At 68.8% G+C, this 55,193-nt stretch carries 57 protein-coding genes (1 of these 57 running past the window's edge); 35 read left to right on the forward strand and 22 right to left on the reverse strand.

Annotated features, from left to right (window positions below; translation table 11 throughout):
* Window positions 1-127: 127 nt before the first annotated feature.
* Complete coding sequence (gene metG / locus ABZX37_RS23395; protein WP_354742752.1) at window positions 128-1,924, reverse strand: methionine--tRNA ligase; 1,797 nt, start codon at window positions 1,922-1,924, stop codon at window positions 128-130.
* Between the two features lie 61 nt (window positions 1,925-1,985).
* Between metG and ABZX37_RS23400 the strand changes: the two genes are divergently transcribed.
* The 5 genes from ABZX37_RS23400 to ABZX37_RS23420 all read left to right on the forward strand — a co-directional run bounded on the left by ABZX37_RS23400 (window position 1,986) and on the right by ABZX37_RS23420 (window position 6,417).
* Window positions 1,986-2,573 (forward strand): PadR family transcriptional regulator, encoded by a 588-nt coding sequence (locus ABZX37_RS23400; protein WP_354742754.1) that lies wholly within the window; start codon window positions 1,986-1,988, stop codon window positions 2,571-2,573.
* Window positions 2,574-2,668: 95 nt separating this feature from the next.
* Window positions 2,669-3,667 (forward strand): ATP-binding cassette domain-containing protein, encoded by a 999-nt coding sequence (locus tag ABZX37_RS23405; protein ID WP_354742756.1) that lies wholly within the window; start codon window positions 2,669-2,671, stop codon window positions 3,665-3,667.
* Window positions 3,657-4,421: an ABC transporter permease gene (locus tag ABZX37_RS23410; protein ID WP_354742758.1), complete on the forward strand. Its 765-nt coding sequence runs from the start codon at window positions 3,657-3,659 to the stop codon at window positions 4,419-4,421. The genes ABZX37_RS23405 and ABZX37_RS23410 overlap by 11 nt, the downstream gene beginning before the upstream one ends.
* A 97-nt stretch (window positions 4,422-4,518) precedes the next feature.
* Window positions 4,519-5,133, forward strand: coding sequence for a GH25 family lysozyme (locus ABZX37_RS23415; RefSeq protein WP_354742760.1), 615 nt, complete (start codon window positions 4,519-4,521; stop codon window positions 5,131-5,133).
* 45 nt (window positions 5,134-5,178) lie between these two features.
* Window positions 5,179-6,417, forward strand: a complete 1,239-nt coding sequence (locus ABZX37_RS23420; RefSeq protein WP_354742762.1) for an aminodeoxychorismate synthase component I — start codon at window positions 5,179-5,181, stop codon at window positions 6,415-6,417.
* Between the two features lie 34 nt (window positions 6,418-6,451).
* Here the strand turns inward: ABZX37_RS23420 and ABZX37_RS23425 are convergent, their stop codons facing one another.
* Window positions 6,452-7,411 (reverse strand): NADPH:quinone oxidoreductase family protein, encoded by a 960-nt coding sequence (locus ABZX37_RS23425; protein WP_354742764.1) that lies wholly within the window; start codon window positions 7,409-7,411, stop codon window positions 6,452-6,454.
* A gap of 172 nt (window positions 7,412-7,583) precedes the next feature.
* Here ABZX37_RS23425 and ABZX37_RS23430 point away from each other — a divergent pair, with 172 nt between their 5' ends.
* The 3 genes from ABZX37_RS23430 to ABZX37_RS23440 all read left to right on the forward strand — a co-directional run bounded on the left by ABZX37_RS23430 (window position 7,584) and on the right by ABZX37_RS23440 (window position 9,020).
* Complete coding sequence (locus tag ABZX37_RS23430; protein ID WP_354742766.1) at window positions 7,584-8,060, forward strand: QsdR family transcriptional regulator; 477 nt, start codon at window positions 7,584-7,586, stop codon at window positions 8,058-8,060.
* A gap of 224 nt (window positions 8,061-8,284) precedes the next feature.
* Window positions 8,285-8,545, forward strand: a complete 261-nt coding sequence (locus ABZX37_RS23435; RefSeq protein WP_354742768.1) for a hypothetical protein — start codon at window positions 8,285-8,287, stop codon at window positions 8,543-8,545.
* A 151-nt stretch (window positions 8,546-8,696) separates the two neighbouring features.
* Complete coding sequence (locus tag ABZX37_RS23440; RefSeq protein ID WP_354742770.1) at window positions 8,697-9,020, forward strand: hypothetical protein; 324 nt, start codon at window positions 8,697-8,699, stop codon at window positions 9,018-9,020.
* Window position 9,021: 1 nt separating this feature from the next.
* Here ABZX37_RS23440 and rsmI read toward each other — a convergent pair whose 3' ends face one another.
* The gene (rsmI, locus tag ABZX37_RS23445; RefSeq protein WP_354742772.1) at window positions 9,022-9,861 is read right to left on the reverse strand and encodes a 16S rRNA (cytidine(1402)-2'-O)-methyltransferase; all 840 of its coding nucleotides are present in this window, start codon (window positions 9,859-9,861) and stop codon (window positions 9,022-9,024) included.
* Window positions 9,862-9,915: 54 nt separating this feature from the next.
* Here rsmI and ABZX37_RS23450 point away from each other — a divergent pair, with 54 nt between their 5' ends.
* The gene (locus ABZX37_RS23450; RefSeq protein WP_354742774.1) at window positions 9,916-11,484 is read left to right on the forward strand and encodes a phospholipid carrier-dependent glycosyltransferase; all 1,569 of its coding nucleotides are present in this window, start codon (window positions 9,916-9,918) and stop codon (window positions 11,482-11,484) included.
* On the opposite strand, the gene ABZX37_RS23455 is transcribed toward ABZX37_RS23450, so the two are convergent.
* The gene (locus tag ABZX37_RS23455; RefSeq protein WP_354742776.1) at window positions 11,435-12,214 is read right to left on the reverse strand and encodes a helix-turn-helix transcriptional regulator; all 780 of its coding nucleotides are present in this window, start codon (window positions 12,212-12,214) and stop codon (window positions 11,435-11,437) included. The two genes, ABZX37_RS23450 and ABZX37_RS23455, sit on opposite strands and share 50 nt — an antisense overlap.
* Window positions 12,215-12,269: 55 nt before the next feature.
* Here ABZX37_RS23455 and ABZX37_RS23460 point away from each other — a divergent pair, with 55 nt between their 5' ends.
* A complete protein-coding gene (locus tag ABZX37_RS23460; protein ID WP_354742778.1) occupies window positions 12,270-12,839 on the forward strand; it encodes a class I SAM-dependent methyltransferase in 570 nt (189 codons plus the stop codon).
* 41 nt (window positions 12,840-12,880) lie between these two features.
* Here the strand turns inward: ABZX37_RS23460 and ABZX37_RS23465 are convergent, their stop codons facing one another.
* On the reverse strand, window positions 12,881-14,602 hold the full coding sequence (locus tag ABZX37_RS23465) for a serine/threonine-protein kinase (RefSeq protein ID WP_354742780.1): 1,722 nt from the start codon (window positions 14,600-14,602) through the stop codon (window positions 12,881-12,883).
* Window positions 14,603-14,819: 217 nt separating this feature from the next.
* Here ABZX37_RS23465 and ABZX37_RS23470 point away from each other — a divergent pair, with 217 nt between their 5' ends.
* Together ABZX37_RS23470 and ABZX37_RS23475 are read left to right on the forward strand one after the other, a co-directional pair.
* A complete protein-coding gene (locus ABZX37_RS23470; RefSeq protein ID WP_354742782.1) occupies window positions 14,820-16,694 on the forward strand; it encodes a propionyl-CoA synthetase in 1,875 nt (624 codons plus the stop codon).
* A 213-nt stretch (window positions 16,695-16,907) separates the two neighbouring features.
* Window positions 16,908-18,482, forward strand: coding sequence for a beta-N-acetylhexosaminidase (locus tag ABZX37_RS23475; protein WP_354742784.1), 1,575 nt, complete (start codon window positions 16,908-16,910; stop codon window positions 18,480-18,482).
* Here the strand turns inward: ABZX37_RS23475 and ABZX37_RS23480 are convergent.
* From ABZX37_RS23480 to adh, 4 genes are all read right to left on the reverse strand, one after another.
* Window positions 18,459-19,148 (reverse strand): MOSC domain-containing protein, encoded by a 690-nt coding sequence (locus ABZX37_RS23480; RefSeq protein ID WP_354742786.1) that lies wholly within the window; start codon window positions 19,146-19,148, stop codon window positions 18,459-18,461. The two genes, ABZX37_RS23475 and ABZX37_RS23480, sit on opposite strands and share 24 nt — an antisense overlap.
* A gap of 26 nt (window positions 19,149-19,174) precedes the next feature.
* Complete coding sequence (locus ABZX37_RS23485; RefSeq protein ID WP_354742790.1) at window positions 19,175-19,588, reverse strand: hypothetical protein; 414 nt, start codon at window positions 19,586-19,588, stop codon at window positions 19,175-19,177.
* A 73-nt stretch (window positions 19,589-19,661) separates the two neighbouring features.
* Window positions 19,662-20,033: a DUF779 domain-containing protein gene (locus ABZX37_RS23490; protein ID WP_354742792.1), complete on the reverse strand. Its 372-nt coding sequence runs from the start codon at window positions 20,031-20,033 to the stop codon at window positions 19,662-19,664.
* Entirely contained in the window at window positions 20,033-21,556 is a 1,524-nt protein-coding gene (gene adh, locus ABZX37_RS23495) for an aldehyde dehydrogenase (protein WP_354742794.1), read from the reverse strand. Before adh ends, ABZX37_RS23490 begins: the two co-directional genes overlap by 1 nt.
* Before the next feature lie 106 nt (window positions 21,557-21,662).
* Here adh and ABZX37_RS23500 point away from each other — a divergent pair, with 106 nt between their 5' ends.
* Complete coding sequence (locus ABZX37_RS23500; protein WP_354742796.1) at window positions 21,663-23,135, forward strand: GAF domain-containing protein; 1,473 nt, start codon at window positions 21,663-21,665, stop codon at window positions 23,133-23,135.
* Window positions 23,136-23,138: 3 nt separating this feature from the next.
* Here the strand turns inward: ABZX37_RS23500 and ABZX37_RS23505 are convergent, their stop codons facing one another.
* From ABZX37_RS23505 to ABZX37_RS23520, 4 genes are all read right to left on the reverse strand, one after another.
* Window positions 23,139-24,050 carry an NAD(P)H-binding protein gene (locus tag ABZX37_RS23505; RefSeq protein WP_354742798.1) on the reverse strand — a complete coding sequence of 304 codons (912 nt, stop codon included), beginning with the start codon at window positions 24,048-24,050 and terminating at the stop codon, window positions 23,139-23,141.
* Between the two features lie 25 nt (window positions 24,051-24,075).
* Window positions 24,076-24,945: a YwqG family protein gene (locus tag ABZX37_RS23510; protein ID WP_354742800.1), complete on the reverse strand. Its 870-nt coding sequence runs from the start codon at window positions 24,943-24,945 to the stop codon at window positions 24,076-24,078.
* 58 nt (window positions 24,946-25,003) lie between these two features.
* Window positions 25,004-26,152 carry an agmatine deiminase family protein gene (locus ABZX37_RS23515; RefSeq protein WP_354742801.1) on the reverse strand — a complete coding sequence of 383 codons (1,149 nt, stop codon included), beginning with the start codon at window positions 26,150-26,152 and terminating at the stop codon, window positions 25,004-25,006.
* 66 nt (window positions 26,153-26,218) lie between these two features.
* A complete protein-coding gene (locus tag ABZX37_RS23520; protein WP_354742803.1) occupies window positions 26,219-26,794 on the reverse strand; it encodes a TetR/AcrR family transcriptional regulator in 576 nt (191 codons plus the stop codon).
* Window positions 26,795-26,912: 118 nt separating this feature from the next.
* Between ABZX37_RS23520 and ABZX37_RS23525 the strand changes: the two genes are divergently transcribed.
* From ABZX37_RS23525 to ABZX37_RS23540, 4 genes are all read left to right on the forward strand, one after another.
* A complete protein-coding gene (locus ABZX37_RS23525) occupies window positions 26,913-27,698 on the forward strand; it encodes an SGNH/GDSL hydrolase family protein (protein ID WP_354742805.1) in 786 nt (261 codons plus the stop codon).
* Complete coding sequence (locus ABZX37_RS23530; protein ID WP_354742807.1) at window positions 27,695-28,264, forward strand: TetR/AcrR family transcriptional regulator; 570 nt, start codon at window positions 27,695-27,697, stop codon at window positions 28,262-28,264. The genes ABZX37_RS23525 and ABZX37_RS23530 overlap by 4 nt, the downstream gene beginning before the upstream one ends.
* A gap of 213 nt (window positions 28,265-28,477) precedes the next feature.
* A complete protein-coding gene (locus ABZX37_RS23535; protein ID WP_354742998.1) occupies window positions 28,478-29,620 on the forward strand; it encodes a sensor histidine kinase in 1,143 nt (380 codons plus the stop codon).
* Complete coding sequence (locus ABZX37_RS23540; RefSeq protein ID WP_354742809.1) at window positions 29,617-30,267, forward strand: response regulator transcription factor; 651 nt, start codon at window positions 29,617-29,619, stop codon at window positions 30,265-30,267. The genes ABZX37_RS23535 and ABZX37_RS23540 overlap by 4 nt, the downstream gene beginning before the upstream one ends.
* On the opposite strand, the gene ABZX37_RS23545 is transcribed toward ABZX37_RS23540, so the two are convergent.
* Entirely contained in the window at window positions 30,234-31,667 is a 1,434-nt protein-coding gene (locus tag ABZX37_RS23545; RefSeq protein ID WP_354742811.1) for an NAD(P)/FAD-dependent oxidoreductase, read from the reverse strand. The two genes, ABZX37_RS23540 and ABZX37_RS23545, sit on opposite strands and share 34 nt — an antisense overlap.
* Before the next feature lie 135 nt (window positions 31,668-31,802).
* Here ABZX37_RS23545 and ABZX37_RS23550 point away from each other — a divergent pair, with 135 nt between their 5' ends.
* Both ABZX37_RS23550 and ABZX37_RS23555 read left to right on the forward strand, forming a co-directional pair.
* Complete coding sequence (locus ABZX37_RS23550) at window positions 31,803-32,534, forward strand: DUF2786 domain-containing protein (RefSeq protein WP_354742813.1); 732 nt, start codon at window positions 31,803-31,805, stop codon at window positions 32,532-32,534.
* 76 nt (window positions 32,535-32,610) lie between these two features.
* On the forward strand, window positions 32,611-33,324 hold the full coding sequence (locus ABZX37_RS23555) for a GNAT family N-acetyltransferase (protein WP_354742815.1): 714 nt from the start codon (window positions 32,611-32,613) through the stop codon (window positions 33,322-33,324).
* Window position 33,325: 1 nt separating this feature from the next.
* Here ABZX37_RS23555 and ABZX37_RS23560 read toward each other — a convergent pair whose 3' ends face one another.
* On the reverse strand, window positions 33,326-34,252 hold the full coding sequence (locus ABZX37_RS23560) for a LysR family transcriptional regulator (protein ID WP_354742817.1): 927 nt from the start codon (window positions 34,250-34,252) through the stop codon (window positions 33,326-33,328).
* A 203-nt stretch (window positions 34,253-34,455) separates the two neighbouring features.
* Here ABZX37_RS23560 and ABZX37_RS23565 point away from each other — a divergent pair, with 203 nt between their 5' ends.
* Window positions 34,456-36,144, forward strand: coding sequence for a 2-isopropylmalate synthase (locus tag ABZX37_RS23565; RefSeq protein WP_354742819.1), 1,689 nt, complete (start codon window positions 34,456-34,458; stop codon window positions 36,142-36,144).
* 45 nt (window positions 36,145-36,189) lie between these two features.
* On the opposite strand, the gene ABZX37_RS23570 is transcribed toward ABZX37_RS23565, so the two are convergent.
* Both ABZX37_RS23570 and ABZX37_RS23575 read right to left on the reverse strand, forming a co-directional pair.
* Window positions 36,190-36,837, reverse strand: a complete 648-nt coding sequence (locus ABZX37_RS23570) for a response regulator transcription factor (protein ID WP_354742821.1) — start codon at window positions 36,835-36,837, stop codon at window positions 36,190-36,192.
* 11 nt (window positions 36,838-36,848) lie between these two features.
* Window positions 36,849-38,180: a sensor domain-containing protein gene (locus ABZX37_RS23575; RefSeq protein WP_354742823.1), complete on the reverse strand. Its 1,332-nt coding sequence runs from the start codon at window positions 38,178-38,180 to the stop codon at window positions 36,849-36,851.
* Between the two features lie 240 nt (window positions 38,181-38,420).
* Here ABZX37_RS23575 and ABZX37_RS23580 point away from each other — a divergent pair, with 240 nt between their 5' ends.
* Complete coding sequence (locus ABZX37_RS23580) at window positions 38,421-39,632, forward strand: MFS transporter (protein ID WP_354742825.1); 1,212 nt, start codon at window positions 38,421-38,423, stop codon at window positions 39,630-39,632.
* Here ABZX37_RS23580 and ABZX37_RS23585 read toward each other — a convergent pair.
* Complete coding sequence (locus ABZX37_RS23585) at window positions 39,580-40,470, reverse strand: polysaccharide deacetylase (protein WP_354742827.1); 891 nt, start codon at window positions 40,468-40,470, stop codon at window positions 39,580-39,582. The genes ABZX37_RS23580 and ABZX37_RS23585 overlap by 53 nt on opposite strands.
* A gap of 56 nt (window positions 40,471-40,526) precedes the next feature.
* Between ABZX37_RS23585 and ABZX37_RS23590 the strand changes: the two genes are divergently transcribed.
* Genes ABZX37_RS23590 through ABZX37_RS23600 form a run of 3 tightly spaced genes read left to right on the forward strand, consistent with a single transcriptional unit; the run spans window position 40,527 to window position 43,248 of the window.
* Window positions 40,527-41,315, forward strand: coding sequence for an IclR family transcriptional regulator (locus tag ABZX37_RS23590; protein WP_354742829.1), 789 nt, complete (start codon window positions 40,527-40,529; stop codon window positions 41,313-41,315).
* Between the two features lie 45 nt (window positions 41,316-41,360).
* On the forward strand, window positions 41,361-42,452 hold the full coding sequence (locus tag ABZX37_RS23595) for an NADH:flavin oxidoreductase/NADH oxidase (protein ID WP_354742831.1): 1,092 nt from the start codon (window positions 41,361-41,363) through the stop codon (window positions 42,450-42,452).
* Window positions 42,453-42,477: 25 nt separating this feature from the next.
* The gene (locus ABZX37_RS23600) at window positions 42,478-43,248 is read left to right on the forward strand and encodes an alpha/beta hydrolase (RefSeq protein ID WP_354742833.1); all 771 of its coding nucleotides are present in this window, start codon (window positions 42,478-42,480) and stop codon (window positions 43,246-43,248) included.
* A 3-nt stretch (window positions 43,249-43,251) separates the two neighbouring features.
* On the opposite strand, the gene ABZX37_RS23605 is transcribed toward ABZX37_RS23600, so the two are convergent.
* Together ABZX37_RS23605 and ABZX37_RS23610 are read right to left on the reverse strand one after the other, a co-directional pair.
* On the reverse strand, window positions 43,252-43,983 hold the full coding sequence (locus ABZX37_RS23605) for an SDR family oxidoreductase (protein WP_354742835.1): 732 nt from the start codon (window positions 43,981-43,983) through the stop codon (window positions 43,252-43,254).
* The gene (locus tag ABZX37_RS23610) at window positions 43,980-44,297 is read right to left on the reverse strand and encodes a hypothetical protein (RefSeq protein WP_354742837.1); all 318 of its coding nucleotides are present in this window, start codon (window positions 44,295-44,297) and stop codon (window positions 43,980-43,982) included. Before ABZX37_RS23610 ends, ABZX37_RS23605 begins: the two co-directional genes overlap by 4 nt.
* A 70-nt stretch (window positions 44,298-44,367) precedes the next feature.
* On the opposite strand from ABZX37_RS23610, the gene ABZX37_RS23615 reads away from it, so the two are divergent.
* A complete protein-coding gene (locus ABZX37_RS23615; protein ID WP_354742839.1) occupies window positions 44,368-45,201 on the forward strand; it encodes a LysR family transcriptional regulator in 834 nt (277 codons plus the stop codon).
* Here the strand turns inward: ABZX37_RS23615 and ABZX37_RS23620 are convergent.
* Complete coding sequence (locus ABZX37_RS23620) at window positions 45,184-46,143, reverse strand: hypothetical protein (RefSeq protein WP_354742841.1); 960 nt, start codon at window positions 46,141-46,143, stop codon at window positions 45,184-45,186. The genes ABZX37_RS23615 and ABZX37_RS23620 overlap by 18 nt on opposite strands.
* 101 nt (window positions 46,144-46,244) lie before the next feature.
* Here ABZX37_RS23620 and ABZX37_RS23625 point away from each other — a divergent pair, with 101 nt between their 5' ends.
* The 3 genes from ABZX37_RS23625 (at window position 46,245) to ABZX37_RS23635 (ending at window position 48,188) form a co-directional block, all read left to right on the forward strand.
* Complete coding sequence (locus tag ABZX37_RS23625; protein ID WP_354742843.1) at window positions 46,245-46,532, forward strand: hypothetical protein; 288 nt, start codon at window positions 46,245-46,247, stop codon at window positions 46,530-46,532.
* Window positions 46,533-46,571: 39 nt separating this feature from the next.
* The gene (locus ABZX37_RS23630) at window positions 46,572-47,111 is read left to right on the forward strand and encodes a helix-turn-helix transcriptional regulator (protein ID WP_354742844.1); all 540 of its coding nucleotides are present in this window, start codon (window positions 46,572-46,574) and stop codon (window positions 47,109-47,111) included.
* Window positions 47,112-47,300: 189 nt separating this feature from the next.
* Window positions 47,301-48,188, forward strand: a complete 888-nt coding sequence (locus ABZX37_RS23635) for a carbohydrate-binding protein (RefSeq protein ID WP_354742846.1) — start codon at window positions 47,301-47,303, stop codon at window positions 48,186-48,188.
* Here ABZX37_RS23635 and ABZX37_RS23640 read toward each other — a convergent pair.
* Window positions 48,185-49,141 (reverse strand): LysR family transcriptional regulator, encoded by a 957-nt coding sequence (locus ABZX37_RS23640; RefSeq protein WP_354742848.1) that lies wholly within the window; start codon window positions 49,139-49,141, stop codon window positions 48,185-48,187. The genes ABZX37_RS23635 and ABZX37_RS23640 overlap by 4 nt on opposite strands.
* A 177-nt stretch (window positions 49,142-49,318) precedes the next feature.
* Here ABZX37_RS23640 and ABZX37_RS23645 point away from each other — a divergent pair, with 177 nt between their 5' ends.
* The 7 genes from ABZX37_RS23645 to ABZX37_RS23675 form a co-directional block, all read left to right on the forward strand.
* Window positions 49,319-49,870, forward strand: coding sequence for a hypothetical protein (locus ABZX37_RS23645; RefSeq protein WP_354742850.1), 552 nt, complete (start codon window positions 49,319-49,321; stop codon window positions 49,868-49,870).
* 60 nt (window positions 49,871-49,930) lie between these two features.
* Window positions 49,931-50,467 carry a hypothetical protein gene (locus tag ABZX37_RS23650; RefSeq protein ID WP_354742852.1) on the forward strand — a complete coding sequence of 179 codons (537 nt, stop codon included), beginning with the start codon at window positions 49,931-49,933 and terminating at the stop codon, window positions 50,465-50,467.
* 106 nt (window positions 50,468-50,573) lie between these two features.
* On the forward strand, window positions 50,574-52,334 hold the full coding sequence (locus ABZX37_RS23655) for a glycoside hydrolase family 18 protein (RefSeq protein ID WP_354742854.1): 1,761 nt from the start codon (window positions 50,574-50,576) through the stop codon (window positions 52,332-52,334).
* 235 nt (window positions 52,335-52,569) lie between these two features.
* Window positions 52,570-53,016, forward strand: a complete 447-nt coding sequence (locus ABZX37_RS23660) for a hypothetical protein (protein WP_354742856.1) — start codon at window positions 52,570-52,572, stop codon at window positions 53,014-53,016.
* Complete coding sequence (locus ABZX37_RS23665; RefSeq protein ID WP_354742858.1) at window positions 53,016-53,633, forward strand: DUF3558 domain-containing protein; 618 nt, start codon at window positions 53,016-53,018, stop codon at window positions 53,631-53,633. The genes ABZX37_RS23660 and ABZX37_RS23665 overlap by 1 nt, the downstream gene beginning before the upstream one ends.
* Window positions 53,634-53,644: 11 nt before the next feature.
* Entirely contained in the window at window positions 53,645-54,916 is a 1,272-nt protein-coding gene (locus ABZX37_RS23670) for a hypothetical protein (protein WP_354742860.1), read from the forward strand.
* Window positions 54,917-54,949: 33 nt separating this feature from the next.
* Window positions 54,950-55,193, forward strand: partial view of an ESX secretion-associated protein EspG gene (locus ABZX37_RS23675; protein WP_354742862.1) — the 5' end (the start) only. The gene runs 527 nt beyond the window's last position; the window shows 244 of its 771 coding nt (coding positions 1-244); its start codon is at window positions 54,950-54,952; the stop codon falls past the right edge of the window.

The following is a 55,193-nucleotide window of genomic DNA, read 5'->3' on the forward strand; positions in this document are numbered from 1 at the left end:
GGTGCTTGTCAAGGCATCTTTCCCGCCTTGACAAGCACCCCCGAACCGTCAGCACAATGAACCTTCGGGGTGGTGGCCCCCGCTCAGGGCGCAATGTCGCCGCCAGGCGACGAGCCGCCCGAGAACCTCAGTCAGTCACGATCGGAGCCCACTCCGGCCCGGTCTCCCCCAACTTCGGGTCCAGCTTCGTAAACAACGGAGTCGGCTTCTCCAACGGCCGCCCAACCTCGATCGGCTGAGACTCCCACTTTGCCTTCTCACTGGCGTAATCCCCGGTGAGAATCGGATTGACCCGCCCGGGCAGGTCAAGATCCTCAACCTCATGCAGCTCAGGCTGAGCAGCCCAAACCCCAGTCCCGCCCAGCGCCTCGTGCACCTTCTGCGCCGAATGCGGCAGGAACGGAGTCAGCAACGTATTCGCGTCCGAAACCACCTGCAACGCCGTGTGCAACACCGCGTCCCGCCGATCCGGATCCTCCTTGAGCTTCCACGGCTCCTGATCCGACAGATACCGGTTCGCCGCCGTAACCACCCGCATCGCCTCAGCCGCGGCCAACTTGAACCGCGACCGCGCGAGATGCCCGCCAGCGGTCTCAAACGCCTGCCGGGACAGCGCCTTCAGTTCCTCGTCCGCGGGCGCAGGCGCGGTAGGAGCCGGAACCGCCCCATTGTTCTTGTGCGCCATAGAGATCGACCGGTTAACCAGGTTGCCCCACTCGTTAGCCAGCTCGAAATTCGTCCGCCGAACGAACTCGTCCCACGTGAAGTCCGTGTCCTGAGTCTCCGGACCGGCCACCGAGATGAAGTACCGCAACGCGTCCGGCCCGAACTCCCGCAGGAAGTCGTGCACGTAAATGACCGTGCCGCGCGAGGTGGAGAACTTCGACCCGCTCATGGTGAGGAACTCGCTGGACACGATCTCGTCCGGCAGGTGGAGCTTGCCGTACTTGCCCGCCTCGCCGCCGCGGTCGCCGTCGCCGTTCTGGCCGAGCAGCAGCGCGGGCCAGATCTGGGCGTGGAAGGTGATGTTGTCCTTGCCCATGAAGTAGTAGGCGCGCGCGTCGGCGTTGGCCCACCACTCCTGCCACGCGTCCGGGGTGCCGTTGCGGCGCGCCCATTCGACGCTCGCGGAGAAATAGCCGATGACCGCGTCGAACCAGACGTAGAACCGCTTGAGCGGCTGGTCGCGCCAGCCGTCCAGCGGGATCTTCACGCCCCAGTCGAGGTCGCGGGTGATCGGCCGCGGCCGCATGTCGTCGATCAGGTTGCGGGTGAAGTTGAGGACGTTCGGCCGCCAGTCGGTCTTGGTGCCCAGCCAGTCGCCGAGGGTCTTGGTGAACGCCGGCAGGTCGAGGAAGTAGTGCTCGGTCTCGACGAACTTCGGCGTCTCGCCGTTGATCCGCGACTTCGGGTTGATCAGCTCGGCCGCGTCGAGCTGGTTGCCGCAGTTGTCGCACTGGTCGCCGCGCGCGCCGTCGTAGCCGCAGATCGGGCAGGTGCCCTCGATGTAGCGGTCGGGCAGCGTGCGTCCGGTGGACGGGCTGATCGCGCCGCGGGTGGTCTTCGGGACCACGTAGCCGTTGCGGTTGAGCGCGAGGAAGATCTCCTGCGTCACCGCGGCGTGGTTGCCGGTGGTGGTGCGGGTGAACAGGTCGTAGGAAAGGCCGAGGCCGCGCAGGTCCTCGTCGATCTGGCGGGTGTACTTGTCCGCGGTCTGCTGCGGGGTCATCCCCTCTTTGTCCGCCTGGACGGTGATCGGCGTGCCGTGTTCGTCGGTCCCGGACACCATGAGCACCCGGTTGCCGGCCATTCGCTGGTAGCGGGAGAAGACGTCGGACGGGACGCCGAATCCGGACACGTGGCCGATGTGGCGGGGGCCGTTGGCGTAGGGCCAGGCCACCGCGGTCAACACAGAGGTGCTCATACCTGTTTAGCCTACGGATGCGCTCCAGGGCGTTTCGTGGTGGTCGGGGAAGGGAGAGCCGGTGTCGGCGACGCGTCTGCTGGTGCTCGGGGTCGTGCGGATGTTCGGCCGCGCGCACGGCTACCAGGTGCGCCGCGAACTGCTGTCGTGGTCGGCGGACAAGTGGGCGAACGTCCAGCCCGGCTCGATCTACCACGCGCTCAAGAAAATGGCCGCCGAGGACCTGCTGGAGAAGATCGACGTCGAACCGGGCGACGGCGGTCCGGACCGGGTCGCTTACCGGCTTTCGCCGGCGGGCGAGCACGAGTTCCAGGTCCTCATCTCGAAGGGATTGTCCGATCCGAGCGCGAGCAACGCGGAGTTGTGCGCGGCGGTGAGCCTGATGCCCGCGCTCCCGCGGAAGTACACGATCAGCCTGCTCCAGCAGAACCTGATCCACTTCGAGGCGGAAGAGCGCCGATCGCGGTTGAGCATCGAGGACGACACCTGGGGCAAACCGCCGCACGTGACCGAGCTGTTCCGCTTGTGGGGCGGGATCGCCAGCGCGAGCCGGGAGTGGCTCACCGGGCTGATCGGCAGGCTCGAGGCAGGCGAGTACGTGATGGCCGACGACCCCAGTTCGGCGTTCGTTCCGCCAGCCCCCGAGTAATCAAATTTGACTAACCCGTCCTTCCTCGGGCACAGTGTGCGCGTCAGCTAGTCAAGATTGACTAGCTGATCTTCTTGGGAGGAGAGGGGCAATCCATGATCACGGCACGCGGACTCGAGCGGCGCTTCCGCCGCAAGGGCCGAGCCGGTGGCGAGGTGCACGCGGTGCGGGGGGTCGATCTCGACGTCGAGGAGGGCGAGCTGGTCGGGTTCCTCGGTCCGAATGGGGCGGGCAAGACCACGACGCTGCGCATGCTCACCACCCTGCTGAAACCGACCGCGGGCACGGCGACCGTCGGCGGGCACGACCTGCTGACCGACGCGGCGGGAGTGCGCCGCAACATCGGGTACGTCGCACAGGGCGGCGGGACCGCGCCCGAATCACGCGTCGGGGAAGAGCTTGAGCTGCAGGGCAGGCTGTACCGGATGAGCAAGGCTGACGCGATCGCGCGCGGCAAAGTGCTCGCCGAGCAGCTTGACCTGACCGGGCTGGAGCAGCGGGCCACGAAGACGCTGTCCGGGGGTCAGCGGCGCAGGCTCGACATCGCGATGGGGCTGATCCATTCGCCGGGGCTGGTCTTTCTCGACGAGCCGTCCACCGGACTCGACCCGCAGAGCCGGGCGAACCTGTGGGAGCACATCCGGCGGTTGCGCGCCGAGCAGGGCGTCACGATCTTCCTGACCACGCATTACCTCGACGAGGCGGACGCGCTGGCCGACCGGCTGATCGTGATCGACGACGGCCGGATCGTCGCCGAGGGGCATCCGGACGCGCTGAAGGAGCGGGTCTCCGGCGACGGGGTGGCGATCGAGGTGGATCCGCGATCCGCCGCGGCCGCCGCCGACCTGGCCCGGCAGCTGCCGGGCGCGCACGAGTTCGCCGTGCGCGAGGGGTCGATCCGGTTCCGGGTGCCGCGCGGCGACACCGCGATGCCGGAGCTGCTGCGCGCGCTCGACGCCAAGGACATCGCGACGGCAGCCATGCAGGTCACGCGGCCGACCTTGGACGACGTATTCCTTACTCTCACCGGCCGCTCGCTACGCGAAGCGGAGCAGCCCCCGGCAACGGAACCGGAGGTGTCCGATGCTGCGTGACACCTGGTTGATCTTCCGCCGCGACATGGCTGGCGCGCTGCGGAACCCGACGTGGCTGATGATCGGGCTCGCACAGCCGTTGCTGTACCTGTTCTTCTTCGGCCCGCTGCTGGTGAAATCGCTCGGTGCGCAGGGGATGTCCGAGGTCGACGGCTGGATGGTGCTCACGCCCGCACTGGTCGCGCAGCTGGCGCTGTTCGGCAGTTCGTTCGTGGGCTTCGGGCTGATCGCCGAGTACCGGTCCGGCGTGGTCGAGCGGATGCGCGTCACGCCGGTGCACCGGGCCGCGCTGCTGCTCGGGAAGGTGCTGGCGAACGCGCTGCAGGCGGTGGTGCAGGCGGTGCTGATCATCCTGCTCGCCTACCTGGTGTTCGACCTGAACGCGCCGTTCGGCGGAGTGCTGCTGAGCCTGGCGATCGTGTTCCTGCTCGCGCTCACGCTGGCGTCGTGCTCCTACGCGCTGGCGCTCACGCTCAAGAGCGAGGAAGCACTCCCGGCGCTGCTCAACGCGGTGCTGATGCCGTTGCTGCTGCTGTCCGGGATCCTCATCCCGATCACGGCCGGGCTGGCTCCGAAGTGGCTGTACACGATCTCGCAGATCAACCCGTTCCGGCACGTGGTCGACGTGGAGCGCAACAGTTTCCGCGGCGACTTCTCGATGGACGCGCTGTTCACCGGCGGGGTGATCGTGCTGGTCATGGCCGTTGTGGCGGTGTGGTGGGGAACGCGCACCTTCCAGCGGGAAAACGCCTGATCAAAGCCTATCGACACGCCGGGAAAGGTCACCCCGCTCCGGATTTCCGGACGTAGGGTGGCCTTTCACCCGTCGTGGGGCTTGTCAGGGGTGCGTGGTGGCGGAACCGGAGAGTGGGCGCGGACTCACGCTCACTCATCGCGAGCAAGTGCTCGATTGGGCGGCGGTGCGCGGCGCCGACGTGCGATTCGCTTCGGTGACGATCAGCGAGAACGTCAACTGGAGCGACCCCGGCGCGGAACGGACGCTGGCCGAGGCTCAGCACGCGGGCATTCACACCGGTGCCCGGCACTACGCGCGACCTGGCGCGGTGCACGACCAGGCCGACCATTTCGTCCGGACGGCGAGCAGGCTCGGGGCGTTCGCGCCCGGTTCGCTCGCCCCGGCGCTCGAGGTGGACGCGCAAAGCGTCGACGACCGGTTCGTGAAGGCGTGGATCAAACACGTGCGGCACGCCGCGAAGATCCGCCGGGTTCTCGTGTACGCCGGGCACGACTGCTGGGCGCACCGCCTGCACCCGGATCGCTGGGCTGATTCCGAAGTAGTGCTGTGGCTCGTGCGGCACAACGGCATTCCCGGGCGGCCCGGCTGGTTCCATTCGCGGCTCGGGCTGCACCAGCACGCCTTCGCGCCGGACGTGCCCGGCGTCGACGGCCCGGTGGCGCAGGACGCGGTGGTGTATCCGTTCGCGCTGTCCGATGTGCTGCTCTGATCACCTTTTCCGCTGGTCACCGCCGGTTTCCGGCACAATGGCGCGATGCGTTTCCAGCGGCTGCGGACCGACCTGTCACCTTCGCGGGTGCTTGTCCTGCTGTCCGCGTACGCGCGGGCGCACGGCCTGCCCGAACCGGCCGCGGTCTGCGGGGACTGGTTCGGGTCGCGGGCGGTGGTGGCTCCGTTCCTGGCGGTGACTCCGCGGCCGTTCCCTTCGGTTTCTCCGGTTTCGGGTCCTTCGGGTCGGATCGGCGGCGGGTGGTTCGGGTTTCTGGCTTATGACCAGGCGGATCCGTCCGGCCGCTCGACCGGGGTTCCGGCGTCGGCCTGGGGCTGGGCGGATCACGTGCTGCGCTGGGACGCGGCGGGAGTGTGCTGGTTCGAGTCGCTTGAAGGCGACGCCGACACGCAACTCGCCGTGGTGGAGCGGGCTTTGTCCGGGTCCGAGGAGCTGTCGTGGTCGGCAAGTCCATTGCGGCGACCGTCCGGGCACGAGCAGGCGGTGAAGGCGTGCGTGCACGAGATCGAGGCAGGCGAACTGTTCCAGGCGAACGTCTGCTCGCGGTTCACCGGGACGTTCGAAGGTTCACCGGCCGCGCTGTTCGCCGAGGGAGTGCGACGGCTGGCTCCGCAGCGGGCGGCTTACGTCGCGGGTGCCTGGGGTTCGGTGGTTTCGCTGTCGCCGGAACTGTTTTTGGCCCGGCACGGCCGCCGCGTCCGGTCGTCGCCGATCAAGGGGACGCTGCCCCGGCGCGGTCCGGCGGACGACGGCAACGCGCTCCGGCTGCGGCAGTCGGCGAAGGATGTCGCGGAGAACGTGATGATCACCGACCTGGTGCGCAACGACCTCGGCCGGGTGTGCGACGTCGGCAGTGTCGTGGTCCCGGAGCTGCTCGCGGTGCGTCCCGCGCCGGGGGTGTGGCATCTGGCGTCCACTGTGGAGGGTGTGCTGGCGGACGGCGTGACCGACGCCGGGCTGCTGGCCGCGACGTTCCCGCCCGGTTCGGTCACCGGCGCGCCGAAGATCCGGGCGCTGGACCTGATCGCCGAACTGGAACCGGCCGCGCGCGGCGTGTACACCGGCGCGGTCGGACTGGTGTCGCCGCTGGCCGGGCTGGAGCTGAACGTGGCGATCCGGACCTTCGAAATCGCCGGGGACCGGATCGCGCTCGGCGTCGGCGGCGGGATCACGGCGGACTCGGACAGCGCCGCGGAGTGGCAGGAGTGCCTGCACAAAGCGGCGCCGCTGGAGTCCTTGCTGGCCAGCCCTCGCGAGTGCTGATCGCGGTGAGAACCGTGATCAGCACTCACGACGGTCAGCGACGCGGGTCGAGCAGCAACTTGCCCGTCGTGCCCCGGGACCGCAGCGCCTCGTGGGCTTTCCGGGCGTCCTCCAGCGCGTACTCGCCGCCCGCGACCGCGCGGAGTTTTCCGTCCAGCACCATCGTGAACAGGTCGCTGAGCGCGGTGCCGAAAACGTTGCCCGGCAAGCGGAACACGTGCGGCAGCCACATCCCGGCCACGGTCGTGCTGTGGCCGAGCAGGTTGCGCAACTCGATCGGCTTCGGCGAGCGGCGGCCGGCCATCCCGTAGAAGACCAGACGGCCGAACGGAGCCAGCGCGACGATGCTCTGGTCGGTGGTCGGGCCGCCGACCATGTCGAGGACGACGTCGACTCGCTTGCCGCCGTTGGCCTCCCGGAGGACTTCGGTCATGTTCTCCGCGCGGGAGTCGACCGCGACGTCCGCGCCGAGTTCGATCGCCAGCGCGCGCTTTTCCTCGCTGCTCGCCGTCGCGATGACGCGGCCCGCGCCCCACGCGTTGGCCAGCTGCACCGCGATCGACCCGACGCCGCCCGCCGCGGCGTGCACGACCACGGACTCGCCGGGCTCAAGGTGGGCGTTCTTGCGCAGCATGATCCACGCGGTCGCGCCCTGGACCAGCATGGACAGCGCGTTCAGATCGTCGACGCCGTCCGGAACCGGGAAGGTCATGGCCTCGTCGGCGACGACGCGCTCGGCGTAACCGCCGCCGTCGTTGAGCAGCGCGACCACGCGCTTGCCGTCCGCCGTGCGCCCGACGACCTCGCCGCCCGGCACGAGCGGCAGTTTGCTCGGGGCGAGATACGAGTTTTCCGCCTGGTGCGTGTCCGCGTAGTTCAGTCCGACGCGGTCGACCTCGATCAGCACCCGCCCCGGCCCGGCCACCGGATCGGGCAGCTCGACCGGCTTCAGCACCTCGGGACCGCCGAATTCGGTCACCTGCACAGCACGCATCTTCGCGGCTCCTCTCGTCGTGAGACATTCTGCCACATGTCTCATTCATGGGACACTCTCTGCTAACGTCTCACCCATCGACACGCCACTGTCCACCCGCACCTCGCGACCCGACGCCGTCGCGGCCTTCCGCCTCGCCCGCGCCCGGTTTCTCGCCGGAGACCGCGTCGACATGCGCGACCTGGCCGCCGACCTCGGCGTCAGCCGCGCGACCCTGCACCGCTGGGTCGGCAGCCGCGATCACCTGCTGAGCGAAATCCTGTGGGCGGAGACGTCCTCGGTGCTGGATAACGTGAGTTATGCAGGTCGCGGCGGGGACGGCGTCGCGGAGGCGATCGGGGCGTTCGTGCGGACGGTCAACGCGTCCTCGCCGTTCCGCGCGTTTTTGCGCCGGGAACCGGAGCGTGCGCTGAGGTTGTTGACGACCAAGGCGAGCCTCGTGCAGTCGCGGACCATCGAGAAGGTGCAGGCGCTGCTGTCGGACGAGGTGGCGGCGGGGCGGTTGGAGACTCCGTTGCCGGTGGCGGATCTGGCGTATCTGCTCGTGCGGGTCGGCGAGTCGTTCATCTACACCGACGCGATCACCGGCGAGGAGCCGGACGCGGAAAAGGCTTTGGTAGCGGCGAAAATGCTGTTGCGCAGCCGGTAAAATCTTGTAGTGACCGCTGTCCAGGCCATCGCCCGGATCCCCACCGCTTCGCTCGGCAAGCTGGTGTGCCATCCGAAACTGCCGCTCGTCGCCGGGATCGATCAGGACCGGCCCGCGGTGCACCTCTACTACGCCGAACGAGTGCTTCGCGAATTCGGCGCGGTGGGCAAAGATTCCCCGGCTTACGAGAAGTTCGACCGCTGGACATCGCCGTCTCTGACCATGTGGTCTTCAGTCCGGACGGCCAGTCGCTGTGGACGTCGCCGACCCCACCCGATCTCTACGACCGTTCGGATGCGATCGATCTCGACATCGGGGCCGTCACGCCTGCCCCGATGTGGGACGGCGGCATCGTCGCGCATCCAGCGGGAGGGCTGGTCGCCACGATGCAGAGCGATCAGGGCGCGAGCTTTGTGCTCTTCTCCCGTCCAGGTGACCGGCTGCAGTTCCTCGACCGGGCCCTGATTGTGGACTCCAACGGCTGAGGCTTCCGGTCTTCAGCTCCGACGGGCGGTACCTGGCGATTCGCGGCAACACCTACGAACACCAGGTCCTGGCGTTCGAGTTCCCTTCGCTGCGCCGGGTCAGGAAGGTCTCGCTCGGCGACCCGCAGCCCGCCGACCGCGATGACCCGAAATGGCTCAACCGGTTTGTCTCCTGGCCCTGGTCCAACGTCGCGTTCGGCGCGCGGCCTGGGGTGACCTCGTGGTCGCCGGGGATTGCGAACTCGCGCTGGTGCCCGTTCCTTCTCCCCGCACCGTCGCGGATCCGGCCACCGTCGCCGAGTTCCTTGCCGGCACCATGGAGATCCCCGACGAGGGCCTGCTGGACGATCACGTCGTGCACACCGACGGTGTCGGCACTTGGCGGCCGGAGGAACTGGCCACGATCACCAAAGCCGCGCCCGGAGACCCGCAGTGGCTGCGGTTCCTAGCCGAAGACAACGCGCGCGGGAACTAACTCACTTCCGAGCCGCGAGCACCGCCGCGTAAAGCTCCTTTGTAGACACCCCGGCCGCGCTGGCGACCTCGGCCGCGACGGTCTTCAGCCGTTCCCCCGAAGCGACCCGTTCCGCCACCTCCGGCACCAGATCCGCCACCGACGCCTGCCGAGGAGCCGCCCCCTCCAGCACCACCGAGATCTCGCCGCGAACCCCGTCCGCTGCCCACTCGGCAAGTTCCGCGAGAGTGCCGCGTTTGACCTCTTCGTACGTCTTCGTCAGTTCCCGGCACACCGCGGCCCGCCGCGTGCCGCCCAGCGCGGCGGCGGCGTCCGACAGCAGGGAAGCGATCCGGTGCGGCGATTCGAAGAACACGACGGTCCGGCGCTCGCTCGCCAACTCGGCGAACCACTTCGACCGCTCACCAGGCTTGCGCGGCGCGAAGCCCTCGAAGCAGAACCGGTCGCACGGCAGCCCGGACAACGCGAGCGCCGTCGTCACCGCTGAGGGGCCAGGGAGGCAGGTGATCGGCAGGTCCTCCTCGACACAAGCGGCCACGAGACGGAACCCGGGATCGGACACGCTCGGCATCCCGGCATCAGTCACCACCAGCACCGTCTCGCCGCTGTGCAGCGCCTCCAGCAGCTTCGGCAACCGGGCAGTCTCGACGTCTTCATAGAAGCTGACCACGCGGCCAGTGGGCGACACGCCGAGCGCGGAAGCGAGGCCGCGCAGGCGCCGAGTGTCCTCGGCGGCGATCACGTCTGCCGAGCCCAGCGCCTCGATCAGCCGGGCGGACGCGTCGCCGGGATCGCCCAGCGGGGTGGCGGCGAGCACGAGCCGTCCGGACACAGAAGTCATGGCAGTCAGCCTAACCAGACGCCACCGGTGGATCAGGCCGTACTATCGGGCCCCGTGACCGCGCTGCTGACCCGTGCCGACGACGAGAGCGTGCGGCCGGACCCGGTCGACGCGCGCCGCCCCCCGACCGACCGCGAAGCCACCCTGCTCGGCCGGGCCCTGCCCGCCGACCGGCTGCGCGGCTGGATCGTCACGTTCGTCCTGACCGTGATCGGCGGCGTCGTCCGGCTGCAGAATCTGGGCCTTCCCACTGACCACAACAGTCCCGTCTTCGACGAGAAGCACTACGTGCCCCAGGCCGCGCAGATGCTGCGCAACGGCGGGTACGAGGACAACGCCGGGTACGAGCTGATCGTGCACCCGCCGCTGGCCAAGGACTTCATCGCGTTCGGCGAGTGGCTCTTCGGCTACAACGGCTGGGGCTGGCGGTTCATGTCGGCCGTGGCCGGCACGCTGATCGTGCTGCTCACTGTGCGCATCGCGCGCCGGCTGACCCGCTCGACGCTGCTCGGCGGCATCGCGGGCGTCCTGGTGATCTGCGACGGCGTGCTGCACCTGCAGTCGCGGATGGGGATGCTCGACATCTTCATCGCGTTCTTCGTGCTCGCCGCGTTCGCCTGCGTGCTCTGCGACCGCGACCAGGTACGGCAACGGCTGGCCGTCGCGGTGCGCGAGGGCTGGATCGGCGAATCGCAGTGGGGCCCGAAGCTCGGCTTCCGCTGGTGGCGGTTCGCGGCCGGGCTGATGATCGGGCTGACCTTCGGCGTCAAATGGTCGGCGCTCTACTACATCGCGGCGTTCGGCCTGCTCACCGTGTTCTTCGACGTCGCCGCCCGGCGCGCGGCGGGTGTGCAGCGGCCGTGGGTCGGCACGATCCGGCGCGACGTCGCTCCCGCGCTGTGGGCCATCCTCGTCGTGCCGGTGCTGATGTACCTGGCGGCGTACTGGGCGTGGTTCGCCAGCGAAACCGCGACCGACCGGCACTACACCGAGATCAAGAACCTCGACCCGGGCATGTTCGGCTGGATCCCGCCCGCGCTGCGCTCGCTCGGCAGCTACACCGCCAACGTGCTGCATTTCCACGAGACCCTGCTGACGCCCAAGGACAATCCGCATCCGTGGGAGTCGAAGCCGTGGACGTGGCCGATGGGCCTGCGGCCGATGCTCTACTACTACGACGGCAACGTCACCGGCTGCGGCGAATCGCGCTGCCTCGGCGCGACGATGCTGATCGGCACGCCCGCGATGTGGTGGCTGGCCGTCCCGATGCTCGGCTGGGGCCTGTGGCGCTGGTTCTTCCGCGCGGACTGGCGCTACGCCGCCGTGCTGACCGGTTACTTCGCCGGCTACCTGCCCTGGTTCACCAACATCGACCGGCAGATGTACTTCTTCTACGCCACTCCGATGGCCCCGTTCCTGGTGCTCGGGCTGGTGCTGGCGCTCGGGCAGATCCTGGGCAGCGCCAAACGCGGGTTCGAACGCCGGGGCACCGGTCTGCTCGTCGTGTCGCTTTATGTCGGGCTGGTGGTCGCGAACTTCGCCTGGCTGTGGCCGATCCTCAACGGAATCCCGATCACGAACGAACATTGGCAGGCGGAAATGTGGCTGCCTTCGTGGCGCTGAAGTAGGCGCCCGGCGGCACCCCGACCGCCCGGCGGAAGGCTGCGACGAACGCGCTGGCCGTCGCGTACCCGACCCGGTGCGCGACGGTCGTCATCGGCAAACCCTGTGCCAGCAACGGCAACGCCGCGCGCAGCCGTGCTTGCGTGCGCCAGGTGCCGAACGTCATCCGGCAGTCTCGGACGAACGCGCGGGCCAGTGTCCGCTCGCTCGCGCCGACTTCCCGGCCCAGCTCGGCCAGGCTGCGCGAGTCCGCGGGGTCGGCGAGCACCGCGTCGACGACGTCCCGTGCTCGTGGGTCGGCGGGCGCGGGGACGACGATCGGCGCGACGTCCATCGGCTCCAGCAGATCGAACCCGACCGCCTCGGCGCGGCGGCGGGCGTCGTCGCTGATGCCGTCCGCGGACAGGTGCTCAAGCAGTTCCCGCAGCAACGGCCGGACGATGACGATGCGCGGGGACGGCCAGTCGACCGGGCACTGCTCCGGATCGGCGTAGATGCCGCGCAGCTCGGCGTTCCCGACCGCGCCCGTGCGATGCCAGACGCCGACCGGGATCCACAGCGCGCGCGTGGACGGCAGCACCCATTGCGCGTCGCCGACCATCACCGCGGCGACTCCGCGCGCGGCCCAGACGAGCTGGTGCGCCGGATGGTCGTGCCAGGGGAACCAGGCTCCGGCCGCGATCGGGAGGTCGCCAAGCAGCATCGCGCCGGTTTGACCGTACTGCGACATAAGGTGACAGCCTATCGCCTTCCGGTCAGCGCGGCTCGTCCCTAGCGTCGGGTCCATGCCGATGAACCTGATGCACCGGAAGCTCTGCAGCTCGAAGAAGTGGGCCGCCATGGTGGCCGAGGTGCTGCCGGACTGGCTCGCCCGTTTCGAACTGGGCGACGACGTGCTGGAAATCGGACCGGGTTTCGGGGCCACCACGCGGGTGCTGGTCGACGCTTTGCCGCGGCTGACCGCGCTGGAGATCGATCCGGCGTCGACCCGGCTGTTGCGGGAGAAATACGGCGACCGGGTCGACGTCGTCGAGGGCAGCGGCGCGGACATGCCGTTCGAGGACGGCCGGTTCTCCGGGGTCGTGTGCTTCACGATGCTGCACCACGTGCCGACCGACGAACTGCAGGACCGGATCTTCGCGGAGGCGTTCCGGGTGCTGCGGCCCGGCGGCACCTACTGCGGCGTGGACAGCCAGCTCAGCTTCGGATTCCGGCTGCTGCACATCGGGGACACGATGAACGTCCTCGACCCCGCCACCCTGCCCGCCCGCCTGACCGCGGCGGGGTTCGAGCAGGTGCGGGTGGAGAGCGAGCCGAAGAAGCGGCTGGAGTTTTCGGCGGTAAAGCCGTCGTGAGCGCTAATCCCGGTGAGAACCGCGATCAACACTCACGAGGCTCAGCGCGGTGAGCGGCGCGGAACGATCTGCGTAACCGGTCCGTCCAGCGCCTTGCCTGCCCGGCTCAGCCAGCCGTCGACCTCGCGTCGCACTGAGTTCAGCGTCGGGCGACGGCGGGGTTCCGGGTCCAGCGAAGCGGCCAGGATCCGCGCGTGCACCGAACGCTGCGGCATGTGCGTGACCGGATCGGCGCGCGCCGCGGCCATCAGGGCGGCCATCGGCGTATCGCGGGTGCCGCGCGGCGGCTGGCCGGTCAGCGCGTAGCTGACCGTGGCGGCGAGCTGCCAGGCGTCCGACGCCGGGCTCGCCGGGGAGCCCATCGCCTGTTCCGGCGCGACGAAGTCGGGCGTGCCGATCATCATCCCGGTGGCGGTCATCTTGGAATCGCCCTGGCTGCGGGCGATGCCGAAGTCGATGAGGTGCGCGATGCCCGCCGGGTCGAGGATGACGTTGGACGGCTTCACGTCGCGGTGCAGCACGCCCCGCTCGTGCGCCGCGACCAGCGCGCCCGCCATCGTCGACCACAGCCGTCCGGCGGCGACGTCGTCGATCGGACCCTGTCCGTCGACCACCTCGGCGAGCGGGCGGCCCTGCAGGTACTCCATGACGAGCGCGAGCCCGTCCGGTTCCTCGGCCAGGTCGTACACGCGGACGCAGTTGGGGTGGTTCACCACGGCCAGCGCACGCGCCTCGCGCTGCATGCGCTCCTCGGTGTCGCGGTCGGGCGCGTGCGCGATCTTCAGCGCGACAGTGCGGTTGAGCTGCGTGTCGACGGCTTCCCAGACCGTGCCGAACCCGCCGGTCCCGAGCTGGCGGACGCGCCGGTACCGGCTGCTGCCCGCGTTGCGCGAGCCGGGCGGCGGCGGAATCATGCCGGGCGCGGCGGCCAGCGCTCCGGCCGGCGGCGGCTCCGGAGCGGACGCCAGCGCGGTGGCCGGGTACGGCTTGTTCTGCGGCGGCGGAGGCGGCGGCAGCTGCTCCCGGCGCGGCGGGGGCTGCGCGGCAGGCGGTTCGTCGCGGCGCGGCTCCGGCCGGTTGATCACCGACCACGGCGGCGGCCCGACCAGCGCGACCGGGATCAGCCCCAGGACGCTGAACGGCAGGAACCCGAGCCAGAAGTGCACGGCGGTGTTGGCCGACATGCCCGCCGACGCGATCGCCATGACCACGAAGGGGATCCAGAAGAACCGCGACGGCCACTTCGGCCCGCGACGGAAAGCGGTGCGCGCCTGCAGCATCACGAACAGCAGCGAACCGACCGGCAGCACGGTGAACGCGAGCAGGTACAGCGCGTAGGAGAGCTTGAGGCCGCGCGGGTAGAAGAGCGTCTCGAAGACGTTCGACCCGCCGCCGAGGTAGGTCTTCTGCACCCCGACGAACGAGCAGTAGTTCGTGCTCAGCGTGGACGCCTCGGAGGCGGACAGCCCGCTCGCGCCGCCCGCGTTGGCCGCGCGGAAGGTTTCCGAGATGCCCGAGGAGATGAGCCACGGAAACACCAGCACGCTGACCACGCCGATGAGACCGAACACGGTGAGCGTGGTCGCGTCGTACCGGTTTCCGGTCCCCTTGCGCACGATCGCCACGATCAGCGCCCCGGCCGCCGGGAAGAGCGCGACGAGCGCACCCGCTGTGGTCGTCGCCCACACCCAGTCGCCCGGGCAGAACCCCGGGCCGAACAAGGTGTGCGCGAGCGAGAGCAGCGCGCTCCCGATTCCGCTCACCGGCTGGTTCCCCTCACTGTCAGTGGTGCCCTCGTGCCGCTGCGCGGCCAGTCTCCCTGGTCCAGCTTAGGACGCGCACGGCCTCCGCGGGGTTGCCGGGTCGCGCGGGGAACGTGATCCACCGCATCGATCTCCCCGGACCGGGCTGACCTGCGACCCGCTGCGGGAAAGGCCATCATGAGGGCGGATTCGGCCGTCTGAAGTCAAAGGAGACCTCGTGGGCGCGTACACCGAGACGTATCGGCGCAGTCTGGACGACCCGGAGCAGTTCTGGCTCGACGCGGCCCGCGCGATCGACTGGACGCAGCGGCCCACCCGCGCGCTCGATCCGTCCGCCGCGCCGTTCTACCGCTGGTATCCCGACGGCGAGCTGAACACCTCCTACAACGCGCTCGACCGGCACGCCGACGGCGGCCGCGGCGCGCAGGACGCGCTGATCTGGGATTCGCCGGTCAGCGGCCGCAAACGCCGCTACACCTACGCCGAACTGCGGGACGAGGTCGCGACCTTCGCCGGCGCGCTCGCGTCGCTCGGGGTGAGCCGCGGCGATCGCGTGATCCTTTATCTGCCGATGATTCCGCAGGCCGTCATCGCGATGCTCGCCTGCGCGCGGATCGGCGCGGTGCACTCCGTGGTGTTCGGCGGCTTCGCCCCGAAGGAACTGGCCGCGCGGATCGAGGACGCCAAGCCGAAGCTGATCCTCGCCGCGTCGTGCGGGATCGAGCCGGCACGGGTCGTCGAATACAAGCCGATCATCGACGCCGCTCTCGAGACCACCGAGCACCAACCGGACCACGTCGTGGTGTTCCAGCGCGAGCAGGCGGCCGCGGAGCTGTCCGGCACTGACCTCGACTGGAACGACCTCGTCGCCGACGCCGACCCGGTGGATCCGGTTCCGGTGAAGGCGACCGACCCGCTGTACATCCTCTACACGTCCGGCACGACTGGGCGGCCGAAGGGCGTCGTGCGCGACGCGGGCGGGCACGCGGTCGCGCTGGCGTGGTCGATGGGCGCGCTCTACGACGTCCACGCCGGTGATGTGTGGTGGACGGCTTCCGACGTCGGCTGGGTCGTCGGGCATTCGTACATCGTCTACGCGCCGCTGCTGGTAGGCGCGACAACGGTGCTGTACGAGGGAAAACCCGTAGGAACGCCTGACGCCGGCGCGTTCTGGCGGGTCATCTCCGAGCACGGCGTGCAAGCGCTCTTCACCGCGCCGACGGCGTTGCGCGCGGTGAAGAAGGTGGATCCGGACGCGGACGAGCTCAAAAAGTACGACCTCTCCCGGTTCCGCACCCTCTTCATGGCGGGCGAACGGCTCGACCCGGAGACCTACCACTGGGCGCACGACATCCTCGGCACGCCGGTCGTCGACCACTGGTGGCAGACCGAAACCGGCTGGCCGATCGCGGCCAATCCGCGCGGTCTCGAACCGATGCCGGTCAAACCCGGGTCGGCGACGAAACCGGTGCCCGGCTGGGATGTCCGCATTCTCGACCAGGCGGGCGAGGAGCTGCCAGCCGGTCGCGAGGGCGCGATCACGCTGAAACTGCCGCTGCCGCCGGGCTCGCTGCCGACGCTGTGGGGCGACGACGAGCGCTACCGCGAGGCGTACCTGTCGCGCTATCCCGGTTACTACCTGACCGGCGATTCGGGCTACCTCGACGAGGACGGCTACCTCTTCGTCATGGGCCGCACCGACGACGTGATCAACGTGGCCGGACATCGGCTGTCGACCGGTTCGATGGAGGCCGCGCTGGCGTCGCATCCGGCGGTCGCGGAGTGTGCCGTGATCGGGGTCGCGGACCAGCTGAAGGGCCAGGTGCCGCGCGGTTTCGTGGTGCTGAAGTCCGGCGTGGAGGTGCCCGAGGAGCAGTTGCGGGACGAACTGGTCGCGCTGGTCCGCCGCGATATCGGGCCGGTGGCGGCGTTCCGGGACGTCTCGGTGGTCAACGCACTGCCGAAGACGCGCTCGGGGAAGATCCTGCGCAAGACGATGCGCGGGATCGCCGACGGTCGCGACGAGGCGGTCCCGTCGACCATCGAGGACCCGTCGGTGCTCGACGCGTTGCGGGCGATCTTGCGGCCCTGAGCACCGCCCCAATGTGGCATTGGGTGCATGCGACGCACCCAATGTGGCGTTCGGTGCGCTGAGCGCACCCAATGTGGCATTGGGGCGCGGCGGGCATCCCGGCGAACGGGACATCCGGGGTCAGCCGACCCTTTCGGGCGTTGTCAGCGTCCCCGGTAGTGGTCTATACCTCTTGGAGTCCGCCTTCTCCGCGAACGCGACCGGAGGTATGCCGTGAGGAAGACCCTGTCCAGGGCCGTGCTTGGGGTGACCGTGCTCGGGCTCGCCGCGGTGGGAGTGCCCGGGCCGGCCGCGGCGAGTCCCGCGCCCAGCGAACGGCAGGTGACCGACCTCGTACCGGTGCCGGTGCATGCCGTGGCGAAGGCGGACGCCTCCTTCCGGCTCACGCCGCTGACGGTGATCCGCGCCGGGCACGGCACCGGCGACGTCGCCGCTTACCTGCGCGGCCTGCTGCGGCCCGCGACCGGCTTCCCGCTGCCGGTCGTCCCGGTGAGCCCGGGGCTGTCCGCGATCTCGCTCGACCTCGGCCACGCCGACCCGCGCGTCGGCGACGAGGGGTATCAGCTCGACGTCACGAAGAACGGCGTCCGGCTGCGCGCCAACACTTCCGCCGGGCTGTTCACGGGCGTCCAGTCGCTGCGGCAACTGCTGCCGTCGGCGATCGAGGCGAAGACCGTGCAGCACCGGACGTGGACCATCGCTGGCGGCAGCGTGCTCGACTACCCGCGCTTCGCCCACCGCGGCGCGATGCTCGACGTCGCGCGGCATTTCTTCACGCCTGCGCAGGTGAAGAAGTACATCGACCAGATCGTCCAGTACAAGATCAACACGCTGCACCTGCACCTCAGCGACGACCAGGGCTGGCGCATCGAAATCAAGAGCTGGCCGAAGCTGGCGACCGAAGGCGGCAAGACGGCTGCGTACGGCGACCCCGGTGGCTACTACACGCAGGAGCAGTACAGCGACATCGTCGCGTACGCCGCGAGCCGACACATCACGGTCGTGCCGGACATCGACATGCCCGGGCACACCAATGCCGCACAATCGGTGTACGCGGAGCTGAACTGCGACGGGGTCGCGGTCCCGCCGCGCACCGACATCGAGGTCGGCTACAGCTCGCTGTGCATCAAATCGCCTACCACGTACCGATTCGTGGAAGACGTGATCCGCGAACTCGCCGCGATCACACCCGGCAAATACATCGGCATCGGCGGCGACGAAGCACATGCGACGACCGACGAGGACTACAAAACCTTCTACGAGAAGGTGACCCCGATGGTCGCCAAGTACGGCAAGCTGATCACCGGCTGGCACGAGATGGCGAAGGTGCCGCTGCCGACGTCCGCCGTGCCGCAGTACTGGGATCAGGGCGGCCCGAACGCGGACGTGGCCGCCACCGCGGCGCGCGGGAACAAGTTCATCATGTCGCCCGCCAACCACGCCTATCTCGACATGAAGTACACGGAATCGACGAAGCTGGGCCAGGATTGGGCTGGTTTGGTCGAAGTCCGCGACGCCTACGAATGGGACCCGGCGACGCTCGTTCCCGGCGTCGAAGAGAAGTCCGTCGCCGGTGTCGAGGCTCCACTGTGGACGGAAACCATCCGGACCAACGACGACATCGAGTACATGGCCTTCCCGCGCCTGCCCGGCGTCGCGGAAATCGGCTGGTCGCCGCGAGCGTCCCGGACCTGGGACGGCTACCGGGACCGCATCGCCAAGCAAGCGCCGCGCTGGGAAGCACAGGGAATCGACTTCTACCGCTCACCCCAGGTCGACTGGAAGTGATTCCCTAGCCCGGTCCACTTTGGACTGGATACCCTTGCGATAACCCGCCGGCAACGCGTCCGCCGACAGCACCCGCTCGGCCAGCTCCAGCATCGGTCCCGGCTCGGGCAGCCGTGCGTAATTCGCCGACGCGACCAGGAACGTCTCCGCGACGGTCGGCCCCTCGGCCCGCTCCACGAGCTCGAGCGGTCCGGCCGTCGGGACCGTGCCCGGCCGCAGCACGCGCAGGTACCAGCCGCAGCGATTGGTGCCGATCATCGCGGGCACGACGTCCTTGCGGCCGGTGTGCATCGCGAGCTTGAAACACGGATGCCGAGGCTGTGCGACCTGCACGAGCGCGTCGCCCCAGGCCCAGACGTCACCGATCCGCGCGTCGTTCTCCAGCGCACCGTGCACGGAAAGGTTCTCGCCGAAGTCTCCGTGCGCCACGGAGTAGCCCTCGGCGGTCCACACCGGATAGTGCTCGACCGGGTAGACGTAGACGGCTTTGTCGGGACCGCCGTGCACCGAGAGGTCGGCTTGGCGATCACCGGCCAGGTTCAGCTCGGACAACGCCAGCTCGCCTGCGTCGACCCGGGTTTTCCGGATGGCGCTCAGAACGGGCTGGTCCCGCTGGTGGCCGAGTACGGTCGGCTCGCCCACGTAGACGTCTTTCAGCGACAGCATGGAATGAACCTAGCAAGCGCGCTCGGCTACCGGGACGGATCGGGAAAGCCCGAGGTCAGGCTATGGACGTAGACCGTCTCCTCGGCACCGGCTTTGACGAACGCCTCGAACGTCGCGTGGTACGGCGTCTCAAGATGGGTGTAGAGGCCCGCCTTCGCCTTGGGCTCGTACGTCCACCCGAACTGCCGCATCTCAGCAAGGTCGAACGGCGGGCCGAACTCGTCGATCGGCCACCGGAGATTCGGGTTGGCCGGGTCCGCGCCGTACTTCCGAAGACAATCGTCCACACCGGACTTCGGCGCGACGAAGGCGAACGCGAGCCGTTCGGTGAGCCGGGGTTGAACGTCGAAATGGAACTCCCGCACCGGACACGACGGCAGCGTCATCTGGAACCTGGCCGAAGCTTCTTCCCAGCTGACGCCGTCCTCGCTGCGGCGCACCAAGGGTTTTCGATCGCAGGGAGGTCAGCCGAGCGATGCCCGGTGCGCGGGAAACGCGCACCGGGCACCACGATCAACCGTTCAGTTCCGCCGACTCCTCGTCACTGAGCAGCCGGGACCGGATGAGGAACCGCACCCCTTCCGGTGCTTCGAGGGAGAACCCGCTGCCGCGTCCGGACACCACGTCGATGGTGAGGTGGGTGTGCTTCCAGTACTCGAACTGCGGGCCGGACATCCACACCGGCACCGCGTCGATGCCGTCCACCGTCAGGTCGCCCAGGTGCACATCGTGCGCACCCACCCGGAATTCGCCCGCCGGGTAGCACATCGGGGCGCTGCCGTCGCAGCATCCGCCGGACTGGTGGAACATCACCGGCCCGTGGACCGGCACCAGCCGCCGCAGCAGGTCGGCGGCGGTCGGGGTCAGGTCCACCCGTTGCGGCATCAGAAGAAGCCCAGCGCCTGGTCGGAGTAGGAGACCAGCATGTTCTTCGTCTGCTGGTAGTGGTCCAGCATCATCTTGTGGTTCTCGCGGCCGATGCCGGACGCCTTGTAGCCGCCGAAGGCCGCGTGGGCCGGGTAGGCGTGGTAGTTGTTCACCCACACGCGGCCAGCCTGGATGTCGCGGCCCGCGCGGTAGGCGGTGTTGCCGTCGCGCGACCAGACGCCGGCGCCGAGGCCGTACAGGGTGTCGTTGGCGATCTTGAGCGCGTCGGCGTAGTCGTCGAACTTCGCCACCGACACCACCGGGCCGAAGATCTCCTCCTGGAAGATGCGCATCTTGTTGTCGCCCTCGAACACCGTCGGCTGCACGTAGTAGCCGCCGGACAGGTCGCCGCCCAGGTCGGACTGCTCGCCGCCGGTGAGGACCTTCGCGCCCTCCTGCTTGCCGATGTCGATGTAGGACAGGATTTTCTCGAGCTGGTCGTTCGAGGCCTGCGCGCCGATCATCGTCTCGGTGTCGAGCGGGTTGCCCTGCTTGATCTTCTTCACGCGCTCGACCGCGTCGCCGAGGAACCGGTCGTAGATGCCGGACTGGATCAGTGCGCGCGACGGGCAGGTGCAGACCTCGCCCTGGTTCAGTGCGAAGAGCGCGAAGCCCTCCTGCGCCTTGTCGTAGAACGCGTCGTTGGCCGCGGCGACGTCGTCGAAGAAGATGTTCGGGCTCTTGCCGCCCAGTTCGACGGTCACCGGGATGATGTTTTCGCTGGCGTACTGCAGGATCAGCCGCCCGGTCGTCGTCTCGCCGGTGAACGCGACCTTGCGCACGCGGTTGCTCGACGCGAGCGGTTTGCCCGCCTCAACGCCGAATCCGTTGACGATGTTCAGCACGCCCGGCGGGATCAGGTCGCCGATGATCGACATCAGCAGGTGGATCGACGCCGGGGTCTGCTCGGCGGGCTTGAGCACGATCGCGTTGCCCGCGGCCAGCGCCGGGGCAAGCTTCCAGACGGCCATCAGCAGCGGGAAGTTCCACGGGATGATCTGGCCGACGACGCCGAGCGGCTCGTGGAAGTGGTAGGCGACGGTGTTGTCGTCGATCTGCGAGATGCCGCCCTCCTGGGCTCGCAGCGCGCCGGCGAAGTAGCGGAAGTGGTCGATCGCGAGCGGGATGTCGGCGGCGAGGGTCTCACGGACCGGCTTGCCGTTCTCCCAGGCCTCGGCGACCGCGATCCGCTCGAGGTTCTGCTCCATCCGGTCGGCGATCTTGAGCAGGATGTTCGCGCGTTCCTCGGTCGAGGTGCGGCCCCACGCGGGTGCGGCGCCCTCGGCCGCGTCGAGCGCCCGGTCGATGTCGGCCGCCGTGCCGCGGGCGATCTCGGTGAAGGTCTTCCCGGTCACCGGCGTCGGGTTCTCGAAGTACTGCCCGCCCGCCGGCGCGACGTATTCGCCGCCGATGTAGTGGTCGTAGCGGGTCTCGTAGTCGACGACGGCGCCGTCGGTGTTCGGTGCGGCGTATACGGCCATCTTGCCCTGCCTCGTTGCTGGTCGGTGACGGTCGGCGGCGACCGTAGGCCGGGCAACGTTGCGCCAACGTTGCAGCGGTGTGACCAGGGTCTCTACTCTCGTTCACGTGGCGGAGCTGCCCGAACCCGACCTGCTGCGCGATCCGGAGTCGTACGCGCGGCTGCTCCGGCATGTCCGCGAGGCGGTCCTGTCCGGGGCCACCGCGCCGCGCTCGCCCCGCTCGGTGGTGTCGGCGTCGTGGGAACGCTCGCTGGCCGCGCACGTCGACCCGGACGCAGGCGAGGCCCCGCTGATCTTCGAGGCGGACGAACTCACCGACCTGCGCGCGGAGCATCCGCTGGCCCCGGTGCTGCCGCTGTTGCGCGAGATGCTGGTGAGCATCGCCGACGACGCCGAGCACATGATGATCGTGACCGACGCGAACGGGCTGATCCTGTGGCGCGAGGGCGCGACCGGCGTGCTGCTGCGCGCGGACCAGGTCGCGCTCACCGAAGGCACCCGGTGGAGCGAAGAGGCGATCGGCACGAACGCGATGGGCACGACGCTCGCGACCGGCCAGCCGGTGCAGATCTACTCGGCCGAACACCTCGTACGCCGCTATCACACGTGGACCTGTGCGGCGGCCCCCGTACGCGACCCGGACACCGGCGCGTTGCTCGGCTCGATCGACGTCAGCGGCCCGCTCCGCACCGTGCATCCGGCGATGTTGTCGCTGGTCACGGCTACGGCCCAGCTGGCCGAGGGACGGCTGCGCGCCCAGCTGGCAGTCCGCGACGAGAAGGTGCGGCGAGCGAACATGCCACACCTGGCGTCGCTGCGCGGCCGCCCCGGCGCACTCCTTTCGGCGGGCGGACGGGTGCTGGCCGCCGAGTCGTGCACCCTTCCGTCCGCTGTGGAGGTACGAAAAGGCGGCGGCACCGTGACGCTGCCGGACGGCCGGATCGCCACCGTCGACCCGCTGGACGAGGGCTACCTCCTGCGGATCGCCACGTCCGGCTCCGCGACCCGGCGCCGGTTGTCGCTCGAATACCTCACCGACGGCCCCGGATCGACCATTGTGGACGGTCGAGACATCCCGTTCACCTTGCGGCACGCCGAATTGCTGACCTTGCTCGCGCTTCAGCCGCGCGGGTTGTCGGCGGAAAAGCTGGCGCTGCAGCTGTACGGCGAGGCTGGCAACCCGGTGACCGTGCGCGCCGAGATCCACCGGTTGCGCACCCAGCTCGGCACTGGGGTGTTGCAGACGCGCCCGTACCGCCTCGCGGCCACCGTGGACGCGGATTTCCTGCGCACCAAAGCCGCCCTGCGCACCGGCGACGCCGCCGCGGCGATCCGGTCGTTCCAGGGTCCGCTGCTCGCGGAGTCGGAGTCGCCCGCGATCCTGGAGGAACGCGAGTCGATCAGCGCGCAGGTCCGGCAGCTGGCGTTGAACAGCGGGGACGCGGACACGTTGTGGTCGTTCTGGGAAACCTCCTGCGGTGCTGACGATCTGGCTATTCTGGACGCGTTGTCTGCGGTGCTCTCACCGTCGGACCCGCGGCTGGCCGCGGTGCGGACTCACCGCGCCCGGCTGGGCTGATTCTTACCGCGCAGCAACAGTTTCCCGGATCGCGTCGTCCACCGGAGCCTGATAGTTCAGCTCCAAATACAACTCCCGCAACAACAATCCGTCCATGTGCCGCACCGTCAACCCCGGCTGCTTCCCGCTGAGCTCGTTGAGAAATCCGCCGAGCTTGAACGCCCCGCGCACCGGCCAGGACGGCATCGACCGCACCGGACGCGTTCGTCCCGCCGCCGCGGCCAGCCGGGCGAACATGTCCGTCCACTGCAGATTTTCCTCCGCCACCGGGACATCCGCGCCCGACGCCGCCTCCAGCGCATCCGCCGTCGCGACCCCGACTCCACGCGCGCTCGTCGCCGCAGTCCCGCCGGGAGGCGCGAAGAGCGGCGAGTTGGAGTGGACCCACTTCACGATCGGCACCGACCACTGCGGCACCCGATCCTCCGCGACACCGAAGACAAACGGCACTTCGATCACCGCCACCGGCAACTCTGGCCCCGCTGTTTCGCGCGCGACGCGGGCCTGCTCCAGCCGACTGCGCACGTACGGATGCTTCGCAGCCAACCCCCACTCCGGGCGTACGCGGTCGAAGTACGTGTAATACGACCCGAGCACCGCGGCCCGCGTACAGCCTGCTTCGCGCGCCGCGCGCAACAACGCGGCGACAGGTGCGACATTGCCCGCACGCAGCCGAGGCTCGACCGGCCCGCGTCCGACCGCGCGGTCGTCCATGCCGCCAGCGAAGACGACGCCGTCGTGTCCGTCGAGTGCTTCGCGCAACTCCTCGTGCGAAGCCTTCGAGACGTCGAGCGTCCGGTCGACTCCCTCACGTGCCGTACGCGCGACCGCCGTCGTCTCGTGCCCGCGTTTCCGCAGTTCGTCGAGGACGTGCTGGCCCAGCAGGCCGCTTCCGCCCACCACCAAGATCTTCATGGTCCATTTCCGTTCGGGCTGAGCGTCAGCCGCACTGCATCAAGCAGCGGGCGGCGTCGAACCGGCTTTCTTTGAGATCGTCGGTCCGGATGAGCCAGTACAACATCCCGACGTCGCCCCACATCATGTCGGTTTCTTCGGCACTGTCGAACTGCGCGAGCAGCACCCAGCGGGCCGCTTCTTCCTTGAGCCGCGGATCTTGCCACCCGCCTTCCAGCACCTCCGCCGCGATCTCGTTCTCCACAGCGTCCTGGACCGGTGCGGCGAAGCCACCGATCTGATGCAGCGGCGTGCCTTCGTTGACCTCCCAGGCGAGGTTTCCGAACACATTGGCGCCAATCCGCTCAGGATCGGGGCCTGCCTGAACAGCTTCAGCCAGGGACACTCCGCTCGCGGTCGTGGTCTGGTCCAGCAGGATGTGCTCGCTTTCCGGGGCTGTGGCCACGATCTCCGCGAAAACGTCACGACGTGGGTAGGGCTCGAGGTCGGCCGGAGGCGTTCGTTCGGCGACCGGGGTGCCCGCGGGCACGAAGATCACTCGATAGCCGCCGGTATCGCCAGGCAGAATGTGCTGGTAGTTATCGGGTTCGTAGCGTCCGTCGAACGAGAAGAACAGCAGCGTCCCCGCCTCCGGCAGCGGAATGGTCAAGAACTCGCGCGGCAGCGACGCGCACTCCACCGCGGCGACGAACGTGAGCGGCCCCCGCTCCTCCCAGATCGGCCATTCCACCGCGTCCGGCAGCGCCGGATTTCCGCCGAGCTGCCCCACCCGCGGCCCCGTGCCCTTGGTGGCAAGCCGGATCCCGGGTTGGAACAGCTCGATCCATTTCACCGCCACTTCAGCGGGCAGCCGGTCTTGAGCGAGAGTGCTGAGTTGATCTCTCCATGCAGTCACTCCGCCATAGTGGCGCAGGGCACCGACAAAAACGCTTGAGCGCCGGGCGGCTCCCCCATCAGCCGGGCATGTCGTGGGTCGAGCAGTGAATTCCGCCGCCCCCGGCGGCGATCGCGTCGATCGGGACCAGGACGGCCTCGCGGCCGGGGAAGTGCTCGGCCAGGATGCCGCGCGCCCGGTCGTCGGCGGCTTCGTCGCCGAATTTCGGCAGGAACACCGCGCCATTGGCGACATAGAAATTGGCGTAGGACGACACGAACGCCTCGCCCCGGCCGGTGATCCGGTCCGGGTCGGGCTGGGGCAAGTCGACGACTTCGAGCTTCCGGCCAGCCGCGTCGGCGGCGCCGGCCAGCACTCCGCGCGCCTGCTCGGCGGCACGCGACCAGACGTCCGCCGGGGCGCCGGGAAACGGCTTGTCCAGCAAGACGACACCGGGCGCGACGTAGCGGACGAGACAGTCGACATGCGCGTCGGTGATGTCCTCGCCTTTCACTCCGGCCAGCCAGATCACGGTGGTGACGCCCAACGTCCGTTTCAGCTCGTCTTCGACGCGCGCGCGGTCCTTGCCCGGGTTGCGGTTGTCATTGACCAACGAGCTTTCGGTGACCAGGAGCGTGCCCTGGCCGTCGGTTTCCAGCGCGCCGCCCTCGGCGACGAGCGGAGCCGCGACGCGGGGCAGCCGGTACTTCTCCAGCACGGCCTTGGCCACCGCGCCGTCCCGGGGGTGCTGCTGTTTGCCGCCCCAGCCGTTGAACCCGAAATCGACGCCGGTCAGCTTTCCGGCGTCCCGGATGAAGACCGGGGCCGTGTCCCGGGCCCAGAGGTCGTCCACCGGGATCTCGGCCACCTCGACGTCGGAGCCGACCGCGCTCTGGGCGGCGTCGCGATGTTCGGCACCGGCCAGCAGGACAACCTTTTCGAAACCGGCGACGGCCCGGGCGAGCCCGGCGATGGCGGCCTGGACCGCGGGCAGGTCAGGACCCCAGATGCCGTCCGAAGCAGGCCAGGCCATGAGGGTGCGGGCGTGGTTCTCCCATTCGGCCCCGAACACCCGGCCGGCGGACGCCGCGCCGCTGCTGCCCGGCGACGGGGGTGCGGCCGGGGCCGGAGCTGGCGTTTCGGCGCCGCACGCGGCCGCGCCCAGCGCGGCGCCGAGCCCTAGCGCGGCGGTGAGCGCGGTGCGGCGGGAAACGAATTCGTGCGTCATCGAGTGAGCTCCAAGCGGGTCGGCGGAGCCTCACTCTGACACTGACTGAAAATTTAGTCAATTTGATCAACCCAGCTCAGCGACGATCGCCCCCCGGACGAGGGCACGCGCCCGCTGGAGGTCGAGAGTCCCGGACAGCCAGCGCTCGGACAGCCCTTCGACCAGCGCCGTCAGCCGCTCGGCGACGTCAGCGGGTTCGGAGAGACCACCCGGCGCCACGACGGCAGCCAAGCGCGCCGCCTCGACCAGTTCGGCGATCTCGGCGACCCACAGCCGAGTGGCTTCGGCGAGACGCTCCCGCAGGTCGTCCTCGAAGACGGCGCTGGCCCGCAGCTCTCCCCAGGCCGTGCTGTTCTCCCGGACCTCGGCGGTGTCCTGCAGTTCCAGCAGCAGCGTCTGTTCCAGCACGGCCCGCGCGTCCGCCGAATCCGGCACCTCCTGCGCGGTGTAACGCTCAGCACGGTCGTTGACGTGATCGAGGGTGGCGCGCAGCAGCCCGGCCCGGTCCTTGAAGTGGTAATAAATCAGCCCGGTCGACGCGCCGGCCTCCGCGGCGACCTCCTCGACCCGCAGCCCCCGGACGCCGTTTCGGGCGATCATGCCCACCGCGGCCCGCAGGATGCGATCCCGTTTGCCTGCCATCCGCACCTCCTTGACTGAAGCTTCAGTCAACACGGTAACGGGGCCCCGAGTGTAGACACCGTCTACCTACTTTGATAGACAGTGTCTACAAGATGAACCAGGGGTTACGGAGAGCGGAATGGGTTTCCACACGTTCGTCGCCGTCGGCGACAGCTGCGCAGAGGGGCTGGACGATCCCTACCCGGATCACAGCCAGTACCGCGGCTGGGCGGATTACGTCGCCGGGCGGCTCGCGCGCGACGAGACCTCTTTCCGCTACGCCAATCTGGCCGTTCGCGGGCGACGGCTCGACCAGATCACCGCGGAGCAACTGCCCACCGCCGAGCGGCATGAGCCGGATCTGATCGCGTTGTTCGGTGGTGGCAATGACGTGATGAGCCGCGGCTGGGACGCTCGCACGGTCGCGCGTCGCGTGGACACCGCGATCCGGCAGTGCACGCAGATCGCGCCGAACGTGGTCACCTTCACCTTGAGCGACATCGCGCATCGCATGCCGCTCGGCGGGCGGATGCGGCCGCGGGTCACCGCGCTGAACGACGCCATCCGCGAGGCTTCGGTCAGCTACGGCGCGAAGCTCGTCGACCTGTGGCCGGACCAGGCCGCGCACGATTCGCGCTACTTCGGACCGGATCGGCTGCATCTGTCGCAGGCCGGGCATCTCCGCGTCGCCGGCCACGTGCTCGATCGGCTCGACGTGGCACACGACGGCAGTTGGCTGCAGCCGTTGCCCGGCGTTCCGGCACAGGGCAACGCGATCGCCGACCTGCGCTGGCTGTGGCAAGAAGTGCTGCCGGTGGGGATCACGCGACTGCGCAACCGGCTCATCGGCCGGTCCCCTGGCGACGGCTTCCTGCCGAAGCGTCCGGAGCTGTTGCCGGTGGCCTTCTCCGAAGCTCAGGTATGAGCGCGCGTCAGCGGTTGATCCGCACGGCTGCGGATTTGCTCGTCGGGTCCGGCGTCGAGGCCGTGACGTTGCGCGGTATCGCGAAGGCGGCTGGCGTTTCGCACGGTGCGCCGCTTCGCCACTTCTCGGGACGCGCGGAGCTGCTGTCGGCCGTAGCGACGCTTGGCTTCACACAGCTGCTCCAACGTGGCGCACAGTTGCCCGACGGCACCCCGCGCGAACGCCTCACCGCCGCCTGTCACGCGTATGTCGACTTCGCAGTTACGAACCCGGCCATGTTCGAGCTGATGTTCCGTCGCGACCTCATCGACCCCGAAGAGCCCGGGCTGGTCGCGGCCAGCAGTGCCGTCTTCGACACCTTCGCGGAGTTAGTGCGCCTCGACCGCGCTGAAGCGGACGACGACCGACTGCGTCCGGGTACGGATCCTCGGCTTGTCGCAGCGTCGCTGTGGGGCGCGTTGCACGGTCTCGCGCAGCTGTGGTTGTGGGGCGGACTGGCCGGAGCGAGCTTCGCGCCTTCGCCGGAATCGGCGTTGGCGGTGACGCTGGACGCGTATCTGGGGTGAAGCTCAGCGGAGAGCCTGGAATCCTCCCCACCCCTGGCTCTCCGCCGAGCAGCGGGAATGGATAACCATTCAGCACCGACCGTAACCGCTCGATCCGCCCCCGGGATCCACCCTTCGCCGCATCCGCCGGTAAACCCTGGCGGTAGGCGGCCTGCCGCGTCTGCGGTAGGAAACTGGGAAACCGCCGGTCAGGAAGGTAGTTTCGGGCGCGTGATGCGGATCTGGCGGGCGCGGCCGCTCCTCACGGATTCGCTGCTGGCGGCTGCGGTCGGACTATTCCTTTTCGCCGGGGCGGCGGTCCACAACGGCTCCCTCGGCGACCGTCCGGGGCTGCCCGGATTGCTGCTCGCGGTGGCGGGTGCGGTGCCGCTGGCGGTCCGGCGGCGCTATCCGATCGGCGTCTTGATCGCGGTCACCCTGCTGGTCGGCGCGTTCGCACTGGCCGGGTATCGCGCGACGCTCGGCCGTCCCGACATCTTGATCGCCGCATACACGGTGTGGGCGCGTTATCCGGCGCGGCAAGCCTGGCCGCCGTCGCTGTTCGCGGTGGCCGGTTTCGAGGTCACGCTGCTCGTCAGCGACAGCGTGAACCCGATCGGCGACAGTGTGATCGCGGTGCTGCAAGCGTCCGCGACCGTCCTCATTGGACACTCCGTCTACCTTCGCGGGCTCGCTCTGCACGCGACCGCGGAACGTGCCGACCGCGCCGAGCTGGCGGTCGTGGAAGAACGGCTGCGCATCGCGCGCGAGCTGCACGACGTCGTCTCGCATCATCTGTCGGTGATCTCCGTGCAGGCCAACCTCGCGCGGTACGTCTTCGAGTCCGCGCCGGACACCGCACGCGGCGCGCTCGACACGATCACCGGCACGACCACCGAGGCGCTGGACGAACTCCGCCGCCTGCTCAGCGTCCTGCGGCCGCCGCATCACGAGCCGGGCGAATACCGCCCACAGCCCGGTCTCGACGAGCTCCCCGCGCTGGTCAGCCGGGTCCGCGAGGCTGGGCTCACGGTGCGGCTGCGGGTCGCCGGAACGCCGCGGACACTGCCGTCCGGTCAGCAACTGTGCGCGTACCGGGTCGCACAGGAGGCCTTGACGAATGTGCTGAAGCACGCGCCGGACTCGTTCGCCTCGCTGGACGTCGAGTACCTGGCCGACGCGCTGCGGCTGCGCGTGGCCGACTCCGGCGGCGGACCGCGCGCCGACGGCAATCCCGCCGGTCACGGCCTCGTCGGCATGCGCGAGCGGGCGCGTATGTACGGTGGCGAAATCGAGATCGGGCCTCGCGAACCGGCGGGGTTCGAGGTTGTGCTGACCCTCCCGTACCCGGGCCGGACCTCCGGAGAACCCCAGTGACCAGTGTGCTCGTGGTGGACGACCAGGACCTCGTCCGCGCCGGCCTCGTCGCGCTGCTCAACGCCGCGCCGGGCGTCGAGGTTGTCGGCGAAGCGCGCGACGGGCTGGAAGCCGTCCGCGAAGCGGCGCGGCTGCGGCCCGAGGTGATCCTGATGGACATCCGGTTGCCCGGCCTCGACGGCGTGTCGGCCACCGCCCGCATCCTCGCCGGGCCCGAAGACCCGCGCGTGCTGATCTTGACCGTCTTCGACCTCGACGAATACGTGTACCGCGCGCTGCGGGCCGGCGCGGCCGGATTCCTGCTCAAAGACAGTCCGCCGGAGACGCTGATCTCCGGAATCCAGGCGGTCGCGCGCGGGGACATGCTGTTCGGCCCGACGATCACGCGGCGACTGGTCGAGGCGTACACGAGCGCGCCGCCTGCCGAGCCCGCGCCGGAACTGAGCAGGCTGACCGAGCGCGAACGCGAGGTGCTCCGGCTGGTCGGCACCGGGATGCCGAACGGCGAAATCGCGGCTCAGCTGCTGGTCAGCGAGGCCACGGTGAAGACGCATCTCAACCGGCTGATGCCCAAACTCGGGATCTCCAGCCGGGCGCAAGCGGTCGTGATCGCTTACGAAACCGGCTTGGTCCGGCCCGGACGGTAGCCGAATTCGTTGCGCAGCACGCGTTCCGCGGCGTGCTGACCGGCCATTCCGTGCACGCCCGGCCCGGGCGGCGTCGCGGCCGAGCACAGGTAGACGCTGCGCAACGGGGTCCGATACGGGTCCCAGCGCGGGACCGGCCGCCCCAGCACCTGGCGCATCGTGACCGCGGCGGCCGCGATGTCGCCGCCGACATAATTGGGGTTGTAGGCCTCGAACTCGCTCGCCGGGATCGCACGCGAGGCGAGGATCGTGTCGCGGAAACCCGGGGCGAAGCGTTCGACGCGCCGGATGATCGCGGCGGTCGGATCGAGTGGATCTCCTTGCGGGACATGGGCATAGGCCCAGATCGGCTGCTTTCCGGGGAGACCGCGGGACGGGTCGGCGGCCATCGGCTGGGAGAGGAGGACGAACGGGTCCCTTGCCCGCTTCCCGGCAGCTACCGCGTTTTCCGCGGCGTGCACCTCGGCTCTCGTCCCTCCGATGTGGACAGTCCCGGCTTGGGCCAGTTCCTTCTCGCGCCAGGGGATTTCTTCGGAGACCAGGAAGTCGACCTTCGCTGCCGCAGGTCCGTAACGGACTTTCTCCAGCGCCTTGCGGTACTGCCCCGGCAGGAGCGGCCCTGCTAGCTCTAGTACGCCTTTGGGCGCTAAGTCCAGCAGTACGGCGCGCGCGTGCGCTAACTCGCGTACGTCGGCGACGCGCGCGTTGGTGAGTACGCGACCACCGTGCGCCTCGATGTCGGCGACAAGAGCGTCGGTGATGCGTTGCGAACCACCGCGGGGAATCGGCCAGCCAGTGGTGTGCGCGAGATGGCTCAGCAGTACCGCGATGCCGCCGCCGATGAGCGAGGGCAGCTTTCCGAGCGCGTGCGCCTCGATACCCGCTATCAGCGCCGCCGCTTCCTTGCCCTTGAAGGGATTCGCTGTCGCCGCGAGAGCGCGCGTCGCGATGTACGCCGCCGTACGCGGATGCGGTGGGTGGCGAAGGTCGCCGAGGAGCACTTCGGCGATCTCAGCGCTGTGCTCGATCAGCGGTGTCATGAAGCGCCGCCACCGTTCCCCGTCGCTCCCTAGCCGCGCACAGGTGCGCTCGAGATCCGCGTACGCGATCGCTGTGGTCTTATCGTCGATCGGCTGCGCGTACGGGATTTCGGGATGACAGAGGTCGAGATCGAACTGGCGCAGAAACGGCGACGCCGCGGCCATCGGATGGACCGCCGAGCAGATGTCATGGATAACGTCAGAGTCGAACAGGCGCTTCGACCGCGCCCCGCCGCCCGGCTCGGCAGCCGCCTCGTACACCTCGACCGACAACCCGGCCCGCGCGAGCACCACGGCCGCGGCCAGGCCGTTCGGCCCCGAGCCGACGACCGCGACATCCAGCGTGACAGGCGGAGACACGTGCCGAGCCTACGGCTGCGACGAACCGGGCGCCCAGTGTCACTCCCGAACATCTGATCGAATATTGTCGTACCCCACGCCTACCGTGCACCCCATGCCGGTCCGCACGGGCCGCGCCTGCTGGAGAGGGGGGTCATGCCCGACCACGACACGTTGCTGGAGCGCGTGCGGAAGCTGCTGGCCAAGGCCGAGGACCCGGCCGTCACGCCCGCCGAAGCCGAGCTGTACAACACCAAAGCGGCGCAACTGATCGCGCGGCACGGGATCGACAACGCGATGCTGGCCGCGTCCGGCCAAAGCGGCGACGACATCACCGTGCTCAGGCTGCCGATCGCCAATCCGTACAGCCGCGACAAGGCCAGCCTGCTCACCAGCATCGCTTACCCGCTGCGCTGCCGGACCCTGCTGCACCGAGTCGGCCAAGGGGTCGAAGAGGTCACCGTGTTCGGCTTCCGCACCGACCTCGCGCGGGTCGAACTGCTGTACACCAGCCTGTTGCTGCAGGCGAGCACGCAGCTCACGCGAGTGCGTCCCGAAGAGCGGGTGTTCCGCGAATCGCTGGCGGCTTATCGGCGGACTTGGCTGCACGGGTTCGCGCGTGCGGTGCACGAGCGGCTGAGCGTGGCGGAGGAGAACGCCGCGCGGACGTACTCCGATGTCGCCGGCGGGAAGTCGGCGGAGCTGGTGGTACGGGACCGGACGGCGTTGGTGCAGCAGGCTTTTGACCACGAGTACGGAGACCTGCGCTCGGCCGCGCCACGACGGTTGTCGGGGTCGGGGTACCGGGAGGGACACCGGGCCGGGACCCGGGCGAATCTCGACCCGGCGGCGCTGGGGCGGCGGCGGTCGGCGCTTCCGGTGCGGTGAGGTCAGCGCTTCCTGAGCTGCGGTCCGTGCGGGGAACCCGCACGGACCGGCGCGCCGGGCAGCGACGGGAGACCGCATGATCCGCATCGAAGACCTTGCCACTCGGCCTGAGCTGCGCGGTCCCGCGCTCCAGTTGGGATTCGTCGGCGGCGAGTTCCTCGGTCAAGGCCTCACAGCCGGGTTGGCCAGCTCGAAGCGGATCGCCGCGCACTGGCCCGAGTTCTTCCTGGTTCTCCTCGACGACGAGGTGCCCGTCGCGCGAGCGGCGGCGATCCCGGTCGCCTTCCCGACCGCGGAACGAACCGAGCTGCCCGACCACGGCTGGGACGGTGCGCTCGCCTGGGCCGCCGAAGACCACCTCGACGGACGGGAACCCACCACGCTCGCCGCGCTGGAGGTGTACGTCGCGGAAGCCGCACGCGGGCGAGGGATTGCCGCGCAGGCGCTCGTCGAGTTGAAGAACCGGGCGCGCCGGGCCGGGCTTTCCCGGCTGGTCGTGCCGGTGCGGCCGACCGGCAAACCGCCTCTGGAGTCCATTGTGGACTATCTCGGCCGGGGCACCGATCCGTGGCTGCGCAGTCACGAGCGGCTCGGCGCGGAGTTCCGGAAGGTCGCGCCGTTCGCGATGACCGTCACCGGCACGCTCGCGCAGTGGGAGGAGTGGACCGGTGTCCGCCTCGAAGACGGACACACCGTCGTGCCTGGCGGAATCGCACCCGTGCTGGCGTCAACGGAGCAGGATCTTGGCGTGTACGTCGAGCCGAACGTCTGGTACGAACACCCGCTCTGACCTACTGCTCCCAGCCAGGCAGCCAAACCCCGTCCCCGGGCTCCTGGCCCATCACCAGGTAATCCCGCAGTTTCAGCACATCCGGATGCGCCGGCTCCCGCCGCCACAGGAGCGACATCGGGTACACCGGCGTCGGGTCGACCACCAGCACCCGGCGGAGGTCGTACTCGTCCGGCCAGAAGTAGCGCGAGCCCGCGCCCACGAAGGTCGACAGGTCCGGCGACGTCGCCAGTTCGTCCAGCATCGTTTCGTTGCCGAAGACCGGGCCGGACACGTCGATGGTCAGGTCGAACGCCTCGGAAAGCTCCGCGTAGTACGCGCCCCATTCCGTGCTCGCCGACAGCCCCGGCATCCAGATCCGGTGGCCGACCAGCTTCGCGATCGGCACCGACGGCAGGTCTGCGAATGGGTGGCGTGGGCCGACGAGCAGTTCGTGCGCGTCGTAGTCCACCACTCCGCTCGTCACGCCGCCCGGCAAGTCGCGCTTCGGCACGCCGCGGAACGCCGCGTCGACTGAACCGGCCGCGACCGCGGCGACGGCGGCGTCGAAGCTCAGCTCGGCGCCAGTGGTCACCACCTGCAGCGCCACCTCCGGAAACGCCCGGTGGAAACTCAGCGCCAGTTGCGCCGACTTGGTCCGTCGATTCAGGACGTCCACCCGCAGCGGGCGCTTCTCCGGACGCACCGCCGCGAGCGCGCGCTTCTCCGCGTCCAGCAGCACCCGCGCGTGCGGCAGGAACGCCTCGCCGTCGCTGCTCAACCGGGCACCGCGCGCGGTCCGGGTGAACAGCTGCACCCCGAGCTCGCGCTCCAGCGCACCGACGCGTTTGGACACGGCTTGCTGCGTGATCCCCAGCTCCGCGGCCGCTTCCTGGAACTGCCCTCCGTCCACGACGGCGACGAAGGTCCGCACGAATTCCAGCTCCACGGGCCAATCCTAAGCGCTTGCGCCGCCCGCCGCGGCCAGTTGCCCCAACCCCGCTACTTGTCTGAGGAGTTGTGCTACGCTCCGCCTCGATGTTCACGCGTTTCCTTCTCCTTCGCCGCCACGGCGGGGCCTGACCGGACCGGCCCCCCGCCGTGGGGCGAGCACGCGCGCCGGTCGGCTTCCGACCACCTGAAGGACCGCAGATGAACACCGTTTGGAACCGGCAGCGACCCTCCCGCATGCCGTCGCACCGCTACCGCGACGTCTACCAGCGCGTCGACGTCCCCGACACCGGCCGTGCCTGGCCCGGCAACCGGATCACCCACGCCCCGCTCTGGGTGCCGGTCGACCTGCGCGACGGCAACCAGGCGCTGGCCGAGCCGATGGACCCGGCGCGCAAACGCCGGTTCTTCGAGCTGATGATCAGCATGGGGTACAAGGAAATCGAGGTCGGCTACCCGTCCGCCTCGCAGACCGATTACGACTTCGTCCGGCTGCTCGCGGACACCGACCTGGCACCGGACGACGTCACCATCGTCGTGTTCACCCCGGCGCGGCGCGAGCTGATCGAGCGCACCGCCGAGTCCATCCGCGGCATCCGCAACGACGTCGTGATCCACCTGTACACCGCTACCGCGCCGACCTGGCGCACAGTGGTCCTCGGCCACGATCAGGCGTCGCTGAAAGAACTGATCCTCGAAGGCGCCCGCGACGTCCTGCGCGCGGCTGGCGACCTGCCGAACGTCCGCTGCGAGTTCTCCCCCGAGGTCTTCAACCTGACCGAACCGGACTACGTGCTGGAGGTCTGCGACGCAGTCACCGAGACGTGGCAGGCGAGCCCGGACCGTCCGGTGATCCTGAACCTGCCGGCGACCGTCGAGATCGCGACGCCCAATGTGTACGCCGACCAGATCGAGTACATGCACCGCAACCTCGCCCGCCGCGATTCGGTGATCCTCTCCGTACACCCGCACAACGACCGCGGCACCGGCGTCGCCTGCGCCGAACTCGCCGTGCTGGCCGGTGCCGAACGCGTCGAGGGGTGCATTTTCGGCAACGGCGAGCGCACCGGCAATGTCGACCTGGCGACACTGGCGCTCAACCTGCACGCGCAGGGCGTCGACCCGATGATCGACTTCTCGGACATCGACGAGATCCGCCGCACCGTCGAGTACTGCAACCGGATCGAGGTCCACGCGCGGCATCCGTACGTCGGCGACCTCGTGCACACCGCGTTCAGCGGCACCCATCAGGACGCGATCAAGAAGGGCTTCACCGAACATCACGCCCGCGCCGCGGAAACCGGCGTGCCCGCGCGGGAACTGGACTGGCGCGTCCCGTACCTGCCGATCGACCCGGCCGACCTCGGCCGTGACTACGCCGCCGTGATCCGGGTGAACTCGCAGTCCGGCAAGGGCGGAATCGCCTACCTGCTGGAAAGCGAGTACGGGATCGCGCTGCCGCGCCGGCTGCAGATCGAGTTCGCGCGCCGCGTCCAGGACCACGCCGACGACTCCGGCCACGAGGTGACGGCGACCGAACTGTGGCAACTGTTCGAAGCGGCCTACCTCCAGCCGAATCCGGCAATCACGTTGTCCCGCTTCGAAAACTCAGGCGACGAGCACACCAGTATCACCCTGCGCGTCGAGGGGGGCGAGCACACCACCACGCACACCGGAACCGGGCCGGTCGAAGCACTCACCGCGGCGCTGGGCGCGCATGGGCGGAAGGTCGACATCGTGGCACTGCACCAAACGAGCATCGGCTCCGGCAACTTCAGCGAAGCGTTGACGCTGCTGGAATACCGCACTGACAGCGGTACACAATGGACGGCCGGGCTAGACCGTTCCGTACTCGCGGCCAGCCTGACCGCAGTGGTGAACGCCGCCTGATCGCAGCAGCGGTGCGAGCGCGGACTGTGCTGCGCTCGCACCGCTTCAGCCGCCCCCGCGAAGAAACGCCAGCACCGCCAGCACGCGCCGGTTCCCGTCGTCCGTCGGCGGAAGGTCGAGTTTCGAAAGGATGCTTCCGACGTGCTTGCCCACGGCCGCGTCCGACACCACCAGCCGCCGGGCGATCGCGGCGTTCGAGTGACCCTCGGCGATCAGCGACAGGACCTCCCGCTCCCGCGCCGACAGCCGGGCCAGCGGATCGGCTCGGCGGCGCAGCAACTGCCGCACCACCTGCGGATCCACCGCCGTCCCGCCGTCGGCGACCTGCCGCAGCGTCCCGACGAATTCCTCGACGTCGACCACCCGGTCCTTCAGCAGATAGCCGACCCCGCGGCCTTCGGCGGAATCGAGCAGCTCGGCCGCGTGGTGGTGTTCGACGTACTGGCTCAGCACCACCACCGCCAACTCCGGCCGCGTGCGCCGCAGCTCGACCGCGGCGCGCAAGCCCTCGTCCGAATGTCCGGGCGGCATCCGGATGTCGGTGAGCACCAGGTCCGGATCGTGCTCGCGCACAGCAGTGTGCAGCCCTTCGGCATCGCCCACCGCGGCGACGACCTCGAAGCCGAACCGTTCCAGCAACCCGCACAATCCCTCGCGCAGCAGCACCTCGTCTTCGGCGAGGACGACCCGCATCGGCTCTCCCCTCAGCACGGCAGCTCCGCTCGCACGACAGTCGGCCCGCCGACCGGACTGCGCACCCACATCCGGCCGCCCAGCACGGCGACCCGGTCGCTCAACCCGGTGATCCCGGTCCCTCGCGTCGGATCAGCACCTCCAGCCCCGTTGTCCCATACCTCAATAGTAAGGAGCCGACCGACAATTTTGGCCGTCACCGAGGCGCAGCTGGCCGCGGAATGCTTGGCGACATTGGTCAGCGACTCGGCCACCACGAAGTACGCGGTGGACTCCACCGGCTCCGGCAACCGCGACGGCACCGCGACATCAACAGTGACCGGCACCGCGCAACCGTCCGCGAGTTCCTCCAACGCGGCGGGCAAGCCGAGTTCGGCGAGCGCTCGCGGGTGGATTCCGTTGATCAGCTCACGCAGCTCGACCATCAGCTTCTTGGCCTGATCGTGCGCGTCCGACACCGCCTTCGCCGCGGCCGAATCCGGCGGCAGATCGACCTTCGCGAGCCCCAGTTGCAGGCTCAGCCCGACCAGCCGCTGCTGCGCCCCGTCGTGCAGATCGCGTTCGATGCGCTTGCGTTCCGCATCGAAGGCCGACAACAGCCGCGTCCGGGATTGCGACACCTCGGTCAGCTCGCCGCGCAGCTTCTCGGCCGCACTGTCGGTGAGCAGCGCACGCGCCAACATCGCGTGCAGGCCAGCACATCCGGACAACAGATAGCCCGACAGTACGAGTAACACCACCCCGGCCAGCGCGTACGGCACGGCTCCGCCCGGAGTGGAAACCTCCGTGAAGCCAATGGAAATCGTGTCGTTCGCGTTCACGAGCAGCGGACTGGCCGCCAAAACGACCGCGAACAACGCGACCATGCCCGCCACCGCGTACAACGCGGGAATCGCGGTGCACAACAGAACCGCGTAGCCGAGTTCGCGCCACGACGCCGGTTCGGTGTACCGCGCCCGCATTCGGGGCCACCAGCCCGGTTCGCTGACAGGTCCAAAGGGGACAGTCACCGGGTTGAGGTCGACCATGCGCAGCCGCTGCCGTTCGACCCCGGCCACCACCGCCGCCCACGCCGGGCCCGCGCTCAGGAACAGCAGCATCCCGAACACCGAGAATGCCGCGACGAGCCCCAGGTCGGAGGTCTGCCCGTGCACGACCCGGTTGACGAGCACCGCGAGCGGCAGCAGGCAGAACCCGAACGGAAGCCCGAACAGCAGCGTCATCGGGCCGGTGCTCAGGCCGTACAACAACGCCCGCCACGGCCAGGAGGAAATCAGGAACGTCCGCCGCGCCAAGGCATCCAGTACGGTGCGCGGTTTCGCGAGGGGAGAGACGGTAGCCACGCGATCCAGATTAGCCAGCGCACTGTCCGGCTTCGATCGGTTTGCCCGTAGTCTCGAAGGTAGGGCTAGGCATACCAGGGCGGCGGCTTGCCCATCTCGACGAGCACCAGGAGATCCGCCGCCCCGAGCTGGCCGTGCCCGGCCAGGTCCACCGCGTGACCGCCAAGCTCGGGCCAGTCACCCTTCCAGCACGGTCGCGGCGTTGACTTCGAGTTAGGTTGAAGTTCTACCTTCGGCGTCGTGACCGAAACGACTGACGCCGGAGTACGGCGCCCACCAAAGTCCTTGCTGGCGACGCTGCTCGGCGTCAGCACCATGACCATCATGGCCAGCGCCACCATCACGCCAGCGCTTCCCGGCATGCAACAGCACTTCGCCGCCGAACCGCACGCGGAGCTTCTCGTCCGGCTGGTGCTCACGTTGCCCGGGCTGGCGATCATGGTGTCCGCGCCATTGCTGGCCAAGCTGAGCGGCCGGACCGGACGCGTGCCGGTGCTGGTCGCCTGCCTCGCGCTCTACACCGTCGGCGGCGGATCCGGCCTGCTGCTGGATTCCCTCCCCGCGCTGCTCGTCGGACGGGCCGTGCTCGGGATCGGCATCGCGGGGATCATGACCACGTCGACCGCGTTGATCGCTGACCACCACCACGTCGACGAGCACGGCCGTGTACTCGGATTGCAAGGCGCGGCAATGGGTTTCGGCGGCGTCGTCGCCCTGCTGCTCGGCGGCTTGCTGGCCGCGGCGGACTGGCGAGGGCCGTTCGCCATCTACCTGCTGGCGATTCCGATGCTGGCCCTCGTGCTGCGATTCGTGCCGGACGCACCCGCCCAGCCAGCCGATCCGACGGACACCACCACAGCGGCGTCACCGTGGCAGCCACGATTGCTCGGGTTGTACGCGCTGATCTTCATCGGCGTCGTGGTCTTCTACACCGTCCCGACGCAGGCCCCGTTCTGGCTGGCCGAAGTCGGCGGCGCGGGACCGGCCGTCGCGGGAGCCTTGATCGCCGCGGTCAATCTGGTGATGACCTTGGTGGGCTTGAACTTCCGCCGGCTGCGTGCCCGCTGGTCCTTCCCGATGCTGGCGATCACGATGTTCGCCGCGTTCGCCGTCGGGCTGGTCGTGCTCGGCACCGCGGGCGCGTTGTGGACCGCCGCGCTGGGCATGGTCGTGGTCGGGCTGGGGATCGGACTGCAGAATCCGACTGTGAACGGATGGCTGGTCTCGACGGCAGCGCCCGGCGCGCGGACGAGGTCGCTGGGATTGCTGACATCCGCGTTGTTCCTCGGCCAGTTCTCGTCGCCGTTGATCGCGCAGCCGGTGATCGACGCCGTAGGAATGGGGACGACGTTCGTCCTTTCCGGAGCGTTAGCCGCGGTCGTCGGCGTTGTCGTCGCGGCTATCCATTGGCGGCGGATTCCGAAACATAGTCCGCGACTTGAGCGTGCGTAGCGAACCAGACTCCGCCGTGCGAAGCGATGTGCTCGAGCAGTTCGGTAAGGATCGCGATCCGGGAACGATGCCCGATGACGTGCGGATGCATCGTCAACTGGAAGAGGCCGCCCTCGGCCAAGGCGAGGTCGAACTCGTCGCGCCAGATCGACAACACTCCCCTCGGCGGGGTGTACGGGCGCTGCGAGCCGAAGCGATTCATCGTGAAATACGGTGCGTCGTCGCGGATCCATTCCACCGGAAGCTCCACGACGCCGGTCGGTTCGCCGTCTGCGAGGAGCTCGTAGCAGTCGTCATCCGCCATCAGCGACGAGTCGTACGCCAGGCCCAGTTCGCGGATGATCGGGAGGGTGGTTTCGGAAAAGTCCCAGGACGGGGTGCGGATGCCGACTGGACGCGTGCCGGTGAGCCGCTCCAAGGTGTCCGCGGCCCGGAAGGTGAGCTCGCGTTCGGCCGAGGGCGGCAGTTGAGCATTGATTTCGTGGATCCAGCCGTGCAGCGCGACCTCGTGTCCGGCGTCCACATAGGACTGTGCCTCGCCGTCGTGCAGCAACGCCGACACCGCGGGCACGAAGAACGTCGATGGCGCCCCGAACAGCTCAAGCAGCTTCACCACCCGCGGCACGCCGACCCGCGAGCCGTACTCCCCCTGCGACAACTTGCCCGGCAGCACGTGACCGTCGCGCAGCGCGAGCGTCTCGTGGTCCGAATCGAACGACAACGCCACCGCCACCTTCGCGCCGCCCGGCCAGGATTCCGGCCGCAACGGTCGCCCGGCACGCACGCGACCAACGTGGTCGCGCCAGGTTTGCTCGCTCCACTGCCACGGTTCGGTCATGCTTCCTCCCCTTGCGACGCACGCCCTCATCGTATCGCTGTGCCACGATGAGGCACATGCGCGACGAAGAAGCCGACAAGCCGGGTGTCCGGTCGATGAACAGCGTCCTCAGCACGCTGCGGGTCTTCGAGGAAGTCGCCCAGCGACAGCCGGTCGGCGTCTCCGAACTGGCGCGCTGCACGGAGATCCCTAAGAGCACCGTCCAGCGCGGTCTGATCACGCTTCAGCAGGCCGGATGGCTGAAGGTCGTGGACGAGGAACGGGCGCGCTGGGGTGTCGCGCCGAGGGTGCTGGCGCTCGGGTTGCGCGACTGCGGGAAGCCGGACCTCAAGGAGGTCGCCGACCCGATCGTCAAGCGACTGGCGGCCGGGACGAACGAGACGGTGATGCTGGCCGAACGCGACGGCGACAGTCTCGTCGTCGTCGCCAGCCAGGACACCGACCAGGTCGTGCGGGTCGTGCTGGATGTCGGCACGCGGGTGCCGCTGCTCGCTACCTCCGGCGGCACGGCAATCATGGCGCTGCTCGACGAATCCGAGGTCGAGGAGCTGTTCACTCACGAACTTCCGGAGTTCGCCAAGACTCCGGCACCGGATTTCGCCGCGCTCCGTCGTGACATCGCACAGGCCGCGAAGCGCGGGTACGCGCTCAACGGGTCCTCGTCGTGGTTCCGCCCGCAGGTGTCGTCGATCGGCGCGGCGATCACGAACCCGGCCGGACAGCCGGTGGCAGCCATCACACTCGCCGTTCCGGACACGCGGTACACCCGCGCGCGGGAGAAGGCCTTCGCGCCGCTGGTCGTGGCCGCCGCGGCCGAGGTCAGCCGTTTGCTTGCCGCCAACTGACACGGCGTGTGCCGCATTGCGGAATGAGGCGTACCGTGTAGTGGCATGAGCGAGTTCAGCGCGTCCAGCGCGGAGTTCCCGGAGGCCGCCCCGTTGCGCTTGCGCGACGTCACCTTCCGCAACCGCGTCTGGATGTCCCCGATGGCGCAGTACGCGGCGGGCCCGGACGGTCTGCCGACTGAATGGCATCTGGCGCATTACGGCTCCCGAGCGATCGGCGGCGTCGGGCTGGTCATGGTCGAGGCCACCGCGATCAGCCCGGACAACCGGTGCACGGTCGCCGACCTCGGGATCTGGAACGAGGAACAGGCACTCGCGCACCGGAAGCTCACGTCGTTCGTAGCCAGCCACGACGCGGTGCCCGCGGTGCAGCTGAACGCCGTGGGCCGCAAGGGATCGCACCAGGTCCCGTGGGTCGGCGACGGGCAGAACGGACCGGTGCCGGTCGCCGAGGGCGGCTGGGAGCTGATCGCACCGTCCGCGATCCCGTTCGGCAATCTGGCGATGCCCCGCCCGGCCACCTCGGCGGACTTGGACCAGGTCGTCGAGGAGTTCGCGCACGCGACCCGGATGGCCGAGCTGGCCGGTTACCAGGCCGTCGAAATCCATGCCGGGCACGGATATCTGCTGCACCAGTTCCTGTCCCCGCTGTCCAATCAGCGCACCGACGAGTACGGCGGGAGCGCGCAGAACCGGATGCGCCTCCCGCTGCGCGTGGCCCGCGCCGTGCGGGAGGCGTTCCCCGAGGACAAGCCGGTGTTCGTCCGCATCACCGCCACCGACTGGGTCGAGGAGAGCATCACGCTCGACGACGCGGCGGAGTTCGCCAAGGAACTGGCCGCCATCGGGATCGACCTTCTCGACGTCACCTCCGGCGTGCTCGTGCGCGATCGAGGCGCCCGGCCGCCGGACCGGAAGGGCTTGAACGTCGATTTCGCCGCCGCGCTCAAGGAAGCGTCCGGACTGGCAGTCGCGCCAGTCGGCCAGATCACCGACCTCGCCACAGCGGGCCAGGTCATCCGCGAGGGCAAGGCCGACGCCGTCCTGATGGGACGCCCGCTGCTGCGCGATCCGTACCTCGCCTTGCGAAACCAGCCCCAAGAAGCCTGGCCCGTCCGCTACCACCTCGCTTTCTGAGACCGTCTGCGAAGGAACAGCCACCATGAACCGCGAAACCAGCCGTCCGGACGGCACGAGAATCCATTACACCGCAACCGGTCCCGCCGACGGGCCCGCGCTGACGCTCATCCACGGCTGGGGCTGCGACCGCGGAGACTTCGACACGATCATCGAACATCTCCCGTCCGACGTCCGCGTGCTGGCCGTCGACCTGGCCGAGCACGGCGACTCGCGGTCGGAGCGCGACACGTGGACCATGGCGGAATTCGCTCGTGACGTAGCCGCCGTGCTGGCCGCTGAGTCGGTCGATTCCTCCGTCGTAGCGGGGCATTCGCTCGGCGGAGCGGTCGCGGTCGAGACCGCGCGCCAGCTTCCGGACACAGTCACCCAGGTCATCGCGCTCGAAGCGTTGCACTACTTGAACCTGTTCCCCGCGCAGAGCGAGACGGACATCCAAGCGTTGCTGCAGCCGTTCCGGGAGGACTTCGCCGGTGCGATGCGCGGCATGGTCGAGGCCGGCTCGCCCAAAGGCACCGATCCGTCCTTAGTGGACTCGTACACCAAGAAGATGGGCTCCGTACGCCAGCCCGCCGGCCTGCACTCGCTCGAAGGCCTGGCGCGCTGGGACATGGACGCGGCGCTGCGCGAAGCCGCCCAGCCGGTCGTGCTGTTCGCCGTGCGCTCGATCATCACCCAGGAGGCGATCGACCGTTACGGCGACCGGGTCCGGATCGAACTGGTCGACCTCGGCAGCCACCACTTCCCTGTCGAATCTCCCGCCGAGACCGCCCGGCTCCTGGCAGGCGAGCTCTAGGAACTACGCCCGTCGTCCGCCATCGACCGACAGCGTGGTCCCGGTGACGTACGACGCGGCGTCCGAGCACAGCCAGACCACGGCCGCGGCGGCTTCCTCCGGCGTGGCCAGCCTGCCGAGCGGAGTGATCGCCTCCTGCCGGGCGATCATGTCGGAGTCGCCAGCCCAGTTGTCGAACCCCGGCGTCCGCGTCGGCCCCGGGCACACCGCGTTGACGCGGATGCCTTCCGCCGCGTAGTCCACCGCCGCGACCTTGGTCAGGCCGACGATCCCGTGCTTCGCCGCGACGTAAGCCGGAGCGTTCGGGATCGCGTACAGCCCGCCGTTGGACGCGACGTTCACGATCGCGCCGCCCTTCAGGTGCGGCAGTTCGTACTTCATGCAGAGGAAGGTCCCGGACAGGTTCACCTGCACCACGCGCTCGAACTCGGCGAGGGTCAGCTGGTCGACGCGTTTGCGCGACGACAAACCGGCGTTGTTCACCGCGAAGTCGAGCCCGCCGTACGCCTCGACCGTCTGCTTGATCGCCGCCTGCACCGAGGGCTCGTCACCGATGTCGACCCGGACAGCCAGCGCCTCTCCGCCGTCCTTCTTGATCAACTCGACGGTCTCCGCCGCCGCGGCTTCGTCGATGTCCAGCACGGCCACCGCCGCCCCGCTTCGCGCGAACTCGATCGCCGCCGCCCGGCCGATCCCGCTGCCCGCCCCGGTGACGAGCCCACGCCGCCCGCTCACGAGAGCGACTCGTGGTTCGCCCAGGCCACGCGGTACGAATGCCGCGCCTGCCACCGGTCGATCACCGCGTGCAGTTCGGGCGCGGTGAAGCTCTTGGCCAGCGTGTCGAGATCGGCGACGGTGACCTGGACGATCGCCGTCGCGATGAGCGCCGGGATGGCGTCCTCGCCAGGGATCGGCAGGTGGCGGCGGGTCTCGACCGACTCGGCGAACCCGGTCGCCAGCATGGCCTCTTTGATATCTCCGAGGTACTGATCCAGCTCGGGGTCAGGGAGTGGCTGGTCGAACGAAACAATCATCGTGTGCGTGATCATGCTTCAAGTTTTGCCCCGGTTTCGGCCGGACGTCCAAGACCGATTCGCTATTCGGCGATAACCTGGAGGCATGGCTGAGCTAGAGACGCGCGAACTCGAGTACTTCCTGGCCGTCGCCAGCGAACTGCACTTCGGCCGTGCCGCCGTGCGGCTGTCGATCGCCCAGCCCGCGTTGTCGAAGGCGATCCAGCGCATCGAAACCCGGCTCGGCGTGCAATTGTTCGCCCGCTCCAGCCGCCACGTCGAGCTGACCGCGGCCGGCGAGGCGCTGCAGGAACACGGACGGCACGCGCTCAACGCGGTCAGCGCCGCCGCCCGCAACGCCCGCCGCGCCGGGGAAAGCCACCTGCGCCTGGTGCTCAAACCGGGCGGCGACGCCGGACTGCTGTCCGGAATCCTCGCCGAGTACTCCCGCCATCCCGAAGCCCACCAGGTCGACATCCTCTTCAGCGGCCCCGCCGACCGCACCGATTTCCTCCTCAGCGGACGCGCGGACGTCGGCCTCCTGTTCATCCCGTTCGACGACCTGACCGGGCTCGCCTACGAAACCCTGCACTTCGAGGACCGGGTCGCCATCGTCCCCGCCGCGCACCGGCTGGCCCAGCGCCCGGCCGTCCGGCTGTCCGATTTGGACGGAGAAACGATGCCGTCGTGGAAAGGGGTTCCCGGGGTCGAGGGAACCGGGCCCGAGGTCGCCGACGTGGTCCAGCTGCTGCACCTCATCTCGCTGGAACGGATGGTCGGCGTACTGCCGCGGTCGCTGGTCGACCAGGTCCCGCCGGGGGTCGTCTGCGTGCCGATCGAGGACGCTCCGCCCAGCCAGCTGGTACTCGCCTGGAACGAACAGGACCGGCGGCCGCAGGTGGCTTCGTTCGTGAACGCGGCGCTAGATTCGGTCCGCTGAAGCCCGTTTGAAGGCCGCCGTCAACAACACCGCCACCGCGATCGCGAACCCGACGGTGCTGAGCAGGGCCGTTGTCCGTGGAATGTCCATGTCGCGCGCGTGGAACCAGCCGACCCAGACGTAGGTGACCAGCGCACCCCCGGCGAGCGCGAGCCGGTGCCGCGCACCCCATCCGGCAGACCGGCACCACCGGAACACCAGCGCGACCGCCGCCGCGACCAGCAAGCACCACCCGGCCGCGACCACCCGTTGCGAGATCTCCTCGGGCAGGAATTCCCGGCACCACACCAGACTCGTCGCCCCGAACGCCGCGACCCCCACGACCGCGGGTGCGGGAGCGACACCGTCTCGAGCCGGTACCGACCTCCTGCCCAGCCAGAATCCCAGCACGACCAACCCGGCGACGGCCGCGAGCGCCCAGCCCAGCTGCCCGGCCGAGGCGACGAACCCCGTCGAGGCGATCTGCATCGCGCACAACGCCGCCGACCCGGCCACGAACACCGCCGCGACCACCGGCAGCCCGACCTTGCCCAGCCACGGCTGCGTGCGGTCCCGGCAGAAGGCTTCCACGATCGCGATCGGCACGCAGATGCTCCAGACCGTGTGCATGGTCAGCACGTCCTGAAGCATCTGAACGCTCGTCCCCAGCGCCGGGACGTACGTTTCGGCATAGACAGCCCCGATATCGACCCCGCCGTAGGCCGGATTCCACAGCATCATGTCGATCGGCCCCTCCTCCAGCAGCGCGTACGCCGCCGCGAACGGGACGATCGCCGCCCAGCCGCGCCCGGTGCGCCGCGCGACCTCACGGATCAGCAGCGCGCCGCCGCCGTACATCGGCGCGAACAGGAAAAGCGAGCCGACATCGGTCACCGGGGTGTTGCCCAGCAGGTACTCGCCGACCAGCGGAGCGAGAAAGAAGAGGGCGACAGCCGGGATCATGCGAACCACGCTAGGGCGGCCGCGCGGGCAAAACATCCGACCGCGGTCGATCGCGGATAGCCGTCGGGCTAATTGCGTTCAGTCCTGCGGCCAGGAGTGTCATGCTGGTTCGCGTGGCAGTGGTCGACAAGCAGTACAACGGCTTCAGGCAAATCTGGAGCCTGCGCCCGGATGGCGTATTCCACGGCGAGTACACGGTGTACTGGGGCGAAGGCCCTCAAGCGTGCATGCACGGGAGCTACACCGACGGGAAGCAGGACGGTGTCTGGACGCACTGGACCCGACAGGGCGTAGTCGAATCGCAAGTCCGATATCGCGACGACGTCCCGGTCGAGGTCCGCGAAGCACCGCCGTGGATGACGGAACCTCCGGTGATCCCGGCCCCGTAATCGCTTGACACGCGCCGCCAGGCTTTCTGCAATAGACGGGTGGAGGACATCATCGCCGAGATCGGCCCCCGGCTCCGGCTCTTCCGGCGGCAGCGGAACTGCACCCTGGACGAGCTGTCGACCGCCACCGGCATCTCCATCAGCACCCTCTCCCGTCTCGAATCCGGCCGGCGCAAGGCCACCCTCGAACTCCTGCTCCCCATCTCCCGCGCCCACCGGATCCCGATCGACGAGCTCATCGGCACCTCCCCGCTGCAACCGGTCACCCGCAGCGACCGGACCGTCGTGCCGCTCACCCGGCAGCCCGGCCAGCTGCAGTCGCTCAAGATGATCTTCGACGCCACCCAGTGCGAGCCCGCTCCGCGCACGCACCCCGGCCACGAGTGGCTGTACGTGCTCAGCGGCAAGGGCAGGCTCGTGCTCGGCGAGCACGACGTCGTCCTCAAGGCAGGCGAGGTCGCCGAATTCGACACCCGGATCCCGCATTGGTTCGGCAGCACCGGCGACGGACCGGTCGAAATCCTCAGCCTGTTCGGCAAGCAGGGCGAGCGCATCCGCGTCCGGGCAAAGCCGCGCTGATTACTCCACTTGGCGGCATAACCCGCGGCGTGCGGGAAAACCTATGCCCTCGTTGAGCTGCACTGATCGGAACACACCGTCGAAAGTCGGTGCCTGGCACCAAAAATCCCGACTTAACATCCGTGTCCCGCGGACGGACATCCATTTCCTTCCGCGCGTTTCCTTCGCCTACGACGAGGAGATGCATCGATGCGGAAACTCTTTGCCCTGCTCACTTCCGCCCTGACGGCCGCGGCTGTCGTCGCCGGCAGCCCGCCGGTTTCCGCGGCGCCGGACAGCGGGGTGGTGCCCGGGCTGACCGGTGCCGCCGCGAAAGCCGCCGCCGGAAGCGCGGCGGACAAGTTCCTCCAGCTGCGCCGCGAAAAAGCCGGCCGCAGCGTCAAACCGCGGCTCGACGCGCAAGCGCACACCTTCTGGGGCCCCGAACCGCAGCTGTCCAGCGGCGCGGACGGAATTCTCGTGACGCACAGTATCGTCCCGGACCTCCGGCTCTCGAACAGCGCGGACGTCGTCTACGCCCCGACCGTCAAGCCCACCGGCCATTCCTGCATCGAAGTCGTCACCGCGTACGGACTCGACCAGGGCGGTCAGGTCTGGGCTTGGGACTGGTGCGGGACAGTCGGACCCGCGAAGGTCGTCCCGCTGGACAGCTCGTTCCTGTCCAACTATACGTCCGCTGTGGACGGACACCCGGCGTTCACGGTCCAGGAAGTCCAGACCGACGCGGGCGCTAACAGCTGGACGGCTTCGCTCTACAACGTGAAGACCAGCAAGTGGGACGACCTGTTCACCCAAAGCGGCAGCGACCAGAGCACCCTCAACGAGGGCTGGGACATCTTCGAGCTGTACTCGACCGTCGACCCGTCGACCGGCCAGGCGTACTACTGCTCCGACGCGAAGGGCAAGGTCTTCGAATCCAGCCAGCTGCAGTTGCGCATCGGCGGCCAGTGGACGCCCGCGACGGAATCGAACTCGCCGTTGCAGCCGACCGCCAACCCGAACCCCAGCGATTACAGCTGCTCGTCGCTGCAGTTCGAGGTGCCGACGCCGAACAGCAACTGGCGCGTCACCGTCTAAGCCCCGGTCGGCAGGAGTGCGTGCCACCAGCGGTCGAACGCGGCACTGCACCCCTGCCGGTTGGCGTAATCACCGGCCACCTTCCGAGATATCTCCCCGGCCCGATCCGCGACCGCCGTGCCCGGCCGGTAACACAACCGCAGCTCCTGCCACAGCGGCGCGTCCTCGATCGCCCGCACCACGATGCCGCCCTGCCGGTCCTCCCGAGTCGCCAACGCCGGCGCGACCGCCATCCCCTCGCGCACCAGATCCAGCAAGGTGGCCAGGCACTGCGGCCGATGCGGCTGATCAAGCACGACCCCTCGCTGCCGGCACACTTCCTGCAGATACGCCGACCACCGGGTCGTCCACGGCGGATCGTCCGCCCACGGATACGCGGCAAGCTCCTCCAGCGAGATGTCCTCGCCCGAGGCGAGCGGATGATCTTCAGCCAGAATCACGAAAACCGGCTCGCGCGCCTGGACCACGACACTCTCGACGCCGTCCGGGACGATCCGATCCGGAAGCGGCGCAAGGTAAACGAGCGCGAGGTCAAGTTCGCCGTCCGCGAGCGCCGCCACCGTACGGGCCTCGTCCTGCTCCTCATGCACCCGCACCGCGGGACACCACGGCTGATCCCGCAACCACCTCGCCAACGAGAGATGCAGAAATCCGCTGTACCCGCCGATCCGCACCGCCTCCGCCGACTCCCGCCGCGCACCGGCCCGCTCGGTCAGCGCGGACATCCCGGCCAGCACCGCGCGCGCGTCCGCGACCACGTCCTCCCCGAGCGCCGTCGGCACACATCCCGTCGGCGACCGCGCGAACAGACTTCCGCCGACCGACCGTTCGACCCGCCGCAGCAACCCGGACAACGCCGGCTGCGAAACGTGCAGCGCCTTGGCCGCGCGAACGAGACTGTGCGCGTCGGCAATGGCCACGAGCGCGCGCAGGTGGCGCAGTTCCAGCTCCATGACTCCTCCGGCCGCAACCCCTCGCCTGGTCACTGTAACGCCGAAGATCGTGAGGAATTACCGACGCGAGTCGGTACTCCGCCGCCGAATCACTCCGACAGCTGTCCCCCGCGAGAAGGAGAAACCCGAAACTCCAGGGGGAACCGCCGCTCAGCACCGGCGGCGAGGCTGAATGCCATGGACAACACCGTTTTCCGCAGCCTCCCCGGAGTCCCGCGATGGGCGAGGTGGTCGGCACACGCCGTCGCCCTGCTGAACGTCCCGTCCGGGCTCTGGCGGCTCGGCCTTGCCGTGGGCATCCCGTTCGGACTGGCCGAATCGGAGCTGACCGCCATGCAAACCCCCGGCTGGGGATCGCTCTACCTGGTCTTTCTCACCGTGCTGTCCGAAGGGCTCGGCTTCCTGGCCCTGGGCCTGATCCAGCAGTGGGGCGAAACCTGGCCACGCTGGATCCCGTTCGCGGGCGGCAAACCGGTCGACGCCGCCAAGGTCGTCATCGTCTCGTCAATCGGGGCCGTCGGCACCACGGTCTACGGCGGGCTCTACGTGTATACGACCTTCAACGCCGAGATGGCCGGCGCTGCCTGGGCGAACCCGCTGATCAACGTCATCTACCTGCCGTTGCTGGCCTGGGGGCCGCTGCTGGCCGCCGTGACGTGGCACTACCACCGCCGGACACGCAGGTCAGTACCCGTGCCCGATCAGGCACCCCTGGCCGGACTCGATTGACCTCCCCGCAGCCGAACCCGGACGCTCGAGGCCCATATCCGGCATAACCAAGGGGATTTCGTGACGGCGAAAACGTGGCTCGCAGCACCGGCGATCCTGCTGAGCCTGACCGCATGCGGCTCGACCGACGTGACCGGCTCAGCCGTCCCGCCCGCCAGCACGGCCCCCAAGCCGGCCGGTCCGCCCAGTTCCGGTGCCCCGACTTACCAGGTCGCGGTCGAACGCTGGGTCACCCAGATCCTGCAAAAGCACTACGCGAAAGCCTGCCTGTCCAGTGCGCCCGTGCTTCCACCCGGCAAAGACGCCAAGACGCTGTGCAAGAGCCCCGAGGCGCTCAAGGCCGCGGAGTCACTGCACGATGCCTGGGCCAAACCAGGCGTCCCCCTGCCGCCGCAAGGCAAAGTCACCGTCGACGAGGTCAGCGCGTCAGGAGACCAGGTCACCGTGCCCGACACCGCCGTCAAGCTCGACGGCCGCACATTGCGCAGCCTCGAACTCATCGGCTCTACCGGAAAAACGGGTTCGTTCAGTCTCACCTTCAAGGTCCAGAAACACGAGGCGGCCTGGTACGTCCAAGGCTTCGACCTCAACGCCTGATCCCGGAGGGAAAGCCGACTTTCGTCGGTCAAATAGGTCTGGACAACCTGGTGAGTGGTCTAGACAATAGCTAGCCAGGGGGTCGCATCGGACCGGAGGAACCGCAATGAAGCGTGCTCGTTTCCTCGTCGTGCTCCTGCTAGCCGCAGCCGGACTTGTCGTCGGCGGGCCGGCACAGGCGGCGAACCTGCTCGCCAACCCCGGTTTCGAAGCCGGTTCGACCTCCGGCTGGACGTGCCCGGCAGGCGCGGCCGTGAAGACGCCGGTGCACTCGGGGAGCTACGCCCTGGCCGTCACCCCCGGTGCTTCTGACCAGGGACAATGCACCCAAACCGTGTCCGTGCGCCCGAGCACGACCTACTCGGTCTCCGCGTGGGTCCAAGGCGCACCGGTGTACCTAGGCGTCACAGGCGGCTCCTCCACTTGGACGAACGCTTCGACGTACAGCCAGCTCTCGCTGTCCTTCACCACCACCGCGACCCAGACATCCGCCGAGCTGTACCTGCACGGCTGGTATGGCGCCGGCACGTACTACGCGGACGACGTAGTCCTAGACGGCCCCGGCGGAGACACCCCCGGCGCACCAGGCGTCCCGGGAACCCCGACCGTCGGCACCGTCACCGACACGTCGGTCGCCTTGAGCTGGGGCGCGGCCGCAGGCACCGTCACCGGCTACCGCGTCTACGAGGACAACACCCTGCGCGCCACCGTGACCGGAACGTCCACGACGCTCTCCGGCCTCACCGCCTGCACCTCGCACAGCTACTCGGTGACCGCCTTCAACGACAAGGCCGAGTCCGCCCACACCCCCGCGGCTTCCGCGACCACCAGCGGCTGCACCAGCGCCGGCCTGCCAAAACACGCACTGATCGGCTACGTCCACGCAAGCTTCGCGAACGGCTCCGGGTACATGAAGCTCGCCGACGTCCCGAACGCCTGGGACATCATCGACCTGGCCTTCGCCGAACCAACGTCAGTGACCTCAGGCGACGTCCGCTTCAACCGTTGCTCGACCACCGAATGCCCCGGCGTGGAAAGCGACGCGGACTTCATCGCGGCCATCCGCGCGAAGCAGGCGCAGGGCAAGAAGGTCCTGATCTCGATCGGCGGCCAAAACGGCGAAGTCCAACTGACGAGCACCGCCGCCCGCGACAACTTCGTCAACTCCGTCGCAGCGATCATCGACAAATACGGTCTGGACGGCCTTGACGTCGACTTCGAAAGCCAGTCGCTGTCCCTGAACTCAGGCGACACAGACTTCCACAACCCGACCACACCAGTGATCGTCAACCTGATCTCGGCTCTAAAGACCCTGAAAGCCCGCTATGGCACCAAATTCGTCCTGACGATGGCCCCAGAAACGTTCTTTGTCCAGGTGGGCTACCAGTTCTATGGCGGCGCAGGCGGGGGCGACGGCCGTACCGGTGCCTACCTGCCAGTCATCTACGCCATGCGCGACGACCTGACTGTGCTGCACGTCCAGGATTACAACTCCGGCCCAGTCATGGGATTGGACAACCAGTACCACACCATGGGCGGCGCGGACTTCCTGATCGCGATGACGGACATGCTCAAGTCCGGCTTCAAGGTCGCGAACACCGGCCAAACCTTCCCAGGCCTCCGCGAAGACCAGATCGCCGTCGGCCTGCCCGCCGCGGTCAGCGCAGGAAACGGCTACGTCGCCCCTGCCGAAGTCCAAACCGCCGTGACCTGCCTGGCCCATGGAACCGGCTGCGGCTCATACACCTTGCGCGGTGGACCGTCGCCTGCATTGCGAGGGTTGATGACTTGGTCGGTTAACTGGGATCGGTACTACAAGTGGGAGTTCCAGAACGCTCATCGGCCGTTCCTGGACGGTCTCGGCTGAGCACAGCCGTCACGATTACAGTTCTGCCCAGCCGCCAATATTGCGAAATGCGAAGCAACCCCACCTGGACGAGCATTCACCCGAAAGATTTAGCCGGATGCCAATAATCGACATCGGGGCCCGTTAACCCGATCGGCCCTCAAGTTCGGCGGCATATTCCGATTTCCGGCTGAATACCACCGGTCCCGCCTAGCGAAGCTATGGTTCGAGCCAGCCACGCAAGGGGAGGATGCAGATGGCTGAGCACATGACGCCGTCCGGCGGTACCGGTGCCGTCGGGACGCTCGCCGGGGCACTCGCGGGAGCGCGTTTTTTCCTCGCCGACGGCACGCCCAGAGCCGGCGGTGGTTCCTCCGGCGGCGGCGCACCTGGCTTTTACCTGAGCAAGGACGCGATGACCGCCGAACTCGACAACCTTCAGAACCTGCGGACGCGCATCGATTCCCAGATCGAAAAGGCCGTCCCGATGTGGACCATCACCCCGCCGGGGAAGGACCCTGCCTCGCTGCGGAACACCGACGCCAGCAACAACTCCGGTAACTACTACCGCGGCCACCTGATGCGGCAAAGCGCATACCTCGGCTCGATCATCCAGAAGATGAAAGACGCGCTGGGCATCCACGACGCACACGACCAGCAGGCCGGCCGGGACATCGGCAAGCAGGGCGAGGGACGCTTCTGATGCGTTCGATCCGTTTCCGCGTTCCCTTGCTCGCGCTGCTGCTCGCCGCCGGACTGGCCGCCTGCGGCGGCAACGGGGGGAAACCCGATCCCTTGCCCAGTACCGGATCTCCGAGCAGCGACGCACAGCGGCCTTCGTCAGAGGTTCCCAAGGTCGCGAGTCCGCTGCCGGCTTCTCTCGTCCAGGGCGATCCCTGCAAGGTGCTGACCGACGCACAGGTGAAGACGTTGTTCTCCGGTGTATCGCCTGAGGTGCAGCCGTCGCAGGACACGGGAGTCGCCAAACAATGCCGGTGGTCGAATCCGAGCCGCGGCTCAGGCATCGGCGTGCAACTCGTGTACGCGTGGAAGGACGGTCTCGGCCACGTTTACGCGAAGAAGAACGAAGGCTTCTTCGAAGAACTCGCACCCGTGCAGGGCTACCCCGTGGTGGCTTACGGGCCGACCGACGACCGCCCAACCGGCCGATGCAGCGTCGCGATCGGCATCGCTGACGACGCCGCTTTCGAGGTAGATGTGAAACTGGCCGACTCTCAAGCGGGGAAGGGCGCCGATCCCTGCCAGGACGCCCAGCACGTCGCCGACCTGGCCGTCACCACGTTGAAGGGCGGCGCGTGAGCATGTCGTCCTTGACCGACTCGTACCTGGCGGTCCTGAAGCAGATGCAGGCCGAAGGCCTCATCATCCTGCCCGGCGAACTCGTGCGACGGGTGAAAGCGGGCCCCGGACCGGACAGTCTCGGGCGGGCGCAGCACACCGCGTCACTCCAGTCCGCCGAGCAGCACGGCATCGAATCCGACACTCTGACAACAGTCGGCCGTCTGGAAAGCGCCTGGTCAGGGCAGAGCGGAGACGCGGCCAGGGGATCGTTGCGCCCGCTGGCGGATGTCGCGGCGTCCGCGTCGGTGGCGCTGCACGACAGCCAGGCCACGCTCGCTGACCAGTCGCATGCGTTCACCTCGGCTCGAGATTCGCTGCAGGACGTCTCCGACGACCCACCCAGCCGGTCGGCGTGGGACGTCCTCACGCCTTGGGACACCGACAACGAGAAGAAGATCAACGCGCGCAACGCGGCCGTCGAACAGAACAACGCCGTGTATCAGGGATTCACCGGAACCAGCGACGGCCACGCCCGGAAAATGCCCATCGACTACGGACAGGTCCCCGATTCCTCGGACGGCACCTACAACCTGGCACCGGCCAAGGACCCCGGCCAGAGCGGCACACAGGAGCACCACCGGCAGCAGGTCGCCACGCCCCTCCACAACCCCGACGCCTACCGTCCGGCCGATCAGCCCGGTCCAGCAGCCGGGGCCCCGCCGGGACTGAGCACCATGCCTCTTTGGCACAGCGCCATTCCCGGCGACAGTCACCCTCCGGCCTATCCGCCCCCGGTCTCGCACGGCGACGACAGCACCGGCACTTCCGGCTACGTCCCGCCCGGCTCCCCCGGCATGGACCGCACCCCGGTGCAGTTCGGGCCCAGCGGCTCTACTTCCGGCTACGCTCCCGGCGGTTCCAGCGGCTACCCCAATCCCGGCCAGCTCACCGGCATGCCCGGGTCCTTCGGACCCATCGGCGGAACGGGAACACCCAGCGCTGGCGTCAGCCGTCCCGACACCTCCGCGCGCGGCGGCCGACCTAGCGGCCCCGGCGAGGCAGGGAAGTCGACCGGAGCCAACCGGTTCGGCGAGCCGGAGCGCGGGATGCGCGGAGGATCGAGCACCGGTGCGCCCGGAGCTAAAGGAACCAACGGCATGCCCATGGCAGGCGGCGCGGGAAAAGGCGGCAAAGGCGAAGAGGACGAAGAGAAGAAAGCCGCGTCCTACTTGCAGGAAGCCGACCCGAACTCGTTGTTCGGCTACGACGGCAGAGCGACGCCGCCGGTCATCGGCGAATAGACAGCATCGAACGGCAGTGGGGGGAACAACGTGATGCTGCTCGACGCCCCGGTGACCGTCCCGCGCCTGGCGGTCGCGAAAGCCTGGGAATGGGAACAGATCGGCCCGGCACATCCGGTTCTGGGCGTCGTCGACGTGTGGGTCGAAAAAGACGCCGCCATGCGCTTGGATGCCCTGACCCGTCAGGTTCTGGCCGAGCCCGGCTTCTTCGACTTGCGTGCCGACAGGATCACCGCGGAGTTCCGCGACCTGATGCTGGCGGTCGCCAACGCCGAGG

This window comes from Amycolatopsis sp. NPDC004079, from assembly GCF_040610415.1.
Lineage (GTDB): Bacteria > Actinomycetota > Actinomycetes > Mycobacteriales > Pseudonocardiaceae > Amycolatopsis > Amycolatopsis halotolerans.

What these genes read in the sequence shown, in the direction of transcription:
- ABZX37_RS23410 (WP_354742758.1), top strand. Translation starts at nt 3,657, where the DNA reads ATGCTGCGTGACACCTGGTTGATCTTCCGCCGCGACATGGCTGGCGCG.
- ABZX37_RS23440 (WP_354742770.1), top strand. Translation starts at nt 8,697, where the DNA reads ATGGCTCAACCGGTTTGTCTCCTGGCCCTGGTCCAACGTCGCGTTCGG.
- ABZX37_RS23430 (WP_354742766.1), top strand. Translation starts at nt 7,584, where the DNA reads ATGCGCGACCTGGCCGCCGACCTCGGCGTCAGCCGCGCGACCCTGCAC.
- ABZX37_RS23570 (WP_354742821.1), bottom strand. Translation starts at nt 36,837, where the DNA reads ATGCGGGTCGTCCTCGCCGAAGACGAGGTGCTGCTGCGCGAGGGATTG.
- ABZX37_RS23655 (WP_354742854.1), top strand. Translation starts at nt 50,574, where the DNA reads ATGAAGCGTGCTCGTTTCCTCGTCGTGCTCCTGCTAGCCGCAGCCGGA.
- metG (WP_354742752.1), bottom strand. Translation starts at nt 1,924, where the DNA reads ATGAGCACCTCTGTGTTGACCGCGGTGGCCTGGCCCTACGCCAACGGC.
- ABZX37_RS23535 (WP_354742998.1), top strand. Translation starts at nt 28,478, where the DNA reads ATGCGGATCTGGCGGGCGCGGCCGCTCCTCACGGATTCGCTGCTGGCG.
- ABZX37_RS23520 (WP_354742803.1), bottom strand. Translation starts at nt 26,794, where the DNA reads ATGGCAGGCAAACGGGATCGCATCCTGCGGGCCGCGGTGGGCATGATC.
- ABZX37_RS23480 (WP_354742786.1), bottom strand. Translation starts at nt 19,148, where the DNA reads ATGCTGTCGCTGAAAGACGTCTACGTGGGCGAGCCGACCGTACTCGGC.
- ABZX37_RS23590 (WP_354742829.1), top strand. Translation starts at nt 40,527, where the DNA reads ATGCGCGACGAAGAAGCCGACAAGCCGGGTGTCCGGTCGATGAACAGC.
- ABZX37_RS23665 (WP_354742858.1), top strand. Translation starts at nt 53,016, where the DNA reads ATGCGTTCGATCCGTTTCCGCGTTCCCTTGCTCGCGCTGCTGCTCGCC.
- ABZX37_RS23525 (WP_354742805.1), top strand. Translation starts at nt 26,913, where the DNA reads ATGGGTTTCCACACGTTCGTCGCCGTCGGCGACAGCTGCGCAGAGGGG.
- ABZX37_RS23635 (WP_354742846.1), top strand. Translation starts at nt 47,301, where the DNA reads ATGCGGAAACTCTTTGCCCTGCTCACTTCCGCCCTGACGGCCGCGGCT.
- ABZX37_RS23530 (WP_354742807.1), top strand. Translation starts at nt 27,695, where the DNA reads ATGAGCGCGCGTCAGCGGTTGATCCGCACGGCTGCGGATTTGCTCGTC.
- ABZX37_RS23420 (WP_354742762.1), top strand. Translation starts at nt 5,179, where the DNA reads ATGCGTTTCCAGCGGCTGCGGACCGACCTGTCACCTTCGCGGGTGCTT.
- ABZX37_RS23600 (WP_354742833.1), top strand. Translation starts at nt 42,478, where the DNA reads ATGAACCGCGAAACCAGCCGTCCGGACGGCACGAGAATCCATTACACC.
- ABZX37_RS23565 (WP_354742819.1), top strand. Translation starts at nt 34,456, where the DNA reads ATGAACACCGTTTGGAACCGGCAGCGACCCTCCCGCATGCCGTCGCAC.
- ABZX37_RS23615 (WP_354742839.1), top strand. Translation starts at nt 44,368, where the DNA reads ATGGCTGAGCTAGAGACGCGCGAACTCGAGTACTTCCTGGCCGTCGCC.
- ABZX37_RS23505 (WP_354742798.1), bottom strand. Translation starts at nt 24,050, where the DNA reads ATGAAGATCTTGGTGGTGGGCGGAAGCGGCCTGCTGGGCCAGCACGTC.
- ABZX37_RS23620 (WP_354742841.1), bottom strand. Translation starts at nt 46,143, where the DNA reads ATGATCCCGGCTGTCGCCCTCTTCTTTCTCGCTCCGCTGGTCGGCGAG.
- ABZX37_RS23610 (WP_354742837.1), bottom strand. Translation starts at nt 44,297, where the DNA reads ATGATCACGCACACGATGATTGTTTCGTTCGACCAGCCACTCCCTGAC.
- ABZX37_RS23425 (WP_354742764.1), bottom strand. Translation starts at nt 7,411, where the DNA reads ATGCGTGCTGTGCAGGTGACCGAATTCGGCGGTCCCGAGGTGCTGAAG.
- ABZX37_RS23460 (WP_354742778.1), top strand. Translation starts at nt 12,270, where the DNA reads ATGCCGATGAACCTGATGCACCGGAAGCTCTGCAGCTCGAAGAAGTGG.
- ABZX37_RS23455 (WP_354742776.1), bottom strand. Translation starts at nt 12,214, where the DNA reads ATGTCGCAGTACGGTCAAACCGGCGCGATGCTGCTTGGCGACCTCCCG.
- ABZX37_RS23555 (WP_354742815.1), top strand. Translation starts at nt 32,611, where the DNA reads ATGATCCGCATCGAAGACCTTGCCACTCGGCCTGAGCTGCGCGGTCCC.
- adh (WP_354742794.1), bottom strand. Translation starts at nt 21,556, where the DNA reads ATGGCCGTATACGCCGCACCGAACACCGACGGCGCCGTCGTCGACTAC.
- ABZX37_RS23645 (WP_354742850.1), top strand. Translation starts at nt 49,319, where the DNA reads ATGGACAACACCGTTTTCCGCAGCCTCCCCGGAGTCCCGCGATGGGCG.
- rsmI (WP_354742772.1), bottom strand. Translation starts at nt 9,861, where the DNA reads ATGACTTCTGTGTCCGGACGGCTCGTGCTCGCCGCCACCCCGCTGGGC.
- ABZX37_RS23405 (WP_354742756.1), top strand. Translation starts at nt 2,669, where the DNA reads ATGATCACGGCACGCGGACTCGAGCGGCGCTTCCGCCGCAAGGGCCGA.
- ABZX37_RS23515 (WP_354742801.1), bottom strand. Translation starts at nt 26,152, where the DNA reads ATGACGCACGAATTCGTTTCCCGCCGCACCGCGCTCACCGCCGCGCTA.
- ABZX37_RS23595 (WP_354742831.1), top strand. Translation starts at nt 41,361, where the DNA reads ATGAGCGAGTTCAGCGCGTCCAGCGCGGAGTTCCCGGAGGCCGCCCCG.
- ABZX37_RS23660 (WP_354742856.1), top strand. Translation starts at nt 52,570, where the DNA reads ATGGCTGAGCACATGACGCCGTCCGGCGGTACCGGTGCCGTCGGGACG.
- ABZX37_RS23585 (WP_354742827.1), bottom strand. Translation starts at nt 40,470, where the DNA reads ATGACCGAACCGTGGCAGTGGAGCGAGCAAACCTGGCGCGACCACGTT.
- ABZX37_RS23640 (WP_354742848.1), bottom strand. Translation starts at nt 49,141, where the DNA reads ATGGAGCTGGAACTGCGCCACCTGCGCGCGCTCGTGGCCATTGCCGAC.
- ABZX37_RS23490 (WP_354742792.1), bottom strand. Translation starts at nt 20,033, where the DNA reads ATGCCGCAACGGGTGGACCTGACCCCGACCGCCGCCGACCTGCTGCGG.
- ABZX37_RS23625 (WP_354742843.1), top strand. Translation starts at nt 46,245, where the DNA reads ATGCTGGTTCGCGTGGCAGTGGTCGACAAGCAGTACAACGGCTTCAGG.
- ABZX37_RS23550 (WP_354742813.1), top strand. Translation starts at nt 31,803, where the DNA reads ATGCCCGACCACGACACGTTGCTGGAGCGCGTGCGGAAGCTGCTGGCC.